Genomic DNA, 57,198 nt, shown 5'->3' on the forward strand with positions numbered 1-57,198 from the left:
GTATTACCAAACCTTCATTATCCAAACTCCCTTCGATAACAGGAAGTTTCAGTAAAGAACTGCTTTGATCATTCACGCCTGTAATTCGGACGGATCTTTGATTTAAAGATTGATCACCCTCCAGCTCAAAAAAGGCTTGTTTATCAAGTGCAAGCATGGTTTCCGTCACAATTGGGCTAGTTAAAACTGACGAAACCACATCCTCAGAGTAAGTATGTTCATCGCTTAGAACCCAATAATCCGCATTTGCCACATACATTTCTTCATAATAATCGAAAACATCATTTGTTGTTTTGTCTGCAATAAGCATTGATGTTACAAAAGCTATACCTAAGATTATCCCAAGCAGGGAAATGAAAAACCTTTTTTTATTTTGTGTTATATTACGCCATGAAATTCGCCACATATTTAGCATAATCATCACCCTTTCTAGAAATCACTTGATCAATAACACCATCCTTAAAAAGAATAATTCGATCAGCAAACCCAGCTGCGAAAATATCATGCGTTACCATGATGATTGTTTGATTATTCTCTCGATTGAATCTTGATATTAATCCGAGTATTTCTTCGGCTTTACCTCTATCTAAATTTCCTGTTGGTTCATCGGCTAATAGAACAGAAGGGTTATTAACTAACGCCCTGGCTATAGCAACGCGTTGTTGTTGACCGCCACTCAGCAAATTAGCACGTTTCCGACCAAGTCCTTTCAATCCGACAGAATCAAGTAGTTCTATAATAATTTGGTTCTTCTTTTTTGTTAAACTACCATCTGCATGAAGAGGGAAAGCTATATTTTCTTCTACACTTAACGTAGGGAGTAGCTGGTAATTTTGAAAAATAAAACCGATATACTTTCTACGAAATATCGTTCTTTCTTTTTCCGTCATATTACTTAAATTACTTTGATTTATTACTATATCTCCTTCAGTAGGGACATCAAGACCCCCTAAAAGTTGTAGTAATGTGCTCTTTCCAGAACCACTTGGCCCCATTACAGCCACAAATTCGCCTTCTTCAATGTTTAAATCAAAACCCTTCAAGACTTGAGTTCTTTCTTGCCCCTGTATAAATTCCTTTTTCAAATTTCTAACTTTAATCATGTTTTAATTCCTCCTATCCTTTCGAAATCATTATATACTAAGTATATAATATATGGAAGTAAATTCATTTAAATTTCATTATAAATTATGTGTTTTTTATAAAATCCCCCTAAATACAATGTATACTTAGTATACATTGTACTTAAATATTGTGTAATGATAATAAAGTCGATACTTATACTTCATTACCATTTTTAATTCCTATACATGCCGCCAAGCTGGAAAGGAATAACTAAGATGAAGTACTTTAAATCTGCAAAAGAGCCTGAAATTTATTATTATTTTATGCAAAGAAGGAAAAGCCTTGGATGTATCGCCATTAGTATTACAATAGCTATGGAAGCGTACAGAAAAAAGTAGCTTCAAAACCGAAAAAGCAGCGTTGAAAGCCCTTCTAGAAGTAAAGGCTGCCACGCTGCGAGGTGAAACGAAACATATAGAATATGATAACTTAAATGTCGCTACATGGATCCAAAGATTTCATACTGTATTTAAAATTGCTATTAACGCAGCAGTTGAAGAAGAAATACTTCAACGGAACCGATTTACAAGAATAACAATCACAAATCCAAATGATACAACTGAGCCTGCTATGGACATGTGTTAAAAGAATTAAAGCATAAATCAGTCACGCTATTTAGCCAAAGTCTAAGTAAGTGGGGCTAAATGTGGGGCTAGTTTTTTAAACAACAGTTAAAAACACCGTCACACCAACGCTCACTGTACATTTATTCTATTATCTTTTATAATAGATTGTGGAAATAGAAAGGGGTTTACTTGCAGTGAAAATTCTTATTACACTACTTATTGTTGTGGCTGTTATTGCTGTTTATATTTTGATTAGCTCAATGCGTCTGAAAAAAGCAGTAACGAATTTAACACAAGAAGAATTTATTCAAGGCTATCGCAAAGCACAATTAATTGATTTGCGTGAAGCGAAGGAATTTGATGCTGGGCATATTTTAGGAGCACGTAATATTCCGTCAACACAGCTTAATGCACGCTACAAAGAAATTCGTTCTGATTTACCAGTGTATTTGTACTGTCAAAATACTGGTCGCAGCGCACGTGCAGCACTAACGTTGAAAAAACGTGGATACAACCAAATTTACCAACTTCAAGGCGGTTTCCGTACTTGGACAGGCAAAATTAAATCAAAAGCATAATTACAAAACAAGCTAGTTTCATGCGAACTAGCTTGTTTTTTTGGTTTTTATCAGCGCTTTTTAAGTTTTATCGGCGAATTCTGTCAACATATCGGCGCTTTTGGAATTATATCAGTGAATTTCACAAATATATCAGCACTTTACAAAAAGCACATAAAAGCTGTCGGGAAAAACTCCCGACAGCCTTCTTAAACATTATTTTGTATAACGAAGTACCGGTGTACGAGCTGCACGTGCTTCATCTAAGCGTGATACAACTGTTGTATGTGGTGCTTCTTGAACGATTGTTGGATTTTCTTCTGCTTCTTTTGCAATTTGAATCATTACATCGCAGAATGCATCTAACGTTTCTTTTGATTCTGTTTCAGTTGGCTCAATCATAATACCTTCCTCAACGTTAAGTGGGAAGTATACTGTTGGTGGATGGTAGCCAAAGTCAAGTAAACGTTTCGCAATATCAAGTGTACGTACGCCAAGTTTCTTTTGACGACGACCAGATAATACGAATTCGTGCTTACAATGACGGTTGTATGGTAAATCATAAAACTCTTCTAAGCGACGCATCATATAGTTTGCGTTTAATACTGCATATTCTGTAACAGCCTTTAAGCCATCTGGGCCCATTGTACGGATATACGTATACGCACGTACGTTAATACCAAAGTTACCGTAGTATGGCTTCACGCGACCAATTGATTGTGGACGGTTGTAATCGAAGTGGAATGTTCCATCTTCTTTTTTCACTAAAACTGGCTTTGGTAAGAATGGAATTAAGTCCGCTTTTACCCCTACAGGACCTGAACCAGGACCACCACCACCGTGTGGACCAGTGAATGTTTTGTGTAAGTTTAAATGTACACAGTCGAAGCCCATGTCGCCAGGGCGAGCTTTTGACATAACAGCGTTTAAGTTCGCGCCGTCATAGTACACTTTTCCGCCTACTTCATGGATAATTTTCGCCATTTCGATGATATTTTCTTCAAATAGACCAAGTGTGTTTGGGTTAGTTAACATTAATGCTGCTGTATCAGGACCTACAACACGACGTAAATCTTCTAAGTCTACTAAACCATCTTCACCTGATTTAATTGTGATTGTTTCAAAGCCTGCAACTGTTGCTGAAGCCGGGTTTGTACCATGTGCTGAGTCAGGAACGATTACTTTATTACGGTGACCTTCGCCGTTTGCTTCATGGAATGCACGAATCATCATTAATGCTGTCCATTCACCATGAGCACCCGCTGCTGGTTGTAATGTTACTTCATCCATACCTGTAATTTCTTGTAATGACGTTTGTAAGTCATATAATAATTCCATTGCACCTTGTACTGTTGACTCATCTTGTAATGGGTGCACGTTAGCAAAGCCGCTGTAGCGTGCTACTGCTTCGTTAATTTTTGGATTGTACTTCATCGTACATGAACCTAATGGGTAGAAGCCTGAGTCTACACCATGGTTACGACGAGAAAGGGCTGTGTAATGGCGCATAATATCTAATTCAGATACTTCTGGTAGCTCAGCAGCCTCTTCACGCACATAGCCTGCTGGTAATAAATCTGCTAAATCTAACTCTGGAACATCAAGTGGCTCTAAGTTATAGCCAACACGACCTGGTTTTGTTAATTCAAAAATGAGTGATTGGTTTTCGTTATGCATTGTAAGCCCCCATCTCTGCAACTAATGCGTCAATTTCTTCTTTTGTACGTAGCTCTGTTACAGCGATTAACGCATGGTTTTCTAACTCTGAATACACACGACCTAAATCGAAACCACCGATAATGCCTTTTTCAATTAAGCCTTTGTTAATTTCAGTAACAGATTTTTTCGTTTTTACAACGATTTCATTGAAGTGTGCACCTTGGTAAGCAACTTCAAAGCCAGCTGCTTCAAAAGCATTTTTCGCGTAGCGTGTTTTCACAATATTTTGTTTCGCTACTTCTTGAATACCTTGTTTACCAAGTGCTGTCATTGCTACAGAAGCTGCAAGTGCAAGTAGCGCTTGGTTTGAACAAATATTTGAAGTCGCTTTATCACGACGAATATGCTGCTCACGCGCTTGTAATGTTAATACATAGCCACGACGGCCTTGTTCGTCCACTGTTTCACCAATTAAACGACCAGGCACTTTACGCATTAATTTTGTTGTTACTGCAAAGTAACCACAGTGTGGGCCACCGAAGTTTTCTGAAATACCGAAGACTTGAGCATCACCTACTGCGATATCTGCACCAAGCTTACCTGGAGGTGTTAATACACCAAGTGCTAATGGGTTTGCAGATACAACAAATAAGCCTTTTGCATCATGCGTGATTTCACCAATCGTTTGTAAATCTTCAATTTGGCCAAAGAAGTTTGGATATTGTACCATGACTGCTGCTGTTTGATCATCAACTAAGCCTTTTAATGCCTCGATATCAGTTACACCATCTTTTGTTGGTACTGTAACAATTTCAATTGATTGCCCATATGCATATGTTGTTACAACATCTTTGTATTCTGGGTGTACTGCACCTGATACAAGAATTTTTTTACGACGTGTATGGCCTGCTGCAAGCATACCTGCTTCTGCAAGTGATGTACCGCCATCATACATAGATGAGTTTGCTAAATCCATGCCTGTTAATTCTGCAATCATTGTTTGGAACTCGAAAATCGCTTGTAGCTCACCTTGTGAAATTTCTGGTTGGTATGGTGTGTAAGCTGTATAGAACTCAGAACGAGAAATAACATGGTCAACAATTACTGGTTTGTAGTGGTTGTAAACACCAGCACCTAAAAACGATACGTTTGCTGCTGTATCCTTATTTTTCGCTGCAAGTGCTGCTAGCTCTTTCATTAATGCTGCTTCTGATTTTGCTTCTTTAATGTTGTAAAGCCCTTGGAAGCGTACTTCTTCTGGAATGTCTGAGAATAATGCATCAATTGAATCAACGCCAATTGTTGCTAACATTTCTTGTTTGTCCTGTTCCGTCATTGGTAAATAACGATGTTTCATGAGAACCCTCTTTTCAACTATTATTTTGTTTCAATTCACGAGGCGGCTTCTTAACGCTTATAAAAAGGTTTTGCCACTACAACAGCTGGCACTAATTTACCGCGAATTTCAACTTCAATTTCTGTTCCGACTTCAGTAAATTCTGTATTTAACAACGCCATGCCAATGTTACGTTTCGTTAACGGAGACTGCGTACCTGTAGTGACTTCACCAATTTCTACGCCATCTTTAAACACTTTGTAGCCATGGCGAGGAATGCCTTTACCAATCATCTCAACACCAACAGATTTACGTAATAAGCCTGCTTCTTTTTGCGCTAATAATGCTTCTTGGCCGATAAATTTCGGTTCTTTTTGCAACTTTACTGCAAAGCCAATACCCGCTTCTAATGGTGAGATATCTTTTGAAAGCTCTTGACCATAAAGTGGTAGACAAGCTTCAAAGCGTAATGTATCACGTGCGCCAAGACCTGTTGGAATAACATGCTCTGACTCTAAAATTTTGTGCCATAAAGCAACGATTGCTTCTGGTGAGCCGTAAAGCTCAAAGCCATCTTCACCTGTATAGCCGCTGCGTGATACAAGCACTTTGTGACCTGCAACATCTACATTGTCTTGGAATTTGAAATATTTAATTTCTTTTAAATCTGTTGCTGTTAAAGTTTGTAGAACTTCTTCTGCTAAAGGTCCTTGTAGTGCAATTTGAGCAAATTCGTCAGAACGGTTGTTGATTGTTACATCGCCCTCTGCATGCTGCATCATCCACTCATAATCTTTTTCAATATTAGCTGCGTTAACACATAATAGATAACTATTTTCAGATAAACGATACGTCAATAGGTCATCAACGATACCGCCCGACTCATAGCACATTGCACTGTACTGTGCACCACCAACTGCTATTTTGGAAATATCATTTGATAAGATTTTTTGTAAATATGCAAGGGCATCTGCGCCTTCTACAAAAATCTCTCCCATGTGCGACACATCAAATAAACCTGCTCGATTGCGCACTGCATCATGCTCATCTTTAATCGATGAAAATTGTACTGGTAATTCCCATCCACCAAAGTCGATTGTTTTACCACCATATTGTGCATACGCATCAAATAGCGGTGTGCGTTTTAATTCTGCCATTTCTCGTTCCTCCTCACATTAATTACATCAAAAAAAGACAGACGAATCCCTTGTATCGGAATTCTCTGTCCTTGCACCTGAAAGTTACACCTACTATTGATTCATCTCACATATGTAGGCTTTCCCCTTTGGTGGCTACTTAAATAATAGCGCTCTCCAGAGTTGCGTCCTGTACGAGTCTTTTTGCCTGAGAGATTCATAGCTTAAGCTACTTGCTCCTTCGGCGACGCCACTTCACGTTCTCTCCCCGCACAATCATCCGCAGTTATGATGTTTAAAATAGAATACTAATCTACAAACTACTCCGTCATGTCCTTTAAAAAGAATAGACACTATCTAAGCCATATCCTAACATTAGATGTGATAAAAACGCAATCATTTTTTAAATTTATATTTAAAACCGAACATTTTTGATAAAAATACATTTATCATTCGCCTTTTAAGCGTTTTACTTGAAAGCCGATATATTCCACAATAAGGCGAAGTGTTCTTCCGGCTGTTAATACTTGTATATGCCCAACTTCCTTGTAAAATTTCCGGCGCTCCAAATATAGCTGATGTAATTGTTCTTTTGTAGAAATTTGAACAATTGGCCGATTTTTATCATTTTTTATGCGCATATATATATCTTCAAAAGTTGCATCAAGGAAGAACACCAGGCCTGTACGACGCATAATTTTGCGATTTTCTGCATTTACAGATACACCGCCACCCGTTGCGATAATACATGCTTCATCGCGGAAGTTTTCTAAAAATTCAGTTTCCAACCGACGAAAGTGTGCCTCCCCATACCTCTCGAAAATTTCCGGTATTGTCATACCTTGTTGTCTAACAATTTCCTTATCCATATCATAATAAGGCATTTTCAAAAAAAAGCTCAATCTTCGCCCTATGGCACTTTTGCCACAGCCCATAAAGCCTACTAAATAAATTTTGCGCATTACCTTCACCTTCTTATCACATCAAAATCAATTATACCTCAACTAACCCTTTTTCGAATTTTTTCGAGTTAGCTATGCCTAGAATCGCCAACAATTACTCAATCAACATAATATCAGAAACGAGTTCGCCGTGAGCATTTGTTGTGCTTTTTAGACAAGGCACCTTCCATTCAGCGAAATCCTATCATTTGCTGAACAAAGGTCAATCTATTCACCAATTTTCGTTAGTATGTTTATCGTAGCACGAACATTGACGAATTCCAACGAATTATATACATTTAGCTTAGATTGATAATTTGTGGCGTATGTTATACATAATCCTGTGACAAAAAATAACAGTATTATTGCGATAGGAAACAATGCTCCTCGCTCATTTTTCAGGTGGGACAATAAACGTTCTCCCCTCTGTTGTGCCATCTACCAATTGTGCATTTAACACCAGATAGTTATTTATTTTTTTAAAATTCAAAGAGGCAACACCTACAAATAATATTTCATTTCCTGAATTTAAGCGTACGCGAATCGTTTCACTTGATTTACTAATATAATGATTTAAATTTCCTTGCATAATTTGAATTTCCGTTCCTCCGTTTCGCACCAAAACCTGATCAGCCGTCACAATAAAGCTTTGTAAATCTATAATAAACATTTCCCAAGTAGCTTCTTGTACAGAACTATTTTTATAAAGGGGCGGTATATATAAAATAATTAATAATAAAATCTTGGAGAACAACAGTAATGCCAAAAGCTGAAATAATGCTTCTGAAAATGTAAAACCGCGTTGATTCCAAATACCTTTTACAAACCTATGCATTTTTGTCGCCTCTCCTTTGTATTATTAAAATCAACGCATATTTCCCCATCTTTATAATGCCAGTCATAGGCTATTTTTTGAATTATGATTTCACCACTTGTAACCCCATAAAGCTGCACAAGCCGAGCACCGTTTAACGCTGCTTCACTAGCATGAAGCTCTAGTTTTTTATTATATAAGTTACTTTGTAAATAAGTACTAAGAGGTAGCAACGTACTTGCAAAAACAAAGATAATAACTAAACCTAGCAAAGTATCTACAAGTGAAAATCCTTTATTGTTCTGAAAGAAGTCGCATTCTCCCCTTTCCTAGATTAATTGAGTATATTGTTCGTCGCTCCCCCATTAGAAACTCTATTTTCCCAAAGTTTATGATTGTTCCATACCCAGTAAATTCAATACGTGTGTTTGTCGTGTAAATATTTGCGGTGATATTATCTGGAAATTGTCTTGCAATAAGCAATTCATCGTAACGTTGAAAGCACTGTAACTCTTTACCTCCGTTAATCCAGCATCTAGATGTCAAGCCGCTTTCCATTGACAATGTTTGCATTTCAAGTAAATCCAGCTCAAACTGCTGTATTGTTTTCTCATAAATATCAAGCTGCATTTGTCGAAAGGAAAAAGTGACTACAAAAAAGCTGATTAATGATAGAATTGCTAGTACAAATAGCATTTCTATAAAAGTGAAGCCTCCTTCACGACGTATCATCCTCCCTCACTTTTTCCTACAAGCATCACTTTACCTTCCGCGTCAATCGTCACAAGCTCACCACTTGGGCATTTTGCCTCCTCACTGTCAATATATTTTTCACTAAATAAATCGCTCACTGTCGGCGTGGTCATATGATCGATTTTATATGCTTCTACTTGCCCCTGAAGCATTGTCATATAGGCTGAGCATCCTTTGCTATCAATTGAAGCGAAGTGTTTGGTTACATTCGGGATTGTCACTAAAATTAATATAGACACGATTAACAGCACGACTAACATTTCCACTAAGGTAAAGCCTTTTTCATTTTTCAATTGTTCATCCCTCCAAGCTTTATCAAATAACCTCAAGCATTTTATACATCGGCAATAAAATGCTTAAGTAGGCTGCAATAATACATGCTGCAATAACTAAAAATAGTATTGGCTGAATAAGCTGCATTGTACTTTGTATAATATTTTCTAGCTTTTGATCTAGCAAATCTGCATATATTAGCAATTCACGTCCGAGTAGCCCGCTTTTTTCTCCATGATCGATAAATTGTTCAAAACGAGGAAAGAAGAAACCAATAAGCAAAATTGTATGTGCTAAACTATCGCCATAAATAATTCGTTTACCAATACGCTTTGCGATGTAGGCAAGCTGTGGTTGAAGCTCTTGTTGCTCCAAATAAAGGAGTGATTGCTGTAGTGACATACCGCTTACTAATAGATCTCCTAATGAACGTGCAAATTGCCTTGTTATAATTAAGGTCCAGAAATAGCGTAGTATAGGTATTTTTAATAAAATGGCTAATTGTAAATCTACCCTTTTTTGGCGGATGTAGATTAACGCAACGATGGCTATTACACTTAGACAAAATGCTAGAATAATAAAATAATCTGGGACATGTAGGAAAAACTTTGTCCATTGAACTGTAGAATTTTCAACTTGTGTAGTTCTTGAATGCAGCATTTGTTCGATTGTAGGTAAAAAATAGAGGCGAAACGCAGTAAATAAGGAAATAATAAAGATGAAGAGCAGTATTGGGTATAACAGTATTTTTATAAAACGCATTTTTATTTTTTCTCGAAAAACCATCTGCTGTGCAACAATTTGAAGAGTATTTGCTAGGTGGCCCGTTGCTTCTGCCAGTTGAATTGCTATTAAAAATTGCGGCTTAACACCTAATTGACGCAAAATAACCGTAACACCCTGTCCTTTTTGAAAGCAGCTATCTATTAGCTCTTGCCAATATTTAAAATCTTTCACATGATAGGGTAGCAGCATCGTAATACAATCTGCGAACGTGTAGCCCTCTTGAAGTAGCTGACTCATCCTCTCTATCAATTCTGGGAGTCGTTTCACTCGAATTTTCTTGCGAATAGCAAATTGTAACAGACGACTATCAATGCGTAATATGTGCATAAGACTGTCCTTCTAGCTGATATAGCTGATGTTCAAGTGTGTGGTTATAATTAAGCGAATACACTTCGCCATGTGCTATGGCAACAAAAGCCTCATATAAATGAACATCGCTTAAAAGTTCAAATATCGCTTTGCGTTCACTCTCTATCCCCACTTCAATAAGTGTTTGGGCAATAATACCAACTGTCGCTTGACGCAGCTCATCAAGCGATACGCCTAAATCCATTAATCGATATAAGCAATTAACCGTATTTTTAGCATGAACAGTTGATAATACTAAATGCCCACTCAATGCAGCTTGAATGGCAATTTTCGCGGTTTCAGTATCACGAATTTCACCAATCATTATAACGTCTGGCGAATGTCGTAAAATGGCTCTTAATCCTTCTGCATACGTTACACCTGCTCGTTCATTGACTTGGATTTGTATAATTTGCTCATGATTTTTCTCAACAGGATCCTCCAATGAAATCACATGGCGTTTTAGCTCTATACAGCAATAATGAATTAAAGAATAGAGAGAGGTTGATTTACCGGAGCCAGTCGCACCGCAAAAAAGTAACAAGCCTTGTCTATTTTGCACAAGCTGTTCTATTTTCTTGGCTATTGCTGTATCATGGCTTAACTCCGCAAGTGGTAATGTCATATTTTGTTTTAAAATACGCATAACTAAACTTTCATTACCTAACACTGAAGGCAATGTTGATATTCGAAAGGCATAAACAGTTTGCTCTATTTCTTTTTGAAAAGCACCACTTTGTGGCTTACGTTTTTCACTTATATCGAGTGCAGATAAAAATTTGTAATACGTAATAATCCTCGTTGCTAACTCCTGTGGAAGCTGCCCTTTCGCATACATTTTTCCATACTTCCGAAAAACAACACTATAGAAACCATTTGCTGGGGATAAATGAATATCAGATGCACTAAAGGCCAAAGCTTCCTCAATTAATTGCTCGCTTTTTTTCACAACAATTGATTCTGTTTCTATGCAACACACCTCGCTTTCTATTTTTCACTAACTAGCTATCTTAGCGTCATTATAGAAAGGAAAAAGACATCTGAAAAGCCGTTTTACTAAAATAAATTTTTGACCTACTTTTTTATGTCGATATTTTAAATTTCAACACTTTTCCCCTATGCTTTATATATTTCACACATCGCATACAGTGGATTACCGATGCAAGTAGAAATTTAATTAAAAGAGGATTAATTGAAATATTATGCCGATATATGCACTTAGTTTATCAACCACATATTGTGGGCATAATTCATAAAAGAATAGCATTTATAGATTTTCATTTTCAGAAAAAAATGTACACTTCTTTGTCACAAAGAATGTAGAAGTTCCAGTTTACTTTCTTTAGTGAAATCATTTATAATGGATTGGAGAAGATTGTATTTGTATATAGAAGGAGGGGAATTACACATGAGCAATATGTATAAAGTTATGGCTTTCTGGACAGGTATTTTCACTGTTTTATTCTATTTAGGTGATATGTATGAGGTTTCGCTATTATTCTTAGGTAATACTGGATTATTCTTATTATTAGGCTTCTTAAACCTTTCAGAGCGCATGTATATGTACATTTTCGGTGCTTATTTAACTATTTTCTTCGCAGGTTTCACATACTACACAACATTTATGCACGTACCTGGTGGAGGACATTAATCACACAGTTAAAGCCTCACTAAATATTAGTTAGGATTTAAGCGTGGACAAAGTAACTTACTTCGTCCACGCTTTTTTATTACCTTAATTTTCAGCCACCCAATTGGCAGTGCCACTTGTTGATGGAGGGATTTGGATGAGAACAATATTGATAATTTGTTTTGCACTTGTTCTAATCGGCTGTCATGCTGAATCAAGTGAAATTATTACATTGGATGAAGTTATGGATGCATTTGAGCAACATGATCTTGAACTAACTAAAACAAAGAGAAGCAAAAATAGTATCCTCGGTACAAAATTAAATGGTGTAAAACCTAGCGCATACTTATTAGATAATAAATCAATATATATTTATACGTTTCATTCCGCTAGTGATGTACAAGAAGCATTAGAAGAATTTAGGGATAAAAGCGCTCCTATGAACTTGGTTTCTTTTACTGTTTATACAAAAGATAATGTGCTAGTCTATTACGTTCATGCACAAGATTTAGCAATAATCAATGACATTGATCCAATCATAAAAGAAGCATTAGATGGCTTATAAAAGCTGAAAAGGCTATTCAGACTTTCTGAATAGCCTTTTACCTTAAAAACCGTTCAAAAATGGGTTCGTTTCCATTTCAGTGGCTGGTGTTGTATAGTCACCATGCCCTGGATAAATAATTGTGTCTTCTGCTAATGAGAGTAGCTTGTCATGGATAGACTGCAATAACACTGGCATTGACCCACCGATTAAATCTGTGCGTCCAATACTCCCCTCAAACAACGTGTCCCCTACAATTGCAAAGCCCTCTTCTTCAAAAATATAAGAAATGCTGCCTGGCGAATGACCAGGTGTAAATACTGCCTTAAACACAAAGTTCTCAATATTGAATACTTGCTCTTTTCGAATAATATGCTCTTCTTTTGGCTTATCTACAACATAATTCGGTAATTCAGCATACTTGCCTGAGCCATTTTTCATCGGATCTGCTAGCCAATCTACTTCCTTCTCGTGGACATAGACAGGTATATCAAATGCATCGCGTAGCTCATTAACTGCACCAATATGGTCAAAATGCGTATGCGTTAAAAAAATCGCTAATGGTTTTAATTGATTTGCCTTAATTTCACGAATTAGGCGTTCACCCTCTTCACCAGGATCAAAAATTAGGCATTGCTTATTAATATTGCTTACAATATAACAATTTGTTTGTATAGGTCCAAGTGGATATGTACGTGTACTTAATTTCATTTACGAAAACCTCCGTTAACTTTGCAGTTGATTCCTTTTAAATTGTATACGAAGTTCAAACAAACGTCACTTTTTCCGCTCGACAAAAGGCATAATAAGTTTTACAATAGAGAAGGAATATTGTTTGCGACATTCATTTTCTGATGTCGAAAGGAGTGTCTTTTTAATGAACTTATTAATGGTTATTTTCGGTTTAGTGGCTATTTTTGCTGTAGTTGGTACATTCCAAGCAATTAAAGAAAAAAATCTTCTAGGTATTGTTTTCAACCTAGGTGCAGCAGCAATCTTCGGATGGTTTGTTGTGATGACTGTTCTTAATGCTGGATACCCACCAAAAATTCACTAATAGCTAATAAAAGGACGAGCTGCCGTTGTAAAACGGTGTAAGCTCGTCCTTTTATTTTTCTATCTCAAAACAAAAAATTGCCCGGAAAGCGGCATATTAGCCTCCTTTCCGGACAACTTCTTTTACTCTTTATCTTTAGAGCCTTGCATTAAATTCCCTGTCTTTGAATCATAGAAACGCAGTAAATCTCCATTAATAATGGCATCTGAATAACCTAATTCAGTTGCTGCGCTTTCGATTAATGGCTCACATGCGGCAATATCAATTTGCTCACCAGTAGCTCTATCGTAGCACGCGTCGCTTGCGTAGACTACTTTATCTGTAATAAAACGACCATCGCGGAAAATAACAGCGTCTTCACGATCCTCTGAGAACAGATCCGCACCAAGCTGCATATCCTTCGAAGTGTCAACACCCAATAAGTGTAAAATCGTAGGACGTAAATCGATTTGACCTGCAACTTCATCCATAACTCGACCATCATTTGAACCTGGAATATGGATAAATAATGGTACAGATTGCAATAAAGCATTGTCATAAGGCGTAATTGCTTCCTTGCCTAAATACATAGCCATTGCTTTATTATGGTTTTCAGAAATACCGTAGTGATCGCCATACATTACGATAATTGAATTATCATATAAACCTTTTTCCTTTAAATCATCGAAAAATAGTTTTAATGCCTCATCCATATAACGAACCGTTTGGAAATAACGGTTTAAAGTACCTGAATTTGATGTATATTCATCAATCATTATATCCTCTGGATCAAGATAGAATGGATAATGGTTTGTTAATGTGATAAGACGTGAGTAAAATGGCTGTGGCATTTCAGTCATATGCTGTGCTGATTGCTGGAAGAATGGAATATCCTTCATACCCCAGTTAACCGCTTCACCTTCACCAACTTCATACGAATTCACATCATAAAATTTCTGGATATTAAATGATTGGTAAATCATATCGCGATTCCAGAATGATTTATTATTTGGGTGCATCACATTTGTAAAGTAACCATTTTCACCTAAGCGTTCTGCCATAGAGTTATATGTGTTACCACCATGTGTAAAGAATACTGCCCCACGACCTAAACCGAATAAAGAGTTTTCTAAAATAAACTCAGAGTCAGATGTTTTACCTAATCCTGTTTGATGATAGAAATTATTAAAATAATACGTATCTTTATCTTTTGTTAACGAGTTTAAGAACGGCGTTACTTCTTGGCCATTCATTTCATTATTAATAACAAAGTTTTGCAATGACTCTAGTGACACAACAATTAAATTACGTCCAGCATATTTACCAAACATTTCAGCATTTGGTTCAGCTTGATTTGCACGTATATAGTTGTTCACTTCAACAAGCTCACTACCATCCGCAAGCGCTCGCTGTGCAGAAGATTTAGATTGAATATAAATATCATATAAATGATAGTTATACGTACCGATATTTTTTACTAGTAGCTCACGGTCAAAGCTACGTGTTAAAAGCTGTGGACGCTCTGTTTCTGCAAGTCCTAAATTTAATAAAAGCATTGCCGCTGCTAGTACAAAGTAAGCGTGGCGCACATCTTTGCGAATCGTTAATTGCTCATTCAATTTAGGAGCAAATTTCAACAATATCACTATGAAAATAACATCAATAAAGTAGAATATATCCCAAACATTAATAATAGCTAATGCAGATGTTCCTAAATCACCAAAATTGCTCGTCTGGAACAATACTGGTAATGTAATAAAATCATTATAGAAACGATAAAAAGCAACGTTTCCATATAGAACAATCGACAATAGGAAACTCACGATTAAAATATAACGATTGCGAGTAGTCGATTTCTTGAAAAATAGCGATAACCCATAAGCAATTAATAGGAAGCTTAATGGATTAATCCATAAAATAAAATATTGCATGCCATTTTCAATCTTCATATCAAAGCTTGTTTGATACACGATTACTGTTTTAATCCATGTAGCAATAATTGCAAAAGCTAGTATTGAATGTTTAGGCCATTTATTAATAGAACTCATTCCTCAACATCCTTTCTTATTTTCCGAGCCTGTACCTTAGATTTTTTATGTTCACATTTAATTCATCAGCCACACCGCTGCGTAATTGAGAAAAACTTTCATACCTATTCCCTGTTTCTACTAAAATGAAACAAAATCTATCTTAAGGCTTTTTATAAAATTTCGCAATAAAAAATCGTGTATTAGCAAATAGGCAGAATATTGCAGTCAAATACATGATTTTTTGTTGTCTTTTATTAGTACGTTTATTCCCAAAAAAAGTTTCACCCTTTTTTCTCCAATTGCAGTCTAGATGCTTCTTGACGAATTAATAACATCGCAGTTTGAAAGTCGCGCGGCTCCAGTACATTAGCCTTATACAACTCTCTTATCTCATCTTCCATTAGCATTAAATCACCAAGACGATCCGTCGTATAAATATATGTGCCGTACTGTTTTAATAATTCATAAATATCAATCATCGATTTCATATTAGTGGCTCCTCTCGATTTGCTAGACAATTAATGGATTCCGTTTCTGTAATAATTGTATGAACAGGAATATCATGAGACTCAAATGGCACCTGCTCAGTTATTTGCTCACTAAAAGCTAGTGCAAGCAAAGTCCCTTGATAGCCAGGTAAGTATCTATCATAATAGCCTCCACCGTAGCCTATGCGATATCCTTTTTTATCGAAAACGATTCCTGGCACAATAATAGTATCAATTGTATCTCGTTCAATAATCTCCGTCATGGCAGGAATCGGTTCTCTTAAATCCATATAAACGGTTTCTAATTGAAAAAAGCCTTCAATCGAATAAAATGTCATCTCTCTCGTTTTCGGATGACACTTTGGTACAGCAACTACTTTACCTTGCTGCCACAGTGCTTCAATGATTGCAATTGTATCAACTTCAGGCTTAGATGAAATTGTAACAGCAATCGTTTTCCCTTTTTTAATAGAAGGCTGCTGCATTAACTGTTTCCCGATAGCGATTGAACGCTCTCGGTAATCTGTATAAGAAATTGTATCTAATTGGCTACGTACCTGTTGACGCATTAATTTTTTATCCATTGTCATTCCTCACTTATAGAAAGTTACCTCTATATTTAAAGTAAAAAGCCAAAACCACACGGGGCTTTGGCTAATTGAGCAATTACTTCGTTTCACGGTGAAGAGTGTATTTCTTCTCGCGAGAGCAATATTTTTTCAGTTCAAGACGCTCTGGATTGTTACGCTTGTTCTTTTTAGAAATGTAGTTACGTTCGCCGCAATCTGTGCAAGCTAAAGTAATGTTTACGCGCATTATTAACCCTCCCACTCTTAATTAAGAATAAAAAATATGAGCATGATTTATACGACTTTCCCATTATAACACAAACCGAAAAAAAAGCTAGTATCATTTCATATTAAGTTACTCTATGTTAAAATAAAAGGAAACTTCAGTCAGCAAGAGGTTTTTCAAGTACATAGAAACTGAAATGGATTGGAGAGTTCAATGTGGAATTATCAACTATTTTAATGATTATCGGTATTTTTTGTATTATCCTTTCCCTATTTTTACGAGATTCAGCAAAAAAAGTAGAAAAAGAAGTAGAAGAATTGTCGATTACAATTTTCCAAGAAACAAATCAATTAAAGCGCCGTTTAAAAATTGTTGAAGAGGAATTAATGCTTGAGCCCAACTTTCAAGTAGCAAAAAAGAAGCAGACCCAATTTGCTCCAGCAAATCATACACGAACAGCTCAGCCTATCAATAGCATTTTAGTAAGCCAAGTACTAGAGCTTAACAAGCAAGGCTTAGCAATTCCTGAAATTAGCAGGCTTTCAACGTTACCAGAAGAACAGGTACGCCAAATCCTCGCAACAGGAGGGAATATATGAAAACCTTTTTAAGAGCATTTGGAATTGCCCTATTTTTAGTTGGTGCACTCCTTGTTATCGGAAAGCAGCTACAGCTTCCCGTGCTGAGCAACGAAGCGACAAGCTTTGACACAAAAGAGCAGGAAACACGCATTATAGAACTAGAACAGCAGCTAGCAAACGCCAATGCAAAGGTTGCTGAATTAGAGCAAACAATTGCCAAGAACGAGCAGGTAGAAAAAGAAGCTAACAAACCTACTGCTGACAACAACAGCTCAGAGGAAGTCACATCTGAAACGGATAACTCTATTGTGAGTGGAACTGTTTTGATATATGAAGGTGTTTCTATATATGATATTGGGAAACAAGTTGAGGATTTAGGGATTTTAGAAAACGGACGTGAATTAGAGCTATTTTTATCTAAACGCGAATATTCACGCTCAATCCAAAAGGGACAATTTGAGCTTAACTCGTCCATGACATTGGAACAAATGGCACGTATTTTAACAGGCAAAAAAGCACTGCAATAATATTGGGAGGAATTTACCTATGACAATTTACGATATTGAAGTAACAACAGATACAGGGGAAGTCCATTCATTAGCACGATACGAGGGAAAAGTATTATTAATTGTCAACACTGCTTCAAAATGTGGGTTAACAGGTCAATTTGAAGAGCTTCAAGCACTTTATAGTAAATATGCCGAACAGGGACTTGTTATATTAGGCTTTCCTTCCAACCAATTTAAGCAGGAGCTTGGCACTGCCCATTTAGCATCAGAAGCCTGTCGCCTAACATACGGCGTTACATTTCCAATGCACGAAATCGTTACAGTTAACGGAGACGCAGCACATCCATTATTTAAGCTGTTAACTGAGGAAACAAAAGGCTTACTCGGCAAAAGTGTCAAATGGAACTTCACGAAATTTCTAGTCGATCGTGACGGGCAAATTATCAAACGCTTTGCCCCAACCGATAAGCCATTGAAATTGGAGGAAGAGATTGTAGGTTATTTATAATTACTTCAAACACCTTCCATTTTTTAAAAATTTTAAAAAATGGTGTTTCTTTTTGAAATTGAAGATTGAATAACTTGTTACAATATGGTAATTTTATAAAATAGTAACTTATAAAACCTGACATATTTGAGGTGCTAGAGGAGGATAATATGGAGCAATTTGAAACGACAGAGGAGCATGTTGAACGAGAAAGCACAGGCGGACCGTTTGTTAGCTTTGTACTGCTTGATAAGGTCGAATTTTCGGTTGAACAGCTAGTAGCTGACCTACAGGCAGACTGGAACATTACAATCGATGAAACGGACATTAGTGGTGAGCAAAATACTATAGTATGTACGATTGATGACATGTTAGCTACTGTAAGCCTGATGCCAGCGCCAATCCCAGGTGATGAGGCAATTGAAAATGCAAAAACTAACTTTCGTTGGCCCGATGCAGTAGCCGTTACACAAGCTCATCAAGCACATCTGCTAGTAGCCGTACTGCCACACGACAAATCATTAGTTGATGCAGGCGTTCTGATGGTTAAGCTATGTGCTAGTGCACTTAAGCAGCCGCATGCCACTGCTATTAATACTGTAGGTAGCGTGCTAGCGCCTGATTTTTATATAGAGTGTGCACATGATAGCTTGCAGGAAGGCCTTTTCCCAATTATGAACTTAGTGTTCTTTGGCCTATACAGCCGTGATGAAGGCAAAACCTTCTCTGGCTACACTTTTGGCATGAGCTACTTTGACAAACTAGAGATGGAAATACTAGACAGTACAAATACAGTTGGCGAGGTATTGGAGCTACTCATGGATACTGCCATCTATGTTATTACAAGCGATGTCACACTACTGGATGGCGAAACGATTGGTTTCAGCGCTGAACAAAAACTACCAATCACCTACTCACCTGCTTATGCAATAGATGGTGATTCGCTCAAAATCGGCTTTTAGCTGAATATTTTATAAGCAATAGAGCCGCAAAGATTTTGTGGCTTTTTTTGTGTTACTATGAAGGGGAATTCCCCTAGAATAATAACATTGCAAATTTATCGTGTATACTTATCTCTACTTTTATGGGTAGCTAAATCTGCATATCGCGTTGTTATTGGTAATCGGCTATCTTTTTCAACAAAATGAAGAGTTATTTTTATAGATGTGTCCAAGTCAATCCAGTTACCACATGAAACGAAAATAGGCTTTACATCTTTTCTCGTTCTTAGTGCCGCTCCGTATACATCTTTATCGATTTCAATATAAGTGAAATCACCTACTTCGTTTTTCGGCATTAGAAAATCAATATCTCTAATTTTTAAGTAACTTTTTGCAACACCTATTGTAGGTTTGTTCAAATAGAATGCTGCATGTGTCGCAATTCCCAAATGTCTATAGTGAAGATAGCCATTCCCATCAAACATAAAAAGATCTGGTTCGCTTTTTAATTTTTTCACTGCTTCTGTTACTAATGGAAGCTCCCTAAAAGCAAGGTAGCCTGATATATACGGCACATCGATTTGTCTTAAGCACTCTACTTCTTCAATAATTTCTTTTGTATTATAATCTAGCACTACAATACAACAAACTCCATAATCTATGTTTCCTTCTGTCCAATATGCAATATCAACACCAGCTACTAACCGAATATCTTCTATCTGAAAATTATTTTTTAAGGAGATTTCTGAAACCCATTTTTCTTGCTCTCTTTTAAACAATTCTTCTCTTTTCATTAACCGCCAATTCCCTATCATATATTTTGTTTGCTTCTAATCTGCCTAAAATCCTATATTTAACTGCTTTAATAAACTAACTTTATAATACTTTTTTGGATGCTTACTAATTGAATTATTTTTTAATTAGGGGAATTACTCCATTCCTTTATTTTACTCAATAATTTCAGTTTTTTAGTCAATTTTCTAATATCCTCAACCACAAATTTATTTATTATACATTCACTATTTTTTTCGCCTGTAGAATCAAGTAAAATAGCTAACTAAATCTCACACTCTCTAATTTTAAAAATTTATCAAACCTATTTACCATATCTTCTTTCGTAGTAGGCACTTCTTGAGGCGTATAATTAACAAAACTCACCATATCTTCTGGGTAATTATGATTGCCATAAAATTCTGCAATTTCATTTAATAATTCATGATCTACTTTGTATTTTTCTTTTATTCCAGACAAACAAACAAATCTGAGTTTTCTATTCTCCTCTGCTAATATTGTGCTGTCACCATCTAAATGAGGAAAATAATTAGTTTTTATTTCTAACATCACTTTATCCAAATCCTCACTAGATACTCCCCATGCCAGTTCACTAACAAATTCACTTTCATCACCAATCTCCATCAACTCTACCGCATAGTCAGAAATTACGTCTTTAGTAAAGTAATTTTCTTGAACACCTACAAAAATAGTTTTCCAGTCATACTTAATATGTCTATTTTTTAAATATTTTAAGTTCATGTTATTCACCCTCTACTTTTTTGGCATACTTGTTATAACACCATTTTTGATAAATTTCTTGTTATGATTATATAGTTTGTAGTTGAAAGCCCTTTTTACAAATATGAAAAAATCAATAGCCACTTTTGCTACTATTGACTCTTTTATTTGATAAGTTTTCCGTCTTTAAAAGGTTTTAACCGAAATAAATTCAGGTGGCACCTAATCAGAAATCCATACTTCTTCATTCCCTAGATAAAACTTAATTCCATTTTTCTAGATTCATCAGTATCGATGATTAATATCACTGGCTCCAAAGTCTTGCGATTGCCAACTATACAAGCTGTTTCAATATCTTCTGATAAATGTACATATTGTCTAGACATTGGTAATAGTCCTTTTTCACTAATAAGGTTCATAAATTCCCTTGAAGTTCCATGGTTTGATAGCTTAGGTGGTACAACTTCCTTTATATGAATTTTGATTGGAGTAGATTGTCCATATAGAGCTCTAATTTTATTATTGCGTAATTCGTGGTGCTTCTTCTTAGATAACAAAATCATTTGCTGCACATCTTCTAATGTTATATTCATCCATTTTTCCGATTGATAAAGTGCAGATAATAGCTGGTCTACTGACACTCATCCTTCTTCATCTAATTCATACTCCCAAGGTGCATGACGTAAAGTATAAGAAATTTCCTTACTTAATTCAGTGTAATATTCCTTGTCATTCAATTTCTTCATTCCTATTATAAAAAGCCATTTCTTTCACAGCAAATTCCAGCCATACCCAAAAATCTTCAAATTCATGTTTTTGCTCGAAACCTTCAGAGGTAAAATCATGAATTAATTGAATTCTAGTTCCCTTCCCTATTTCAAAACATGCTATATCATCAGTGTCATCCCGTCTAGCAAAAGGTATTAACTTTCTATTAGGATATCTATCTTTCAAATCGAAATATCTTCTTGTTGCTTGCCCAGACTCAATTAAATACCACACATCGAAATCAACTAAATTTAATTCTACAATCTTCTTATAAGAATTAGGATATTCGAAAATATCTGAATTTATATAGTAATTTGCCAATTTAAATTCACTTCTTCCTATATTGTTATGATGCCATTAGATTATCATTTCTAAAACTGGTTTGTTGTTTATAAGCACTTATGTATCAACACACCAAAAATATCAAGGTTTACTATTTTAATAACCATTTATAGACGTCCCATTTCTCCGTGCTACAATTGATTCTTTTAGAAGATGCCCCTTATATTTATTAATTGTGGTCTATTCTACTTTATCCATTTGAGATTTCAATTGTGCTCCAACTGAAAAGCTTTCCAACAAAGGTTTTCCGAATCAGAATTAATTTCTCTTAATACAATGCTTAATTATTAGTTTTTCCTAAGGAAATAAGTAGTTTAAGTTAAATATTTTTCACATAGACTTTTGGATTTAAAAACTTTGATATCCTAAATCTAATCCAAGTACTCCTCAGCAATTTGTATACTTCTCTTTAAATTTAAGTCTGGGTATCTTTGATCTAGGCAATATAATAATTCAATATACTTTTTACTTTGCAAATTATATGCCACTTCTTCAAAAACCTCACTTATAAATAAAAGTTCTGTTTTTGTACAAACTTGTAAGAAATTCAGAGTCAAGTTTTCATCTTTACTTAATAAAACAATTAGCTCTTCCCATTTTTGCTCAATTCTTGGGTCATTATCATCTAGTAATGCTCGTGCACCTAAGACTGCTCTAACTTTTTCTTCAAACACTATTAATACCTCCCTTGATAATTACGGTTGTAACATACTATTTGATGTTTATGAGCTCTTAAGCATTTATAAGTTTTTAAATAAGTTAATTGGGGGTTATACCTTAAAATTTATTTTTTACTGATTTAAAACGTTTACTTATTATCATGTAACCATTCTCTAGCCTCTCCACCTACTAGGATATTTGGTCGTTCTGTCGTCCTAATATTAATACTTTTAATAAAAGCCTCTTCTAACCCTCGAACTCCTTTTAGTATAGCTCCTTTTAGCATTACTACTTCAAACGTAGATTCGCTTATATCTGCATTTTGAAGGTTTGCGTTTGTAAAATTTGCATAAGAAACATCTGCTTTATAGAAATCAGCGTTTTCTAAATTCGCAAATACAAAGCTTGAAGAACAAATAGTTGAAGAATACATTTCTATATTTATCAAGTTCATATTATTAAAGATACAATCTGTAATATAAGCCTGATTTAATGGATATTTTATTACGTCTACATCTGTCAACTTTACTTCATCAAGAACTAACTTCTTGCCTTCTAATCCTAGAGTATCAAGCCAAATTTTATGTGATTCTAAAAGTTGAATTAATTCCTCTTTTTTGCGAATATTAATGATGATTCTCCCTTCTAAGGATGCCAAATAACCTTGTCTGGTATCCCCTCTTTTTGTATTGCCTCTTTCAATTGCTTGGTATGTTCTGAGGTCAAATTTCTATCATCAATCTTAATATTGTGACCACATTCAAACTCTATCTTTAATTTTTTTCATAGCGTTATCAACTATAAAAGCACCTTTTTGGGGGTGAAGTATGACCATTGGGATAAGATTCAAAGCTCTTAACATCCCATTTCCCTCTTATAAAAGTATCAATAAACTCTGCACCTTTATCAGCTTTTTGAACTCTGATAATTCTTCCTAAATCACCGCGGTTTTCTAATTCTAATCCAATCTCTCTTTCTTTTATTCCTTGACCTTCAATTCTTGCTCCATGTGATGAATCTCCTACTAAATCATTCTTTTGGTACTTCAAAGACGAAAATAACAATTCAAAAGTTTTAACAATAGAGGAGAGGAAACATGAAAAGACCAACAGAATGAAAAAACCTACAACCGCAAAATACAAACAGTAGCTTCAGTAAATAAGCCTTACTAAAGTTATCAAATATTTGTCAAGTTAAAATCATTATATTATTTAGACTCTTCTAGCAATCGTATAGGGATATAAAAAAACTGATAAAGTATTACTGATTTTAATAAAATCATCTAATTCTACACCCTCATCATAACAATATACCGCTGGATCTTCCCCATCATTCAAATTAAAAAACCAGAATATATATCCTTGATGCAACATAAATATAAACTGATTATCTGTAAGCTTTTTTATAAAATTGTTCTCCTCTAAGAGTTCAATAGCCCACTCTTTTAAATAAAAAATACGTTTCAAGGAATAATCCGTACCAATTAAAAATTCAATTCCATTACCAGCTCTATTCATAAAATCTAGATATGTTTGAGGGAGTGTTCGAGTTGGAGATAATTTTATTAATTTTGCTATATCATCCTCGTTGCAGGGCTTCATTTGGTAGGAATCCTTCTCTAAGGTTGTCAAGAAATCCTTTATATTATTACTTTTAAAAAAGTTTATATTAAATTTCCTCCATACTGGAATTTTATAAATCATAGTTTTTAGCAATTTTATCAAGATACATTTCTATTATTCCTTTATTATTTGGAAAACTAGAAAGGTATATTTCACAAGCTACATTAAGATAATAATAAAACTCCAAATAATCTATGATTACTTCTTCCTCATTTAAAGAGAACATAACCCCCCTAAACTTCTCTTCATTTTCTTCTAGGTCATTAGGAAACGTACAATCAACAACATTAATTCCAGTACCTATTTCTATAGACATCTGTTGAACTATTCTTAGAAAATCTGTATCACATATAGCATTAAAAAACGCAATTACTGCGAAATGCTTTTTATCTAACATTATTTCTTCATTTAGTTTATTTTTCAATTGGCTCAACTCCTCTTATATAAACTCGGGGAAGAACGACCTTACATTTCTATTCAAATCAGTATAACTCATCCTTATACCTTTATTTTCTTTGAGTTGAGAAAATACCTTGAGAGGTTGTAAGCCATTCAAGTCATAAAGTATTTAAGAAATTTGACTAATGTTTTGAAAAAGGGGGGGCGTCTAGAACTTTGCATGATATTTTTTTACGACCATGAAATTAGATGGGCTATCAAAATCCTCTACACTTATTTTAAAATTATAATTCCCAAATTCTATTTTTTATTTTCGATTCATTACAGTTGTTTTGCCAACTCAATCAATTACACCTCAGCGTAAAAATGGGCTTGATTATTTTATGCAAAATACAAGTACTGTTCATGGTTTTTCTCAGTTGTAAAGTCACTTCAACGACTTCTTGTTGATCCCACCGTATTAATCGGATTGTATACTCTGTAAAAAGCATAATCAATCAAAGTCCTCAATTACACTTTTGGTAAATAGTTTATTTCTTGATAGCATCCAGATTATTCTTAACTTTTAATACCTTTGTTTTTACTTCCAGCTCAGTATAATACACATTCTTATAAACAAAATCTTCTTCATATGGAGAAAACCTTGCAGTAACAGAACTCAACTTTAAAAACATTCTATCTCATTTAAATCTGCATAATCAATTTCTATATTGAATATGATTGTAAATTGGTTACAAAATGCTGCCGTATCATAATTACCTTCAATATATTCATTAATCAAATAATATAATTGTTCCTTTGGTGTCATTTATCCTGCTTCCTTTGGCATTTTGAGTGTTGTTTTTTGATGAATTTTTCGCTTTTCGAGTATTAAAACCTTGGGTCCAGATAGGTTTTATTTATTTTCTAAGCTAATTAACTGATATATTTTTCTATTGTATTAGCTACTCATTTTACAAAATTAATCCCCTTATCTATATTTATGTTTATCAAATTACCCATAGCTCCATCAAGTCTATTCACACCTTTTCATTGAGACGGATTCACTTGCACTTGGCACTTCTAGTATTTTTTACGATTTTGTTAGGCAGCTAATCTCTTTTGTCTACAATTACTGAGCCAATCACACTTGATTCGTGATGAATCCCTGTATTTCTTTTATAGTATCTGCTTCCTAATTCTTTACGGGATCTATTTTTCTTCTTGGATTTTTTTAATTTACTACTGGAAAGCTAGTGGCTACCTTGATAAACCATTACGCGTCGGTGATCGGTTACCTCATACCTCTAGTAGTATCTGTTGAATTATTGTGGTTTTAAAATTGTATATGATATTTCCTTCGCCGCTATTAGACAACCAAAATTACTTGGATAATCTTCAGGATTAAACTTAAAAATATAATGAAAATATTCAACTTGAAACTTTTCGCTAATCTCTTTTTCAGCTTCTCCTTCAAGAATATTTAAAATTGTTTCTGTGGTATCTGTTTTCCATATCATCGGGAGAGAAATGAAAAATACTCCCTTAAATTTTATTTCTATGTCTGGATAACTTAAACTTACCCCACTATGTATACACAGTTCATAATCTGTATATTGTTTTATTTCAAAATCAAACCACATATTATTTTTTATAAAATCATTAATTTCTTGAACAACTAGTTTTACTTCTCCTAAATCCACCTTTACACCTCACTCTATTTTGCTTTTGCAGTATCATCCCGACTTCAACACTCATGTATGATACTGTTTACTAGCACTCCCTAAATATGCCCCCGATTTAATTCATGCTCAATTCCTAATATTTTTCTAGCTAACGATCGTCCTGATTTATCATAACGAGTGCATTTACTTTTAAGTCAATATCTTCTTTACTCTGTTTTTCTAAAACAACTCCAAAGCTCCATACCATAATATATTTCATTCCTCTTTTTTATTCGTAATGTTCCTCAAATTGTTCTACATCATTTCCAAAACATATCTTCTGTGAATTGAAATATTGGCTGTTTGTTATGAAAAATGGACTTGCACCCTATTTAACTACAGCTCGTTTATTATCAATAATTTCGTTTCATCTGAAACAAGCCTATTTTGTTTTCGTAACTTCTTTTATTTGCTCTATTAATTGAACTAACCACTGCAGCGGAGTTAATTCAATTGCTGGAAAATATATTTCCGCATTATTTTGTATGATTTTTTCCTTTTCTTGTTTTGTTAATTCACTATTTAAAAACTCTTCACTGTACTTTATTGTAAACAGCAAACATTCTTTACTAGCTTCTTTTATAAATTCATCTAATGCTTGTTCAGGAGAATCTATATCTTGATGAAATGTCCCACCTAAAAAATCTTCTAACTCCCCTAAAAAATCATAACTTTTGCCCATTTAAATCTCCCCCTGTTTGTTTCTATAGTCACTCTTTCATTTTTAGCTATTTACAGACTGTTTTTTTGTTTCACCACACTGTTTATGATTCTTCTACAAAAAACTATTTCTCACCATGCCACATTAAGGTAGACATATTTAACTATTTATTTTTTCTATATCCTGTATCAAACTTCCCAAAATCATAATATCTTTATTAAGTTCATTATTTAATGCTCTTAATTGTTCGATATATAACTTAGTTTTATTTACTACTTCTGTTTTAAGGTTCTCATAACTGACTTGCTTTTCATTCCAATACTGATGAACCAAGTTTGGCATTTCTTTCGTTTCTATTGCTCCACTTCCTTCAGGTTTATCAGCCTTAACTTTACTTATTTTCACTATATTTTTTTCTTTTTTTAGTTCAATCCAAATTTTTAGTTTTTCTATATCACTTATTAAAACATAGCTCTCAGTTTTTAAAATTAATATCGCTGTCAAGAAATAATACAGCCACCAATAAATAGAAACTGAAAATTCATCAATATCTTCAGGGATGTAAATACCATAAGTCTCATTGTCAATTTCAAATTGAAAATATCCCTCTGTTCCATTAAGCTCCATTTCCCCTACATTTTCATTTTCAAATACTTTAAAACTAATGTTGAATATCATTCTCACCTCAGTTGATTAAAAAGCTAGTTTCTAATTAGATTACCACCATCAATTATACGCTTTTTTCCAATGTATGGGGGTTTATATCCATTTTTATACACAAAAACCTTGAAAAGCATTTAGCTAATCAAGGTTTTTATTTATTAACTTAATAAAGTTATCCTCATCTTCATTTTATTTTTCTTTATGCCTTGTTTACTCTCAACTGAACATTCTATTATCACAGTTCATGATTTATTTTCTTATATTTAAAATTTTCTCTATATTTTTGAGATACATTTAAGATTCTTTGATACTATTTTATCTGATACAGTACTATTATTGACTATCTCCCTCTATAAGATTCATTTGTTCAAGATACATATACTCTTAACTATAAATTCATGTGTTTAAAGCTTTATTTTGCATCCACTCCAAAGCCTCTTCCTTCACTAGAATTATTGGTTTTTCTGGAGTTCCTATATTGATGCTTTTGATAAAAGCCTCTTCAATACCACGAACTCCAGTTAAAATAGTCCCATTTAGCAATACTCTTTCAAATGTTGCTAATCGTATATCTGCATTTAATAAAACTGCATTGCGAAAATCTGTCTCGTCAAAAAGACCAGCTACTAAATTTGCATTTGATAAATCTGCTTTAACAAACACTGTTTCAAAGCATTCACTATCAGCAAGTCTAGCACCTTTAATACTGGTGTTTGTGAAATCTACATACGAAACATTAGATTTACCAAAATCTGCTCCTTCTAAATTTGCAGATCTAAAAGATGATGAACATAGTAAAGACGATGAGATATTCTTATTATTTAAATCCATACCATCCAATGTACAAGCGGTTATATATGCTTGGTCTAGTGGATACTGAGACAATTCCATATTTCTCAAGTCAATTTCATCTAAGCCCAGTTTTTCTCCTTGTTCTCCAATAGTTTCAATCCAATGACTATGTGACTCAAATTGGGCAATAATTTCTCTGATATCCATTGTCATACTAACCTCCTTCCTTGAAACCAATACCCGATTATACATATAAACGATGTTTCACTTCTTCCAATAAATCTGTTAGTTCCGTTTTCTCTGGATTTTTTGCTATTTCTTTTTTTACATTTTCGTTCAAATAATTATAAAATGTTTTAAAGTCCAAATAAGCCATTTGTTCAACTTCAACCGCTGGATAACCTAGTTCTATCAAAACATGTTTTTCATCTAAAGGTCTTGGTAATTGTGCCATATCATATTCATCTAAATCAGATTGGAAAAAAACAAAAACAATCTCTTGCCCATAACCTTCTTTTTCCGCAAAGTTTTTCAATGCCTTCTCCATATATTTTCCATTTATAAAATTAAAATATGTTAGCATTAACTGATCAATATCTGCTTTACTTTCATTTATTTTATATTTTCTACTCATTTCGCCCTCCAATCACGTCATGTTTTTTGTTAATCCATGATAGGAAAAAGTTTGTTATTTCACCTGCTTCATTTAGATCCCCTCTAAGTTTTAAAGCGTTTGAAGTAGCCTCCTCAATAATGGACGTGATTTTTTAAACACAATTAAATCATATGGATTGGAACCTTGATTTTTCAATACCTTATGAAATCCAAACTGAATATGTTACTTCAACTCATTTGTCTGCTTATTAAGCAATAAACAGGAGACTTTTTTTGCTCCAACAAAGTAATATTTTTCACTATCAAAACCTTCAGCAATGAACTTAAAAATATAATTACCTTTATCCATTTCAAATCTATCTGTTAAATCTGCTATTTCTTCCTCAGTAGCTAATCGAATTACTGGATATGATGTATCTGTTTTCCAGCCAAAAGGCAAAGAAACAAAGTGGACTTGCTCAAAATTAATCTTAATATTAGCCTTCTTTGTAGTATTGTCCAACCGGCCTACTATTGTTAAATCCCATCCATTTGATAAAGCAACATCAAAATCCATCCATAGCTCTTGTGAAACATATTCATTGATTCGTACTATTACTTGAATCACTTCATTTTCATCCATGAAAAATCTCTGTTCACTCAATGTTGTCACTTCCTTATCTATTTAACTGAAGGTGCATTCTCTTCACTTCCATTACAAACATGAAAACTTATGTAACGCTTTTTTTAACGAATAGCGAGTATTATACGACCTTCCTTGATAAAAATGCAGACCAAAAATTTTTATCTACAGAAGTAAAATAAGCTCCCTACACGTTTTATACAGTTTAGCGATAAGCTTTGTCATTCTCGTTTCTCTAATTACTATCCCATATAAAGAATGTAAAATATCATCTCCGCTTTTTATCGCTGGGCATCACTCTTGATGGTGCTGCCTTCATGACTTCTTGATTTTAAACATCACATTGTTTATTCCATCAATTGCATATTCGTTTAACCATTATAAGTTGTAATCCTAGAATGGTATTGTTTTAACCATAACAAAAAACCCTGAAAGGCATATAGCCCGTCAAGGTATAATAACAATCACATTACATTTATAAATATCAACTACTTCACCTAAGGATTTATCAGTGAGAATCTCATAACTGTTTTATATAATTCTTTCTAATACAATAAGGCTATTTTAAAGTAATTCTACTCCAACTTATTTATAAAATTTAACTTTTAATTTCTCTTCTTCCCTTACATTCATTACCATAACTTTGTCATCTTTTTTTATACTCGTTACATTATTAAAATCACTTTGAAATTTTGGTCATCTTTGAAAGTATAAATTAATTTTCCATCATCTATATTGCCTGTTGTACTTACTGGCTCACTTTGAAAAAGTTCTAACAGATCATATTCATCATACTTTATCTTCATAATACACCTGCAATCTATCAACTTTCAAATAGACGTATTGTCCTACTAGATATCGGTAATCTTCAAATAAATCACTCGTAATGAAAAAGCCCACATCTAAAATATTATCCTCTAGCATTTTTCCCCAAAGAGTATAACTATAATTATTGATATGCTCAACTTTTTTCAAATATTGATTCTTTTGTTCCTCTATCTCCAAAATATCATTCACAAATATATCTATTTCAGCCTCATATACTTTGCCTATTTCTTGTTGTTGGGGGGACACATTAAAGCCTATAATTTTTTGATTATTAACTAAGAAATGTATTTCTTCTTCAATAAGTGAGTCGAATTTATATATTTCTATTTTATTATTCATAATTTCTCCTAAGTTATTTGTTCCTACAAATTCAATATTATCATAATTTCCCAATAATACTGTCAGGTTTAGTTAAGCTACTTTTTTTCAAAAATTTAACATAGCCTGTTCTTAGCTCTCCATAATAATTATACTGAGCTTTTGTTCCAATTTTTATTACATCGAATTTTTGCATCGATTTTCCAATCCCTTTCGCCGTTTCTTTTGGATTAATCACAAATCTCGATATTACAAACACTTAGTACTCTAAAATGGACGATTATCATTTCGATAACCGCCCGTCACAAAAAAAGACATAATTAATTGTACATTTCATTCTTTCTCTTTAGAAATACATCTATTTCGTCTGGTTCCTGCTCACCTAATCCATCAAAATGTTTTTCATCATTCACTAATTCATAGTATCCCCATATGGTACTTAAGTTTTCACTTTGTCCAAAATAATTAAAATACCACTGTTCAGGAAGCAAACCCGATGTCACAGAAAACAAATCTGCTGGATACCAATTTGACATTTCAAAATCATCACAAATGAGATAGTATACCCCTTCTCCGTAAATCATTGTACCGTAAACACTATAAATAGTACCTACAGAGATACCATTAAATATAGTTGTTGTTTCATTACCTTCCCTTACGATTTTAGGACTAAACATATACCCTTTATTTTTTTCACATCTAATCTCCACGTTTATATCACTCCCTGATTTTGACCTGCGTTTTTTTCAAGAGTAAAGTGACAATCAACAAAATGCTCCCATCTCGCATTTTTTAGAAGTGCTTAATCTAATAGGTCCAATAGCAATGTTTATCCGATTTTGCACTACTCCAGACATTTTAGTAGCTTCAACTGTACCCTTAGTTATTGATGAATGCTTTGGTTTCACAAATGCCTCAAAAATATTATAATTTTCTTACCCTTTTCAATATTTTGGTGCTTTGATTTGACCTTCATTGTGGCAGCCTGTGCTCTTTTAGTGATAATTTATGATATAGTTGTATTGTAGGATGTGCTGATATAGGTCGAAAATAAAATATCATCTTGACCTATTATTAGTTTAGATACATAAATCAATCACAAAGTTAGGTTTAACTTTAACCTCGATTACTGGTTCTTTACTTAGTCACTTTATTATTAATAATTTAGCATTCTCTACTCTAATTTCCTCTACATTTTGTATTTCAATGTCATATAACGGATTTTGTAGTTGTTTATTATCCAATCTTATTGTTGCATATTGGTCATAAACCGAAAAAGAAAATGCTATTTCAAATCCTAGAGGACCCTGCATTTTATATTTGTAAATTTCAGCTTCTTTATCAATTATTATTAGTTCACTTTTAAATATTTCAAGTAGTTAATATTCATCATATTTTATTACCATGAAAATCCCTCTTACTTCTTCTTAATTCCCTTTGGAATTACCATAATTACTGTAAATGACAAAACCTTTATGCGTGTATTACATAGGTTAAGTGTGTTGTTGGTCATATGATAATTTCATTCAGCACTGGGTAGTCCCATCAAAAAGAAATTTTATTTATACTATAAATATCCGTAATATCTTAATTCAAACCAAACTCAATATATATCTCTTTTAAGAGATTATTAATATTATCATGCTTTTCAGGGTATTGTTCTGTGTACCTTTGACTCTCATTCACTAGAAAACCATAAAATTGCGCAAAATCGAGATATCCAATTGTATCTACTTCAACTGCAGGATAGTCCATAATTAAAGCAACTTCATTTTCTTTACAACGATATTTTTCCCAGTCTTCAAAATCCCTATAGAATAATATTCTTATACAGTCAACTCCGAATCCTGTCTGATTCTTAAATTCGTTCAATGCATTGTAATATTTCTCTTTACCTACAATTCAAAAAAATGAGATCATAAACTCTTTTTTTTCCTCTATACTTTCCATTTTTCTATCCATATAACGCTCTCCTCTTTATCCTTTAACGACTCTTCCAATAACCCTATTTGCAGTTAATGCTTTCCGCATTGTCTCTTTGCCCATTTTAATATTTATTGATTAGATTATGCTTTAGGATTATATACGGTTTTGGGTCTTTTACAGGTTAAACTCCTCTGTATGTACTAAGGGTGTATCTGATGATCTATTTCATAAAGACCAGAGAACTTACTACTCTCTCTTAACAATAATTAAATCTTTTGAATCTACACCTGCTATTCCCAATCCTTGTTTTACACTTATTAATAAAGTATTTATTTCATCATATAAAATTGTGTATTTTCTAATCGATACTGGCTAGCCTCTTCTCGTGTTGTCAAAGTCATTCATAGAATGTCTGAATTTTATTATTCTATTTCTTCTGGTTTTCTAAATAAGCAAAGAGTATCTAGTGCCTCAAATATGTCATCTCCAAACTTAAATAATGAATATCCGTTTTTTCCAAAGACCTTACCTGACTTCGAAATAAACATTATTAAATTTCCACGGTATGCTTCTCCAATTACCACGAGCGGCTCTTTCACTCTTACCTCAAATTCCTCAAAGTCTTCTTTTTCATAATAATCCCCAATAGCTTCTTTTGGGCTAAAATGAAAGGTTTCCAAACTTCCATCCGAGTGCTTAAATTTATATTCACCCCCACCAAACTGACTTAATGCATCAATCACTGGATTAAACACTTGATACCCCATCGCCTCTAAAAACTTTACTATTTCGGTTAATTCAATCTTATTATTTGGATTCCATCCTGCTTGTAGCAATTTGTCTCTTGTTTCATCTGACAAATTTCGCATAAGTATCCTCCCTATTTATTCAAAAGTTCTATTTATAAATTTCAGTAATAATTTCCTAAGATTTATTTTTATTTATTTGGTGGCTTTTGTCTGTACCCAAAAACCTCACAAATTAGGTAAACTTCAGCTAATCCTTTGAAAGTTTATCAAATGTTCGGCATGTTAGTTGTATTGTATGTTCTTATTATTGGAGTCGTAAATCCAGTAATTCCCCTCTAGCAACTCTAGTCTTGATCATCCAATTCAGCGACATATGTAATCTCTCTTATAAAAGATGTTGCAGCATGACAATTTTCCAAATCATCCTCATCCAACATCGACCAATAATATATAGTATTCTTGTGAATACTATTATCTTGAAGAAGATGATACCTAATCAAGCTTACCGAACTCTCCTCAGCCTTTCCTTCTACTATAGCATCATTTAATGATGAAATAATAATAATCATTAAAGCGAATTTTTCATCTTTGTTTAATTCGATATTTTCATAGGCGTATAAGAATTCTGTTATTCGTGAAGAATCCGCCACTTCATACTCCCAATCTTGTGAAAATTCATCAGGAGCAGGTAATTTCACTTTCTTTACAAGGCCTTCAATAGCACTCTTAGTAACATACTCTGGGTATACATTCTCCATTGTTATTTCTCCTTTATATTATTTTCCTATCCCTGAAGGATGAGCACTACTAAATGGAAAAGCAGACCTAATTCCACCATCCTCTTTCACTATCACTCTAGCCATATCAGGGTTTTTTTCAGTACCGTCCAACAAGTATCCCCCTGATTTTATTCCTTTCACGTTCTAACATGCCACTTACTATAACACCACAAACCATTTTATCATTGTCTAAAGCAAATCCCACATTATCATTTTGCACAATTGACACAGTATCATTTTCTGAAAATGAAATTAATACATTATCAATCCCTATATATACATTCAATTTACTGTTCTCATTTATATATGTCTTATCGTCATATTCTTCAACTTGAAAATTAGGTATACCATTAATTAAAGTTATATTTTTCATATCCAAGTTCAAATCGTCTATTTGGTGTACATTTTCACTCAAAGTTAATGTAATAGAACGAATATTTCCTGTATATTTCCCTATTCCTATTTCAATTAAAGATTTCTTAAAATCCCCAGTTCTCCAATATATCGTTTGTTCTTTTGATATATCCCAAGTACCAAATTCTATATTAATCGGTGTATAAAGATCATATTCAATATTTATAGGCTGACTTTCTTTATATTCTATTACTTTTAACATAACCATGTCTCCTTCTAAGGTATGTATACAGCATGCTTTATTACTGGTGGTAATCCATCTCCATGAGGTTTACTAAATATTAACTCCCAATTGCCTACGTTCATAATTCCTTCATAATTTGGCACCTTCATTAATAGCTTTCGAAACTTGCCAATAAAGTTTGACTATTTATTGGCATACCATGTGTAGTCGCATCACTAGTTGTATACTCTACCATACATTTCGATGTACCCGAAATTTCCAGCCATCTACAGCTAATTCATTACCTGTACCCTATATTATAAAACCAATTTTCTTTAAAGAAATGATGATAGTCCGATTTTCCAACTACCACCATTTTATCATTTATTCATTTTAACTTTCTTGTCTAGATATATTCATGGTTCAATTTCAAATGGTTCCAACTGTCGCCATGAAGATTTTTCATATCATTCAATAAAATTGACACTTAATCTATCGACACGAATTTGTACACATTGATTATGAAGATATCCATAATCGAAAAGAAATTCTTTGTCTATCTCAAATAATATGCCACCTGCATCTATATTACAGTTATCAATATTTAACGTACCTCTAATAAAATACGAAAAGCCATCTTCTATCTGTTCGATTTCTTTTTTATATGAACCAATCTTAGAAATTACACAATCATTAAGTATAACCAACCCAATTTCAATGACATACTGTTCTCCTTTATCTATTTCAAAAGGACAGCTATTGATAAAAGCCACGAGTCTTTGTCCATTTATTTCAAGAACAGCTTCTTCTTCAATTAGTGGACTTAATTCAATTAATTTTGCAGTACATTGCATGAAATTTTCCCTCCTTATACTATAGAGTTTATTGTCTTATCGCGTTGATTTTTAGTTAACAATGTCCATAAGTCCTCTCGTTAGAAATAGAAGATTAGTAGAAGTCGTCTCTGGTATTAGAAGAAGCGACTTTTCTATCGTAATTATGAAAAAATCGCGTTCATTCTGCTTAGTTAATGCAGAGCAAGGGTATCTTTTTATGTTTCTTATTATTTATCGCCACAAGCGTTTTCAATATTATTTGCTTTTTACTATTTCGCACTCTTACTACCCTCGCCATATAAAATGTCATCTCGCTTACTTCTCATGCTTTTTATTGTTTATTAATACTCATGAAGCACTGCCTTCATGATATATGGATTTTGAATATGGTATGGTTTTATCTTATCAACACTATTGCGTATCATGAGTTGTTATCCTCAAACTTTATTATTTTAATCGTAATAAAAAACCTTGAAAGGCATATAGCCAATCAAGGTAATAGTTTAAGTTTAGTATGAGTTTATTTTAGTTAAAAATTCCTCTACTAAGTCTTTATATTCATTAAAGTCCTCATCGCTCATAAAATTATCTATTTCTATATTTTCCTTTACGTCCATAAGTAATTCTTTAAGTGGTTCCTTTTGTTCTGTAATTTTTTCCATATCAACAGAAAATAGTACCTCTAATAACTGACCGTCATAAACATCACCTTCTAGAGGATTAAGCTTAAGAAACCCTATTGCTTTATCGATTGCTAATTCAATAAAAATATTCTGTTTAATCATTCTATATAAATCAATAATATCCAATTCTGTAATATTTTTATTTATTAAGGTATTATACCACTCTTCCAATGCATAGTCTTCTTGTACTTCTTTCTGTGGCAATTGATAAATATCCCTTATCTTCATTTTTATATCCCTCCAAAAGGTTCTAACAAGTCTTCTATTTTTTTATATTTTTCTTAACCGTATCCAAACCATCTTGTAATACTTTTTTTGTTGCAGCGTCTAAGTTTGGGTTCTTTACCGAACCTTCTAACCCTTTTCTTATCTTAACCAATCCTTTATATGAATCCTGCATTTCTTGAAGATGGTTCCAATATCCCCCACTAGGTTTAGGAACAGGATTACCTTGTAGGTCTCTTAAGGTCCCTGAAAAATCTTTGTCTGTTAAATGTTTATTTACTATATTGTCTAAAGTGTCAAGGTTTCTTTGTTGTGCTCTAGTAACATTAACCGTACCCTAATCTACCTTCGTTGGTAGGGATAGCTATGGCGAAAAAAATTAAAGTAAACATCCATGAATTAACCAAACAAAAAGGTATATCACTTCGAGAATTGTTTCGATTAACAGATATACGTCATGTCGCTTTAAGTGAGCTTGCCAACCAAAAAAGACAAAATATTCATTTCCATCATATCAAAAAAATTGCAGAAACATTAGAGATTGAAGATATTCGAGAAATCATCGACCTGATCGAAATAGAAGATTAAAAGTCGCCTTCGTTATTGGAAGAAGCGACTTTTTCTATCTTAATTATTAATAAAATTGTGTACGCCCTTTTGTATTTCTTGTTGTTTATCGCCACGACCGGTGTCAGTATCATTTGTTTATTACTCCTTCCCACTTCTTACTACCCTCACCATGTAAAATGTCATCTCGCTTACTTCTCACGCTTCTTATTGTTTAGTAATACTCATGATGGTACTGCCTTCATGACATTTTGATTCTAAACATGGCATGGCTTTATTTTATCAACAAATTCTAATTTCTCTTTTACTCTCCTGTTATGAGCTATAATCCTAGATTCTTGCTGTTTTATCCATAACAAAAAACCTTGAAAGGTGGTTAGCCAATCAAGGTATTAAAAATGTTTCTATCTTTTCCACTTTTCAAAATCTTAATCATCAATTTCTTTAATAAATACTGAAATACATCAAGCTATTTGCTCTACATATATGTTTCAAGTAAACCTACCTGTTTTTGGTTGATTGGTAGGTTTACTCAGCTCAGTGTGAAACTTTCACAAATTTAAAATAGTCTTTATCTTGTCCATAAGTAAATACACTTGGACTTTCTGTTCCGGATTTTCACCAACAAACTCCATACAAATTTCTTCCAAGCAACCATAGAAATCTGAGCTGTCCATAATAATTTCGTTATATGTTGCTGTGTTCATAAATATCATTATTCCTTCTTTAAATTCTATCTCCTCAGAATGCTCTGGAAGTTCATATCCCATCATATGATCTTGCCACGGTTCTCTTTTGGATAAACACTCTAGTACATCGAGTAAATCACTCTTCAAAAAAGAGAAAAAATCTTGGATTACTGGCTGTTTGTCTATTAACATGAAAACCCTCCTAATTACTATATTTTTTCCATTCTAATACTGGGTATACACTTTCTATTTCTCCTGTAGTTGGATTTTTCCACCCTTCAAATTTTAATCCATTTGATGTGCCTTGTATTACCTGTTGCCCACCTCTAGTTAAATATTCAGTACCGTTATCCATTGCCTCTTGACCATATTTATACATTTGCTCATCAGTAAACACATTTTCATCGTAAACTGTCTTTTTATGAGTTGCTGCTTTGAATTCATTTGTATATACGCCACGTTCTTGTTTTGCTATCTTATAGTACACATCTTGTACACCAGGAACAGAAGGATGTGGCTCCTTTTTCTCCACTTTATAGGGAATTCCATTCGCATCCAAATAGTTGAAAAATTCCTTTTCATTATGACCGCCACTTACACCTGTTTTACTAACACCTTCAGGTTTTATTAAGTGATTTTTGCTGTTAGCGGAATAGTTATGTTTAGATACACCATTACCCGTACCCTTATCCAGTTGATTAACATCTTTCTCCAAGGCAGGCTTATTTGGTTCTGGCACTTTATTGTTCTTTGGTACATCTGGTATTTTCCCCACTTTCGTGAGAGAACCTGCTCCCTTTGTTCCCACGATAGCTGCCCCAATGCCAAATATGGCTTTGCCTTCGACATATGAGCGTGAATATGCATTCCCTTGCATATAGTCTTTTTCAAAGGTTTCTTGCGCCGATTGTCCCATCGCTTTCGCTGTTTCGACTGGGTGGGTGATGGCTGTTTTGATGTTATTCAATGCCTCTTTTGGATTGGTCACCATCCACCATGTATCTTTTACAGTATCCACTGCGGTATCTGCAAGGGAATCTACTTTTCCTTTGCTTTTTTGAACATATTCCAAACCACCATTCCACAGGGATGTCGTTAGCTGTTCCGTTAAAGACATCTTGCTGGTGATTTTTTTTGGCTCCATCGTATTAATGGAATGGTATATTCTAGTTGCTTCTTTTGATGCAGCCTTGAATTCCTTGATGAATTGTTGTGTTTTCGTCTCTTTAGCTTTGGATTTTTTGGGTGGCTGCTTATTCTTGGCTGCAAGCGCCATGCGTTTCGCTGCTTTTTTAATTCGTTTGACCAATTGCCGTTTCTTTAAATTGTTGCGTAGCTTTCTTGCCTTTGTGTATACTTTACCGATCTTTTTCTTTAGCTTTTTCTTCAGTTTTTTGAGCTTCTTTTTATTGTTCTTTTTGAATTTAGCAATTTTCTTGCTTAAGGATTTGCTTGCGCTTTTTGCCTTGCCTACTGCGGGAATACTTGCGAAAAAGCTTGTTGCTGCTAGGGTAAATCCTCTGAACATTACGCACCACCGCCTTGCGGGATGGCGCCCATCACATCAAGGGCGGCTTCCATGTCTGGTTCTTCGTCATCTTCTGCACTTACGACCGAAACAGGTGCTTTGATACTGCCCTCTAATGACACAATTTGTCCTTGGATATCGGTGATACCATCTAAGACAAAGCTGCTGGAGCTACAGGTGAAGCGCAAAGTTTCCTGCGCTTGGAAGCTGATGCGTTTGCCTGTCATGGTTAAATCACCACCAGCCGTGACGGTCAAGGGATGCTGACTATGTACCGTAATGCCACTCGCTTGGTCTGCCTTGAGAAATACAGCGCCTTCCTTTGCGGTGACAGTGACGGCTTGTGAATCAAGCTTGAGTTCCTTGCCTTTCGCATTGCCCCAATAGGCTGTTTTTGGGTCAGCCGTTTTTGGATTGGTGTCGCCGCCTTTGCGGATTGTTTGGCGCACAAAGGCTGTGGGCTCTTGTGCGGTTGGCAAAACAAGCTGAACACTGTCTCCTTCCTCGGGTGGGCTGTAAAAGCCGCTATGTCCCTCTGCGCTATAAGGTGTTGCGAGGGAAAACCAGGCTGCTTCTTCTTTTTTTTGATTTTTATCAATCAATAGATGAAGTCGAACTTGGTCTTTTTTGACTTCCAGCACCTTGCCCTCTAGTGCGATACCTGTATGGGCGGATAGAGTTTGTTTGGCTTGGCGAATGCCTACTTCTGGCAGTAATTGATAGTCGTAAGTCCAGATGCCTTGTACCATTTGTGCGGTGGATTTTGCTACAACGAGCTCCTTGCCTTGAAAGTGCACACGGTCACCTAGGGCTACATGTTGTGTAGAAGTGACCTGATAAGTGAGCAAATCCCCCTCTGTTAACGGCTGTTCTGTGTCATTGTGCTTGTATTGCAAGTAGTGTGCACGATTTTTTGTAATATGATAATGGCTTACATTGAGTGATTGGATTCGCCCCTCTGGTAAACCAAACCATAGTTTGGGCTGCTCTGCATCGACGGCAGCGACAAGTACGGTACGGAAATGGGAAGCCATTCGTTGCAGAAAATGCCAATCCGTCTCCCTATATTGTAATATAAAATGTGGAATTTTGGCACCCTTTGAAGCGCTGTCGATACAATCTGCGCCTTGATAATCGACTAATACTTGCTTTATCATCTCACTGTAGGTTAGCTGTTCATGTTGAAAGGAGCGTTCCTTTTGTTTATAATCCAGTGTGGCAGTGGATGAGATGGCTTTGATAGCGATTTGATAGACGCCTCGAACCATTTGCACGGTCAAATCTGTTACTTGTCCTTTAAATAGCGGACGAATACGTTTTCCTTTGCTTGTTTGATAGAGCTCGATGCGGTCTGTACTCGTTGCCTCTTGCATGCATTGATCTTTTTGCTCTGCGGAGATCATCCCCGTTATCGTTAGTCTAGCATGGTCATTGACTGTTTCAACTAGACAAATATCCTGTAGTGTTTGTACAGCATAAGGGGATACAAGCTCAAGCTCTCCATAACCGACAACTCCTTGTGTATTCATAAGTGATTCCTCCTTTCTGATTGCCATCATGACTCCATATTCGTACCTTACTCCTGCCCATCCTCCTCTACGCGAATGGTTCCACAGTATAAGCACATATTCGTCGATTGTGTTGTTAAGGCAGGGTGGTTTTCAATTAATTGGTCACTTTTTCCGTCCACCCAAGGCATTGTTAGAACAGGAGTACAGGGCATCGGCTTAAGCACCCCATTATTCGCGGCTGTCGCGGCTGCGACAGCAGGATTCGCTAATGTTTGACAAAGTCCGAATGGCTGAATATTTTTGATTGGCTGGAAGTCCATCGTATTCATTTGTGCTTTATTTTTGGTGTAGACGCCATGGCTAACAGGCATTTGTAATTTACTTGTTTGGTCTCCCTGCGAACAGGATAAAGTTGCCCCTGCCACGACGTAGCTAAATTGTGCGGCACCCTTTGTTTGTAATTCCTCTGACATCCTCTAGTCCTCCTTCGTTATAGGAAGTAGCTGCTGCCATCTCCCGATCGTTTCTACCTTTTGTAGGTAAAGTCCTCGAAAACCTCGACGCAATATACTTTCGGCTAACTCGATATTCAGTACAAAATAGTTTTCATGAATGCCTTCAATTTGAAAAAATGGATATGGCGCTGCGAGCACCTCATCAAGGACTAATTTTTTCACGGAACCATCTAGATGAAACTGCGTTTCTGGTGCCAAACAAGCTACTTTAGGCGGGATTATTAACCAATAAGGCGTTTGCTTCATATTTTGTATATCCGCTAAAATAACAGGCTTACGAGGTAAGCTTGGCTCATATTTTTCTAGTAGCTGCTTGAATGCATCAGAGAAAAGTGCCACAGGTCGTTCAATAAAGTCGATATAGTCATGATGCTTTTTCTGTACTAGAGGAAACTGGCGATCTATCGCATCTAGCTCTTCCATTCTTTCAACAGTTAACTGCTCCCTCTTTATCACCTGGGCAATACCTATCGGCTCAACCGCGTGCAATAAACGTTTGTCCTGTGTCAAAATAAAATAGTTCATCAATACCTCTCCTTTATTGCCAAATAACGCGCGTTGCTTGGAATGAATCCAACTGTACAGTTGCTTGGCTTTCCTTTGAAAAGATAGCCCCTTCTAAATTGGCACCTGCAAACTGTGTATTGTGTAAATTGGCACCTTTAAAGCAAGCGCCCCGCAAGTCGGCTAATGTAAAATTGGCATTTGCTAAATTCGCATTTGTAAAACGCACTGGCAAATAACCAGACATATGCCATTGCTCTCTATCTAAAAGACCGCTTGCTCCCTGTGCTTGCTGGAAATTCGCTCCTTGTAATTGACAGTTTGTAAAGTCTGCCTCATGGATAATGCTAAAGCTACAATCCACCTCTGTCAGATGGCTATCACGGAAAGAGGTGCCTATTAGTAGACTTTCCGATAAATTACTATGCGACAGGTTTGTCTCATGGAAAAAGGCATAACGAGCATCGATAGTAAGATAGTTACCTTCTGATAAATCAAGCTGACGAAATACCTCGTATGCATATTCATCCTCTAATTTTTGTTCAAGCCATTTTTTCATTTCTTGTGCATCTTTTACAGAGGCGTCTGTCGCATAAACAACCTCACTGTTATCCATAAACTCCCCGATACGTATTTCCACTAATGGCTCGCACCATAGCTCTTTAAATGCAGGGCACCCCTCAATATTTGATAGCGCATATCTCGCAAGGCTAATGACATATTGATAAAAATGGATGGCCTCACGTAATTGAATGGCTTCGATATCTGCCTGTGAAATAATCCCCATAAAGGTTTGGCTGTATTGCGATAGCTCTGTAATAAATTGTGTTAAAAATTGCAGTGCCCAGCCTGCATCATAGGTAGTCGCAATTGGTTTTGTATCGAAAAACCATTCGCCGCTCGTCCCCTCTACAATCGATAAATAGCGCCCTGTTAGTAGCTCTGTGCGCAAGAGGGAAAAGGTGATATGACCAAGCGGTTCTTTTTGTTGCTGTGTTTGCTGTTGCTTTAGCTCCTGACAAATGATTTGAAAATCCTGTTGAAATTGCGCTGCAAGCTGCTCTTTATTCACTTGAAAGAAATCCTCTAATGCTAGCAGGTAGTGCAAGCGTCGTTTGGGCACCTCGATATCATAAAAATGCTGTAAAATTTTCACTTCCTGCATGGCTATTCCCCCTTAATTTGCCTTCACTTCTTTACCGAAAATTTGCACATTGCCATCCATTTTTACGCTGCTTTCCTTGCATTTCAATGAGATTTCCTCCTCAGCAGATACAAGGATTTTTTTACTTGCATTAATCGAAATATCCGCCTGTGAAATTAGTTGAATGGCTCCCTTGCTGTATAGCTCAATGCCATTCGCTTCATTTAAACGAATAAAGACACTGCCATCCAGTGCTGTAATCACAATTTCATCTGGACTCATTTTGATTTCCTTGCCAAAGGCGGTGCGATAATACTTCGTTGAAGGGTCGTCTAGTTTATTTGTAGCGCTTGTCTCTCGATTTTTACGTATCGAATTACTTGCCACTCCTGCTTCCTCACGCTGCGTTGGAAAATAAACATGCACAAAATCATTGATTTCTGGCATCGCATACCAGCCACTATGTCCTTCTGCTGTATAAGGTGTGGAATAGAGGAACCAATGTGCCTTGCCTTTATCCTGCTTTTCATCAATCTCTAGATGTACCTTGATATGATCCTTTGCTACTTCGAGCACCTTGCCTTCGAGCGATAAGCCTACAACGTTATCATTGAATAACTCAGGCTGCTTCATGCCATTTTTCGTTGCTAATGTGTACACATGCTTTAACAAGCCGTCCTTCATGGTTGTGGAGGCTGCGCGTATATAAAGGGTTTGTTTATTAAAGCTGACCGTATCACCAAGCGCTAGCACTTTATCAGTTTCGACCTCATAGTATAAAAAATCGTGCTCCTCCATACCGTCATTGCCATTCTCTGTATAGCGCAGGTAGTCTGCTAGTCTTTTACGCACTGTGTAGTGATAGTCCTCTAGCTTGCCCTGCGCCTTGCCTATCGGGATACCAAAATGGAATTTGGGCTGTGCAAAGGTTGCCGCAGGAACTAAGCCCGTATTGAAGCGTGAGGCAAGGCGCTTTAAAAATTGCCAATCGGTTTCTGCGTATTGCAATGTGAATTTTTCACCTTTCGTTACTTATTGAAAGAGTTGAGTTGCATACGTAATAATACGCATCATTCGAAAAAGCACTTGTTATCTAATCAGATTTTGAGCTGCTGTAGCTTCGCGCGCAAAATTGCAAAAAAATCCTCTTGAAAGGCGGTTTAAAGTGCCCTTCAAGAGGATTTTTCAATAGTTATTAATTTAAATACAATGACTTATAGTCCACCCAATATCATAGAATATACTGGCGATTTACCCAATTTCACAAATAATCTACTACATTTAATATAGTGTCTTTTAATGCAACATAACTTAGTTCATTATTAGGTAAAACTTCTTCGTAAATTTCTAAAAATGCTTTTTTTAATTCCAATTCTTCATGTTGAGTTAAATCATCGTTATCGATTTTTTCAATTAATTCAAAAAATCTACCTAGCTTTATACATAAGTTCGAATCAATATTTTCATTTGCATCGACTTGGTAAACTACATCTGGTATTAAATGATTACTAGCATTATAAATCAAAATTCCCACCATCTCATTATTCTGTAAAAGAACAGAAAAGTCTGAGGTTATCTTTACTTCAATGGAGAGGTTTGCTCTGTCCCATTTTTCAGAATAGGATAGTAAATTATCCTCTTCAATATAGTACTCGGTAAAATCCGATAAATTACATTCGAAATTCCTTTCCTCACTTATTTTGACGTTCCCTTCTCTCTCTTCTAATAAAACTTTATCTATTTTCCCATTTTTCACTATTATTGGATCGTTTAACTTTATTACTGCTCCTATAAAATTCAAATCTTCCTTATTAAATAATAGAGTATCTGAATCAGACCACAGCCATTTAAAACTTCCATAACTTTTATTTTTTAATTCTTCAATTTCGTAGTAATTTTTCTCTTTACCAATCCATATAATTTGACTCGATAAGTACCATCTTACATCAGTATTACTTATAATTTGTTTATTATTAATATTTATTTTCATTACGCATCTATACTTTTTCTCATATTGTCTAAGTACATTTCAATACTGGTAAATTTTTCTTCGTAAAGAGTCTTATCATATTCATCTATGTCACTCAAAAAATAAATCCATCAAAATCTATTTCAAAACCAATCTTATTACTCAAATATCTTGTAGCGTCTTTAAATGTCCTAGTAACATAACAAACATTAATTAAATCTTCCACTTGAGAGTGCTCCATACTAATTAGATCATCGGAATCTAGTAGTTTATCCATTCATCTTCCTCCTAAGGTGTATGTGTTATTGGGAAGAACGATGTGAGTTGTAACCCCAGAGTCGTTTTGTTTTTAACATACTAAAAAACCTTGAAAGGTATTTAGCCAGTCAAGGTATGATAATGATAACAATCACATTACAATTATAAATACCACCTACTGATTTATTGGTGAGAATATCATAACTGTTTTATATATTCTTTCTAATACATTAAGGTTATTTTAAAGTAATCCTACTCCAATTTGTTTATAAAGCTTAACTTTTAGTCTCTCTGCTTCCTTCACATTCCTTACCGTAGTTTTGTGAACGATGAAATTCCTGAAATCACCTCTCAAACAAAGAGTTTATTTTGCACTTACAAAGATACTTCATTACTTATTTATCTTTTTCTATCTTGTATTTTTTCAAAATAGATATCCACAATGTTTTTTTTATCTGGATAATCCTCTAAATATACTTGGCAAGCTTTCTCAAGATAGTATAAGAACGTTTCATTATCTACTATGACTTCCTCATCATACAAAGAAAACATAACTCCCTCAAATAATTCTTCACCAGGGTCTAAATCTGTAGGAAAAATACAGACTGCATCATTAATTCCTCTTCCAATGTCCAAACTAAATTGTTCTATAATCTCTAAAAAATCAGATTCTGGAATAGCATTAAAGAATGAAATAATTGGAAAGTGTTCAGCTTTTAACAAATCTACTTCTAATAATCTAAAATCTCTAGGCATAAGTATGTCCTTTCTTTAAGTTAAAATTCTGGATAAAACGAAGTAACCTCCCCATCTTTAGTGTAACCCCTCCATTTTGTCCCCTTGCTATCATAACCAACCCATTCTCTACCAAGCGAACCGTTAGCAGATGCATCTTTCGCTGCTTCCTTACCTAATCTTATATACTGCTCATCAGAGACTACTTTGGGATCATACACAGTTTTGTTGAAATGAGTTGTTTTCCATCCTGTTATTTCCCCAGTCTTTCCATCAACAGATGGCACTTGATAGGTTATCTTTTCAACTCCAGACATTGACGGGTGTCGTTCAACATTTAATATATTGACTTCATTTTTATAAAATTCATCTTTATTATGTGCCCCTCCCACCCCTATTCGTCTTGGAACAGAAGGGTCGGTATTTCTTATATGATTTTCTAAATCAGGTGTAAATTTTAGATTACCCGTAACACCCTTCTCTGAACCACCGGATTTATTGGTACTCATCTGAACGAGCGAGTCACTTTCTTTCTTCGCTCCCGTCTTCATACCATTCGCACCTGCCGTGGCTAGTAGAGGTTTATTTCCGTTTAACATATCTCCGAGCTTATCCATACCTGTTTGTATCTTTTGCTTCATCTGTGCCATGGCGGTATTAGCTTGGGCTTTCAGTTCCTTTGCCTTGGCGGTGACTTTCTCCACCACTTGCTTGCCGCCTTCTTTTAGCTTGGTAAGCGGTTTGGATAGGGTGTCGGCGAGTTTACTGCTACCGGGGATGATTTTCATCGCCCCTTTGCCGAGATGCTTGGCCCCTTTGACAAAAGGACCACCGATGATAGCGGCACCGGAGATGGCGCGTTCTGCTTTGCTGAGCTTACGACCTGTGATTGGGTCTTTACCATAAGCCGCTTCATAAGCACCTTTCAGATTACCCAAGCCCGGACAAAAGTCGACGATCATCGATACGCCTTCTTTCCAACCGCCTTTTACCCAGTTCTTTGTTTTTTTATAGGCGGCGAGCACAAAGGTTTTGGCATCCTTCTTTAACCATTGTACCAGTGCCAGCTCATCTAAGTTGTTTTTGAGCTTGCGGGCGTAGGTGGTGACTTTGCCGAGTGCTTCTTCTACGGATTCCTCTAATTCCTCAAGGAGCTCCTCTGCGCTCTCCTTCAGTTCCCCTAGCTTTGTCTCTACTTTTTGGGCGAGCTTCTTGGCTTCCTTCTTGATAGTTTGTGCGCCTTTTTTAGCACTTTTGATGGCATTGCCTACGAACGGGATACTCGCAATGGCTTTTCCTATCGATTTCCAAAACTTCCCCATTAGGCACCCCCTAATGGAACGGGCGCTTTTGAGCTACCTGTCATGTAAACGACTTATTGGGGGTTCTTTTTGAATTTAGCGATTTTCTTGCTCATTGATTTGCTCGCATTTTATTAAGGAGTTTGTATGGTGAATATTGCTACCTGATATAACTTCTAACTCGAAAAATTTTTTAGTAAATTTATTTAACTCAATTTCCCCCATGATATTTTCATTCGGTCCAAATCTATAAACCACCGTTTTATTAGCTTCACATACTTTCATTAATAAAACGTATGAAACTATCTTTATTCCATACCATGGGCGCCCAAATACTACTGTTTTAACGTGTGTTATTCAAATCAGTAGGGTTCTTTTGTGGATCCTTTCTCACTTTGTCCCACTATCTTTTACGCATTTAAATGTCACCTTAGTATCTTATCTCACAGTAAGCATTTTCATGTGTCATAACTGACCATCATTAATTAAGTATATATCCCATCAGTTTTTCGTATAAATAAAAAACCTTGATAGGCATTTAGCCAATCAAGGAAATTTTTTAGTTTCTATGATTCGAAAGTCATTCTATAAGGAAACACATCCCCTTCTTTTATTAGGCTAACTAGCCAATTTCTAAGTAGCTCTATCATAATAAAATTTAGATGAAGATGGTTATCTAGGATAACTTCTAACTCGGAAAACTTTCTGTAAATTTATTTAGTTCAATTTTCACCTATAATAATTTCATTATGTCCAAATCTGTACACTACAGTTTCATTATCTTTTAGTAATTAAACATTTAAAGCCAATTTTACCTCTCTCTTATCTATTATTCCTAAATATATTGAGTTTTCAATAATTATTTTACCGATTAGAAATTCCAATCAAAAGACTAAAAAATGGAGCTTTAATATTCCTTATTTTGTGATAATGTCTAGAGTACCTTCTTTATGCACAATCTTCCTGCCACAATATAAAGCCATTATCTATTTGAGTAGTTTCTATTAATTTAACACTCAATTGTTTAAAAAATAGTCACACAGATTTATCCTCTAATAAACTCTGAAGTAATATTAATTCCGTCGGAAAGGAAACTACTAAAACTATCCCAAGCTAACTTGGGTTCTCCCTCACCCTCTATATATTGATATACTGGAGGGTTATCTCCTTCACTAAATCTAAAATAATTAAATTCATAACCTTGATGCATAGAAAATACAAAAGCATCCTCTGGTAAATTGAAGGATTCTTGGTTTTCTTCTAGCAACTCAATTGCTTCTTCCGTTAATCCCTTTATGCTTCTGAAGAAAATATCTGTACCTTGAAATAACAAACCTGCACGATGTCCTATTCCTAATAAAAAATTGCGATACATATCTGGAAAACTATATCCAATTTCTCCTTCCAATTCTTTGATTTCATTTTCACTACACCCTTGAATCTCCTCAATAGTAGCTATTTGATATTTTACCAATAAATTAACAATTCTATTTTTATCCATATTATTTACTCCCTCCAGGTCCGTGATCTATTATTACGTCAATATTAGGAAATCTTTTTTTGAACTGTTCAATTACACCTGAACAAGATATACAGAATGGCAATTCGGAAAACAAATAGACTTTTCCAGAAGCCTGTTGTGATAAGTTTGAAGCCAAATTCTCCAGGATTTTCACTTCTGAATCTAGTGTGCGTGGGTTATTCCCTGTGGTAATTGTATCAAAAATTCGTTTTTCTGGTACACCAACTGTCCCTGCTCTTTCCGCATTACCACTAACTCCAATTAATTCACCCTTTTTCCCATTAATCTCATACTCCGCAAAAGCAATATTTCTTTTTGAACCAACGCTAAGTTCTTGTCTAATTTGATTAATTCTATTAATTGAGTCTTCAGTTGACCTTATTACTGTGCCTTCTCCAGTACCCTTAACACCCTTCTCTGAACCACCGGATTTATTGGTACTCATCTGAACGAGCGAGTCACTTTCTTTCTTCGCTCCCGCCTTCATACCGTTCGCACCTGCTGTGGCAAGCTGAGGTTTATTTCCGTTTAACATATCTCCGAGCTTATCCATACCTGTTTGTATCTTTTGCTTCATCTGTGCCATGGCGGTATTGGCTTGGGCTTTTAGTTCCTTAGCCTTGGCGGTGACTTTCTCCATTACTTGTTTGCCACTATCTTTTAGCTTGGTAAGCGGTTTGGATAGGGTGTCGGCGAGTTTGCTGCTACCGGGGATGATTTTCATTGCCCCTTTGCCAAGATGTTTGGCCCCTTTGACAAAAGGACCACCGATGATAGCGGCACCGGAGATGGCGCGTTCTGCTTTGCTGAGCTTACGACCTGTGATCGGGTCTTTACCGTAAGCCGCCTCATAAGCACCTTTCAGATTACCTAAGCCCGGACAAAAGTCGACGATCATCGATACGCCTTCTTTCCAACCGCCTTTCACCCAGTTCTTTGTTTTTTTGTAGGCGGCGAGCACAAAGGTCTTCGCATCCTTCTTTAACCATTGTACTAGTGCCAGCTCATCTAAGTTGTTTTTGAGCTTGCGGGCGTAGGTGGTGACTTTGCCGAGTGCTTCTTCTACGGATTCCTCTAATTCCTCAAGGAGCTCCTCTGCGCTCTCCTTCAGTTCTCCAAGCTTTGTCTCCACTTTTTGAGCGAGCTTCTTGGCTTCCTTCTTGATGGTTTGTGCGCCTTTTTTAGCACTTTTGATGGCATTGCCTACGAACGGGATACTCGCAATGGCTTTTCCTATCGATTTCCAAAACTTCCCCATTAGGCACCCCCTAATGGAACGGGCGCTTTTGAGCTACCTGTCATGTAAACGACTTGTCCTTGAATATCGGAAATGCCATCTAGAACTAGGCTGCTTGAGCGGCACGTGAAATGGATGGATTCGGTCGCTGTCCATGAGATGGTATGACCTGTTAGGACAAGATTTCCACCTGCCTTCACCGATAACGGATGCTGGCTCTGTACCTCGATGCCACTGTTTTGATGTACGCTCACGTAAACGGCGCCTTCGGTCGCTGTGAGGGTAACCGCTTGCGGGTCAAGCTTCACTTCCTTGCCCTTCGCATTCCCCCAATAAGCGGTATCCGCATCCGCAATTTTCGGGTTGGTGTCGCCTCCTTGGCGTATGCTCTGTTGAACAAAGGCTGTGCTTTCTTCAACGGATGGAACAACAAGCTGGACACTGTCCCCTTCCTCCGGTGGGCTATAAAAGCCACTATGTCCTTCTGCGCTGTATGGTGTTGCGAGAGAAAACCATGTCGCCTCCTCTTTCTTTTGATTTTGATCAATCGATAGATGGAGTCGAACTTGGTCTTTTTTGACTTCGAGTACCTTCCCCTCTAACGATATTCCCGTATGAGCAGCTAGGGTTTGTTTTGCTTGACGAATGCCCGCTTCTGGCATGAGGTGATAGTCGTATGTCCAGATGCCTTGTTTCATTTGTGCGACGGATTTTGCTATGACAAGCTCCTTGCCTTGAAAGTACACACGATCCCCTAAAGCGGCCAGCTGTGTGCAAGATACGTTATAGCACAGTGTGTCTTCTTCCGCTAGTGGATAGCTTCCATCATTTTGCTTAGCCTGTAAATACAAGGTACGGTTTTTACTTACGGTATAATGACTAGCTGCAAGCTGTATAACATCTCCTTCAGGTAAGCCAAACCATAATTTTGGCTGTTGTGTATCAACTGCTGGCACTAGTACTGTGCGGAAATGACTCGCTAATCTTTGGAGAAATTGCCAATCCGTTTCCCTATATTGTAATATAAATTGTTGCGTTTTTGCACCCTTTGATGCTTGGTCGATTACATCTGCACCAGCATAATTTTTTAGTACTTCACGAAGTATAGCCTCATAGGTCATTTGCTGATTTTGAAAAGAGCGTGATTGCCGCTTATAATCAAGCTGCGCTGTAGCGGATACTGCCTCTAATTCGATTTGATAAACCCCTCTGACCATCCGAACCGCTAAGTTTGTCACTTGCCCTCGAAACAATGGACGCACACGCTTGCCTTTGCTCATTTGGTATAGCTCGATTTGATCTGTACTTGTTGCCTCTTGCATACATTGATCCTTCCGTTCTGCCGAGATGATACCTGTTAGGGACAGCAAAGCATGGTCATTGACTGTTTGGGTAAGACAAATAGCCTGTAACGTGTGTACATCATAAGGCGATACAAGTGCTAATTCGCCATATCCTATGACTTCTTGCTTGCTCATCTGCTCTTCCTCCTTTCACTTATTCTTGTCCATCGTCCTCCACACGAATAGTTCCGCAATACAGACACATGTTCGTTGATTGTGTCGTTAAAGCAGGATAGTTTTCAATTAATTGATCACTCTTTCCATTTATCCAAGGCATCGTCAGTACAGGGGTACAAGGCATTGGCTTTAAAACACCTTTATTAGCTGCTGTAGCAGCGGCTACGGCTGGATTGGCTAGTGTTTGGCATAAGCCAAAGGGGTGAACATGAACATTTGGCTTAAAATCCATTTCATTCATTTTTGCCTTGTTTTTTAGAAAAACCCCGTGACTAACGGGTAACTGTAAAATGCTCGTTTGATCTCCCTCTGAACAGGATAAAGTCGCACCTGCGACAACATAGCTAAGCTGTACAGCACCTTTATTTTGCAGTGGTTCTGCCATGTTCATCATCCTTTCTCATTTTTTTATTATTTAGCTAAAAGCATATGCCATCTTCCTTCGGTTTGTACCTTTTCTAGCTGTATTCCCTGAAAGCGTCTGCGTAGTATACTTTCCGCTAACTCAATATTGATAAAAATAAATGTTTCATAAATGCCTTCAATTTGAAAAATGCTGTATGGCTTCGCCTTTTCTTCATCAATGATTAATTTTTTTAAGGTACCATCAAGATGAAATTCTGTTTTGGGAGATAAGCAAGCAATCTTCGGTAAAATGGCTAGCCAATATAAGGTTTGTTTGACATTTGGGATATCCGCTAGTACAACAGACTTCCACAGTAAACTAGTATCATATTTCTCGATAAGCTGTTTGAGTGTGTCGGAAAATAATGCAATCGGTCTTTCAATAAAGTCGATATAATCTGTTTTCTTTTTCGTAGCAATTGGAAATTGGCGATTGAGTAATTCTATTTCCTCTATACGCTCTATTGTTAATAGCTCTTTTTTGAGCACTTTCGTTATCCCAATTGGTTCTACTGCCTGTATAATGCGGTGGTCTTGTCTTAAAATAAAATAGTTCATCGCCTCTACTCCTTTACTGCCAAATAACTTCGGCTGCTTGCTTTGGTGTAAGCTGTATAGATGCCTGTGCTTCCTTTGAAAAGATAGCTCCCTCTAAATTCGCCTCTGCAAAATCGGTATTGTGTAGATTCGCACCTAGGAAACAGGCACCTCGTAAATCAGCAAATTCAAAATTGGCACGTTCTAAATTGGCGCCTGCAAACTGAACAGGTAAATAGCCCGGCATGGTCCATTGCTGACGATTTATTAAGCCTACTGCACCTTGTACTTGCTGAAAGTTTGCCCCCTGCAATTGACAGAAGCTAAAGTCCGCCTCATGGATTGTACTTGCACTCAAATTAGCTCCTATTAGGTTACTATTTTTAAAATTTGCCCCTATCAATGCACAACGGCATAGTTCACTAGCCGCTAACTGGCTATTTTCGAAAAAGGTATAGCGCAAATCCAAGTCGTTATATGCCTCATTGGATAAGTCAAGTTGACGGAAGTTTTCGTATGCATACTCATTCGCTAATTTTTCATTTAGCCATGTTTTTATTTCATCTGCTTCTTTAGATGGTGTTCCCTCACGATAAACCGTTTCACTATAATCGAAAAACTCACCTATACGAATTTCAAGGTCTGCCTCTCGTTTTAATCGTTTATAGGCTGGACAAATAATCTCATCCCTTAGTGCATAGCGTGCAAGGCTTGCGATGTATTGATGAAAATGCTTTACTTCTTGCAATTTCAAGGCTTCTATTTCCACCTGCGAAACCGTACCAGCAAATACTTTGCTATACTGCTCAAGCTCTGCTATAAACTGCTCTAAATATTGCAATGCCCAGCTCGCATCATAGGTCGTCACAATCGGGTGGGCATCAAAAATCCATTTGCCTGTCGTCCCTTCTACAACATAACGATGCGTGCCTTCAAGCAACTCTGTACGCAACAGCGAAATCGTGATATTTCCAAGTGCTTCCTTCAGATGGAGAATTTGTTCCTCTGCAAGCTGCTCGCAAATTAGTTGAAAAGCCTGTTGAAATTGCTTAACAAGTTGCACTCTATTTCCTTGGAAATAATCCTCCAATGCAAGCAGGTAGCGCAACCGCCTTTGCGGCACTTCCTGTTCATAAAAGAGCTGTGACAAAGCTGTTGTTTGCATTGTTCTCCCTCCTTAATTCGCCTTTACTTCTTTACCAAAGATTTGTACATTACCATCCATCGTGATACTGCTCCCTTGACATGTCAGTGAAATTTCCTCTTCCGCAGAAACAATAATTTTCTTATTGGCATTGACTGAAATATCTGCTTGTGATGTCAATTGGATAGCCCCTTTACTATATAGCTCGATGCCATTCGCTTCATTTAAACGAATAAAGACACTGCCATCCTGTGCTGTAATCACAATTTCATCTGGGCTCATTTTGATTTCCTTGCCAAAGGCGGTACGATAATACTTCGTTGAAGGATCGTCTAACTTATTTGTGGCACTTGTCTCTCGATTTTTACGTATCGAATGGCTTGCCACTCCCTCTTCCTCGCAATGCGTTGGGAAATAGACATGCACAAAATCATTGACCTCTGGCATGGCATACCAACCGCTATTGCCCTCTGCGGTGTAAGGCGTAGTATAGTGGAACCAGTGTGCCTTGCCTTTGTCTTGCTTTTCGTCAATTGTAAGATGCGCTTTAATATGATCCTTTGCTACTTCTAGCACTTTACCCTCTAGTGACAACCCTGGGATCGCCTCATTAAATACTTCTTTTTGCTTCATACCACTTTCCGTAGACAATGTGTATAAATGCTTTAATAGGCCGTCCTTCATTGTTGTACAGATTTCATATATATATAGCTCCTGCCCTTTAAAAGTTACTGTATCTCCTAACCCAAAAACATCGTCTGTTTCAATCTCATAATATAAAAAGTCTTGTTCTGTCATGCCTTGTTGACCATTTTCTGTATAGCGTAAATAGCCTGCTAGATTTTTCCGAGTTGTGTAATGATAATCCTCTAACTTACCTTGCTTATGACCATTAGGTATACCAAAATAAAATTTTGGCTGTGCAAATGTTGCGGCAGGCACTAGCCCTGTTTGAAAACGTGAGGCAAGACGCTTTAAAAATTGCCAGTCCGTTTCTCGATATTGCAATGTAAACTTTTCAAGCTTCGCACTATTTGTCGCCTCATCTATTACATCAAGCCCTGCATATGTGGCACTTAATTGTTTAAATAAGGTTGCATATGCCATATCTTTATCTTGATAAGAGCGCGTATTTTGTTTTATATCTAACTGGTAGGTACTGGATATAGCCTCCATTTCCATATAGTAAATACCACGCACCATCTGTATTTTTATTTCTAAAATCATACCTTTAAAAAGCTGGGTTGGTGCACTTTGTGCAGCAAGCTGATTTACCTCAATCGTTGTTTGCTTTTCTGCCATTTCTACATATTGATCACGCATTTCTTCTGGTACAATTGCCGTCAAGTATAAGTGTGCATGCTCATTTATTTTCTTCGTTAATGTCAGTTCTTGTATGCTTACAAGTTGAAAAGGCTTTATTTGTAATTGGTGATAGGTCGTTACACTGCCTGTCATCGTACAATCCCTCCCCCATCTTGCCCTTGCGCAAATTGGATGCTATCGATTATTCCTAGCGCAACCGGCTTCCATATGTCTAAATCTTCCTCTAAACAATTAAAAGTACTGATTAATGCGTAATTACTAATCGAACAAAAGAACATTAGATTATACATATCACTATCAATAGCAGGGGTAATGACCATAAAGTAACTTATCAGCTTATCTTGTACAGAGCGTATGCCTATATCTAACCATTGTAAATTTGGCTGCATTTGCTCCATCCCTTCCATCATCTCATCTCGAAACTGCTCCACTTCATCATCTGTTAACTCCATTGTCGTAAGGCTAAAGGCTAAATTCACAGTCGTTGATTCATCTGTGAAAATAATATTCGGTCTTTGCTCTGATGGATATTTTAATGCAGCAAGCTCCTTAGGCATTTCAAAAAATAGTGCTGGCATACGTAGCGTGATATTGCCATTTAGCAATGTAACTGTTTTGACCTTAACTGCTTTGTTATTAATGACAATAAGGTCCTGTGTTAAGTCAACTTCCGATACAGCTTCTGCCTGTATCGCTTCCTCATGCCTTTCCTGCTCACGCATTTCATTCCTTAATGCGAGTATTTTCTCATCTAAAAACTCCATACTATTCACCCTCCTTTTAATCAACGAGCATGCGTACAGGGCGGCCTGTATGTGCATCGGCTCTGCGTTTGCTGTTTGGCCCACTGTTTAATATGCGCGTTAAATATTGATGGGCTTGTTCATTGGATAATGCTTGATACGCTAGCTCTAATCGGTTGCTAATATACCAATCTACTACCTCTCGCTCTATGCGCTCTTGATTTAAGCATTCAAGGGCAAATGCGATATCATAAGGATTTGTTGGACGATTTTTTAGCAGCTCTCGCGCATAATATTTCAGCATGATGGGATGATAGGTGCTTTTTTGCCATCCTGCATACTGACAATGCAAGTAAATAAGCGTATTGTATTCTGTTGCAAAATCAGAAAAATCTGTATAGGTAGAGCGTAAAATCGCACCTGTCTTTAATTTAAAACGAGCTAATTCTAGCGCATTATCAGCGCCCGCTGTTGCAGCAGCTAATAGTAGCTTGGCCGAGTATTGTGTAAAGTCGAGCTGCTGCTCTGGCTCAGCAAATTGTAGTAAGAGCGCTGTTTCTCTTTCTGTTGCTTCATAGGGTAATGTGTAGTCTGTAGTCAGCATATAAATATGTCCTTGATACTTCACTATGCCCTTTGAGACGAGTAAGTTTGTGCCGTCTACTGTTATATCTAGCCCAGCAATAATGCCATCTGAGTAATCTTGAAAATATAAATCTACGATCTCCCTTGGATAATCACGCAAGCTTTCTAGCATTTCTCGCTTTAAAATCCTGCCCTTCTGAAACTGTGGGTATACATTTGTTACCATTTTGCACTCACCTCATTTCTCACTACTTCAAGCCATCAAAGAAATCCAGCTCTGATAAGTCCGTTTCAAAGGCAAAAAACTGCTTTTTCCCAAGCAATAATTGCTCATTTTGGCGGGCAACAGGTACGACATGGAAGCCCCAATGGTCTTGGCTAGCAAAGACAAAAAACTTCACCTCTCCATTAACAATGGAGTCTGTTTCACTTTGTGGAATATGCTCACCGTAATATGTAGCAATTTGCTCATATAACACTGGCATAAAATCCTCTATCTGATTTGTATAAACATATTTATGGGAGGATTTGCTTTCATGGTTATATAGGAAAAACTCTACTTCTACTACACCCCATGGACGCGAAATGGTACCATGTATTTGATTGAGTCTTTCCAAGCTACTGATTAATAGCTTCTCCTGCTTGTTATGCGTTAACGCACTTACCGCATATGGCACAACAGGTGCATCATTTGTCACATTCGTTTCAATCATGCCGATTTTTTTAGCATTTAAATAGCGTAGAGCACCACGTAAGCAGGCTAGCTTTAGTTCTGGTACATTGCCGACATTTTCAGCCTTTTGTCTAAATTCAATGCTGCGTCCTGGAACAAATTCCTTTAAA

General features: G+C 35.9%; 70 protein-coding genes, 2 pseudogenes and 1 riboswitch (2 of these 73 cut by a window edge). Of the genes and pseudogenes, 9 read left to right on the forward strand and 63 right to left on the reverse strand.

The genetic code is table 11. The features are described 5' to 3' along the window. Both TY13_RS07570 and TY13_RS07575 read right to left on the reverse strand, forming a co-directional pair. A protein-coding gene (locus TY13_RS07570; protein ID WP_042473776.1) for an ABC transporter permease crosses the window boundary here: on the reverse strand, positions 1–415 show its 5' portion. 2,051 nt of this gene lie to the left of the window's left edge; 415 of the gene's 2,466 nt are visible here — the first part of the coding sequence; the start codon lies at positions 413–415; the stop codon falls past the left edge of the window. Next, a complete protein-coding gene (locus TY13_RS07575; protein ID WP_042473779.1) occupies positions 384–1,103 on the reverse strand; it encodes an ABC transporter ATP-binding protein in 720 nt (239 codons plus the stop codon). The genes TY13_RS07570 and TY13_RS07575 overlap by 32 nt, the downstream gene beginning before the upstream one ends. A 782-nt stretch (positions 1,104–1,885) precedes the next feature. Between TY13_RS07575 and TY13_RS07585 the strand changes: the two genes are divergently transcribed. Next, positions 1,886–2,269 carry a rhodanese-like domain-containing protein gene (locus TY13_RS07585; RefSeq protein ID WP_042473785.1) on the forward strand — a complete coding sequence of 128 codons (384 nt, stop codon included), beginning with the start codon at positions 1,886–1,888 and terminating at the stop codon, positions 2,267–2,269. A gap of 195 nt (positions 2,270–2,464) precedes the next feature. On the opposite strand, the gene gcvPB is transcribed toward TY13_RS07585, so the two are convergent. The 9 genes from gcvPB to comGA form a co-directional block, all read right to left on the reverse strand. After that, entirely contained in the window at positions 2,465–3,925 is a 1,461-nt protein-coding gene (gcvPB, locus tag TY13_RS07590) for an aminomethyl-transferring glycine dehydrogenase subunit GcvPB (protein ID WP_042473788.1), read from the reverse strand. Beyond that, entirely contained in the window at positions 3,918–5,264 is a 1,347-nt protein-coding gene (gene gcvPA / locus TY13_RS07595; protein ID WP_042473790.1) for an aminomethyl-transferring glycine dehydrogenase subunit GcvPA, read from the reverse strand. Before gcvPA ends, gcvPB begins: the two co-directional genes overlap by 8 nt. A 50-nt stretch (positions 5,265–5,314) precedes the next feature. After that, the gene (gcvT, locus tag TY13_RS07600) at positions 5,315–6,400 is read right to left on the reverse strand and encodes a glycine cleavage system aminomethyltransferase GcvT (protein WP_042473792.1); all 1,086 of its coding nucleotides are present in this window, start codon (positions 6,398–6,400) and stop codon (positions 5,315–5,317) included. Positions 6,401–6,565: 165 nt separating this feature from the next. Beyond that, positions 6,566–6,659, reverse strand: a riboswitch (glycine riboswitch). A 169-nt stretch (positions 6,660–6,828) separates the two neighbouring features. Next, entirely contained in the window at positions 6,829–7,341 is a 513-nt protein-coding gene (locus tag TY13_RS07605) for a shikimate kinase (protein ID WP_042473795.1), read from the reverse strand. Positions 7,342–7,711: 370 nt separating this feature from the next. Continuing rightward, complete coding sequence (locus tag TY13_RS07610) at positions 7,712–8,155, reverse strand: ComGF family competence protein (protein WP_042473797.1); 444 nt, start codon at positions 8,153–8,155, stop codon at positions 7,712–7,714. Between the two features lie 273 nt (positions 8,156–8,428). Further along, on the reverse strand, positions 8,429–8,866 hold the full coding sequence (locus TY13_RS07620; RefSeq protein WP_042473803.1) for a type II secretion system protein: 438 nt from the start codon (positions 8,864–8,866) through the stop codon (positions 8,429–8,431). Then, complete coding sequence (gene comGC, locus TY13_RS07625; protein ID WP_042473805.1) at positions 8,863–9,180, reverse strand: competence type IV pilus major pilin ComGC; 318 nt, start codon at positions 9,178–9,180, stop codon at positions 8,863–8,865. Before comGC ends, TY13_RS07620 begins: the two co-directional genes overlap by 4 nt. Before the next feature lie 22 nt (positions 9,181–9,202). Then, positions 9,203–10,273 carry a competence type IV pilus assembly protein ComGB gene (gene comGB / locus TY13_RS07630; RefSeq protein ID WP_042473807.1) on the reverse strand — a complete coding sequence of 357 codons (1,071 nt, stop codon included), beginning with the start codon at positions 10,271–10,273 and terminating at the stop codon, positions 9,203–9,205. Continuing rightward, positions 10,254–11,273 (reverse strand): competence type IV pilus ATPase ComGA, encoded by a 1,020-nt coding sequence (gene comGA / locus TY13_RS07635; RefSeq protein WP_154661559.1) that lies wholly within the window; start codon positions 11,271–11,273, stop codon positions 10,254–10,256. Before comGA ends, comGB begins: the two co-directional genes overlap by 20 nt. Before the next feature lie 429 nt (positions 11,274–11,702). On the opposite strand from comGA, the gene TY13_RS07640 reads away from it, so the two are divergent. Next, on the forward strand, positions 11,703–11,945 hold the full coding sequence (locus TY13_RS07640; protein ID WP_042473810.1) for a DUF2626 family protein: 243 nt from the start codon (positions 11,703–11,705) through the stop codon (positions 11,943–11,945). A gap of 136 nt (positions 11,946–12,081) precedes the next feature. Next, positions 12,082–12,489, forward strand: a complete 408-nt coding sequence (locus TY13_RS07645; protein ID WP_042473813.1) for a hypothetical protein — start codon at positions 12,082–12,084, stop codon at positions 12,487–12,489. A gap of 42 nt (positions 12,490–12,531) precedes the next feature. Here the strand turns inward: TY13_RS07645 and TY13_RS07650 are convergent, their stop codons facing one another. Next, positions 12,532–13,179 carry an MBL fold metallo-hydrolase gene (locus TY13_RS07650; protein ID WP_042473817.1) on the reverse strand — a complete coding sequence of 216 codons (648 nt, stop codon included), beginning with the start codon at positions 13,177–13,179 and terminating at the stop codon, positions 12,532–12,534. Between the two features lie 166 nt (positions 13,180–13,345). On the opposite strand from TY13_RS07650, the gene TY13_RS07655 reads away from it, so the two are divergent. Beyond that, entirely contained in the window at positions 13,346–13,525 is a 180-nt protein-coding gene (locus TY13_RS07655) for a DUF2759 domain-containing protein (protein ID WP_042473820.1), read from the forward strand. A 122-nt stretch (positions 13,526–13,647) separates the two neighbouring features. Here the strand turns inward: TY13_RS07655 and TY13_RS07660 are convergent, their stop codons facing one another. The 4 genes from TY13_RS07660 to rpmG all read right to left on the reverse strand — a co-directional run bounded on the left by TY13_RS07660 (position 13,648) and on the right by rpmG (position 16,838). Beyond that, positions 13,648–15,552, reverse strand: a complete 1,905-nt coding sequence (locus TY13_RS07660; RefSeq protein WP_042473823.1) for an LTA synthase family protein — start codon at positions 15,550–15,552, stop codon at positions 13,648–13,650. A 263-nt stretch (positions 15,553–15,815) separates the two neighbouring features. Then, the gene (locus TY13_RS07665; RefSeq protein WP_042473826.1) at positions 15,816–16,022 is read right to left on the reverse strand and encodes a YqgQ family protein; all 207 of its coding nucleotides are present in this window, start codon (positions 16,020–16,022) and stop codon (positions 15,816–15,818) included. Then, a complete protein-coding gene (locus tag TY13_RS07670) occupies positions 16,019–16,606 on the reverse strand; it encodes a 5-formyltetrahydrofolate cyclo-ligase (protein ID WP_042473828.1) in 588 nt (195 codons plus the stop codon). Before TY13_RS07670 ends, TY13_RS07665 begins: the two co-directional genes overlap by 4 nt. Positions 16,607–16,688: 82 nt before the next feature. Then, positions 16,689–16,838 carry a 50S ribosomal protein L33 gene (rpmG, locus tag TY13_RS20105; RefSeq protein WP_008408521.1) on the reverse strand — a complete coding sequence of 50 codons (150 nt, stop codon included), beginning with the start codon at positions 16,836–16,838 and terminating at the stop codon, positions 16,689–16,691. Between the two features lie 194 nt (positions 16,839–17,032). Between rpmG and TY13_RS07675 the strand changes: the two genes are divergently transcribed. The 4 genes from TY13_RS07675 to TY13_RS07690 all read left to right on the forward strand — a co-directional run bounded on the left by TY13_RS07675 (position 17,033) and on the right by TY13_RS07690 (position 19,356). Beyond that, positions 17,033–17,416, forward strand: coding sequence for a hypothetical protein (locus tag TY13_RS07675; protein ID WP_042473832.1), 384 nt, complete (start codon positions 17,033–17,035; stop codon positions 17,414–17,416). After that, a complete protein-coding gene (locus TY13_RS07680) occupies positions 17,413–17,925 on the forward strand; it encodes a hypothetical protein (RefSeq protein ID WP_042473834.1) in 513 nt (170 codons plus the stop codon). The genes TY13_RS07675 and TY13_RS07680 overlap by 4 nt, the downstream gene beginning before the upstream one ends. A gap of 19 nt (positions 17,926–17,944) precedes the next feature. Further along, complete coding sequence (locus tag TY13_RS07685) at positions 17,945–18,415, forward strand: glutathione peroxidase (RefSeq protein ID WP_042473837.1); 471 nt, start codon at positions 17,945–17,947, stop codon at positions 18,413–18,415. 149 nt (positions 18,416–18,564) lie between these two features. Beyond that, positions 18,565–19,356 (forward strand): DUF4261 domain-containing protein, encoded by a 792-nt coding sequence (locus TY13_RS07690; RefSeq protein ID WP_052344260.1) that lies wholly within the window; start codon positions 18,565–18,567, stop codon positions 19,354–19,356. Positions 19,357–19,451: 95 nt separating this feature from the next. Here TY13_RS07690 and TY13_RS07695 read toward each other — a convergent pair whose 3' ends face one another. From TY13_RS07695 to TY13_RS21275, 26 genes and pseudogenes are all read right to left on the reverse strand, one after another. After that, positions 19,452–20,129: an endonuclease V gene (locus tag TY13_RS07695; protein ID WP_230199399.1), complete on the reverse strand. Its 678-nt coding sequence runs from the start codon at positions 20,127–20,129 to the stop codon at positions 19,452–19,454. Between the two features lie 259 nt (positions 20,130–20,388). Next, complete coding sequence (locus TY13_RS07700; protein ID WP_042473842.1) at positions 20,389–20,868, reverse strand: DUF2247 family protein; 480 nt, start codon at positions 20,866–20,868, stop codon at positions 20,389–20,391. Positions 20,869–21,069: 201 nt separating this feature from the next. Next, positions 21,070–21,488 (reverse strand): annotated as a pseudogene (locus tag TY13_RS07705) (RNA 2'-phosphotransferase). An 88-nt stretch (positions 21,489–21,576) separates the two neighbouring features. Beyond that, positions 21,577–21,936, reverse strand: a complete 360-nt coding sequence (locus TY13_RS07710) for a hypothetical protein (protein WP_042473845.1) — start codon at positions 21,934–21,936, stop codon at positions 21,577–21,579. Positions 21,937–22,328: 392 nt separating this feature from the next. Next, on the reverse strand, positions 22,329–22,631 hold the full coding sequence (locus TY13_RS07715; protein WP_042473848.1) for a hypothetical protein: 303 nt from the start codon (positions 22,629–22,631) through the stop codon (positions 22,329–22,331). A gap of 134 nt (positions 22,632–22,765) precedes the next feature. Continuing rightward, positions 22,766–23,275 (reverse strand): pentapeptide repeat-containing protein, encoded by a 510-nt coding sequence (locus TY13_RS07720; RefSeq protein WP_042473851.1) that lies wholly within the window; start codon positions 23,273–23,275, stop codon positions 22,766–22,768. A gap of 136 nt (positions 23,276–23,411) precedes the next feature. Further along, positions 23,412–23,759 carry a hypothetical protein gene (locus tag TY13_RS07725; protein WP_042473854.1) on the reverse strand — a complete coding sequence of 116 codons (348 nt, stop codon included), beginning with the start codon at positions 23,757–23,759 and terminating at the stop codon, positions 23,412–23,414. Positions 23,760–23,828: 69 nt separating this feature from the next. Further along, on the reverse strand, positions 23,829–24,218 hold the full coding sequence (locus TY13_RS07730; protein ID WP_230199400.1) for an SMI1/KNR4 family protein: 390 nt from the start codon (positions 24,216–24,218) through the stop codon (positions 23,829–23,831). 91 nt (positions 24,219–24,309) lie between these two features. Continuing rightward, positions 24,310–24,663: a ribonuclease toxin immunity protein CdiI gene (cdiI, locus tag TY13_RS07735; RefSeq protein ID WP_230199401.1), complete on the reverse strand. Its 354-nt coding sequence runs from the start codon at positions 24,661–24,663 to the stop codon at positions 24,310–24,312. Positions 24,664–25,302: 639 nt separating this feature from the next. Continuing rightward, positions 25,303–25,446, reverse strand: coding sequence for a hypothetical protein (locus TY13_RS20640; RefSeq protein ID WP_154661560.1), 144 nt, complete (start codon positions 25,444–25,446; stop codon positions 25,303–25,305). 496 nt (positions 25,447–25,942) lie between these two features. Continuing rightward, positions 25,943–26,320 (reverse strand): hypothetical protein, encoded by a 378-nt coding sequence (locus tag TY13_RS07745; RefSeq protein ID WP_042473857.1) that lies wholly within the window; start codon positions 26,318–26,320, stop codon positions 25,943–25,945. Positions 26,321–26,723: 403 nt separating this feature from the next. Next, a complete protein-coding gene (locus tag TY13_RS07750) occupies positions 26,724–27,023 on the reverse strand; it encodes a contact-dependent growth inhibition system immunity protein (RefSeq protein ID WP_042473859.1) in 300 nt (99 codons plus the stop codon). Positions 27,024–27,161: 138 nt separating this feature from the next. Continuing rightward, on the reverse strand, positions 27,162–27,680 hold the full coding sequence (locus tag TY13_RS07755) for a hypothetical protein (protein ID WP_042473860.1): 519 nt from the start codon (positions 27,678–27,680) through the stop codon (positions 27,162–27,164). Positions 27,681–28,061: 381 nt separating this feature from the next. Then, on the reverse strand, positions 28,062–28,670 hold the full coding sequence (locus TY13_RS07760) for a pentapeptide repeat-containing protein (RefSeq protein ID WP_042473862.1): 609 nt from the start codon (positions 28,668–28,670) through the stop codon (positions 28,062–28,064). A gap of 31 nt (positions 28,671–28,701) precedes the next feature. Continuing rightward, complete coding sequence (locus tag TY13_RS07765; protein ID WP_042473863.1) at positions 28,702–29,091, reverse strand: hypothetical protein; 390 nt, start codon at positions 29,089–29,091, stop codon at positions 28,702–28,704. Between the two features lie 204 nt (positions 29,092–29,295). Further along, positions 29,296–29,715, reverse strand: a complete 420-nt coding sequence (locus TY13_RS19760; RefSeq protein ID WP_154661561.1) for a hypothetical protein — start codon at positions 29,713–29,715, stop codon at positions 29,296–29,298. 564 nt (positions 29,716–30,279) lie between these two features. Continuing rightward, positions 30,280–30,500 (reverse strand): annotated as a pseudogene (locus tag TY13_RS20995) (hypothetical protein). After that, entirely contained in the window at positions 30,484–30,861 is a 378-nt protein-coding gene (locus tag TY13_RS07780; RefSeq protein ID WP_042473865.1) for a hypothetical protein, read from the reverse strand. The pseudogene TY13_RS20995 and the gene TY13_RS07780 overlap by 17 nt, the downstream one beginning before the upstream one ends. A gap of 299 nt (positions 30,862–31,160) precedes the next feature. Then, on the reverse strand, positions 31,161–31,550 hold the full coding sequence (locus tag TY13_RS07790; RefSeq protein WP_052344262.1) for a hypothetical protein: 390 nt from the start codon (positions 31,548–31,550) through the stop codon (positions 31,161–31,163). 877 nt (positions 31,551–32,427) lie between these two features. Beyond that, on the reverse strand, positions 32,428–32,742 hold the full coding sequence (gene cdiI, locus TY13_RS07795; RefSeq protein ID WP_407637715.1) for a ribonuclease toxin immunity protein CdiI: 315 nt from the start codon (positions 32,740–32,742) through the stop codon (positions 32,428–32,430). Between the two features lie 446 nt (positions 32,743–33,188). Further along, positions 33,189–33,635: an SUKH-3 domain-containing protein gene (locus TY13_RS07800; RefSeq protein ID WP_042473871.1), complete on the reverse strand. Its 447-nt coding sequence runs from the start codon at positions 33,633–33,635 to the stop codon at positions 33,189–33,191. Between the two features lie 224 nt (positions 33,636–33,859). After that, a complete protein-coding gene (locus TY13_RS07805; protein WP_042473874.1) occupies positions 33,860–34,273 on the reverse strand; it encodes a hypothetical protein in 414 nt (137 codons plus the stop codon). Positions 34,274–34,391: 118 nt separating this feature from the next. Further along, positions 34,392–34,910 (reverse strand): hypothetical protein, encoded by a 519-nt coding sequence (locus TY13_RS07810; RefSeq protein ID WP_042473877.1) that lies wholly within the window; start codon positions 34,908–34,910, stop codon positions 34,392–34,394. Positions 34,911–35,338: 428 nt separating this feature from the next. Continuing rightward, positions 35,339–35,725 (reverse strand): hypothetical protein, encoded by a 387-nt coding sequence (locus TY13_RS07815; RefSeq protein ID WP_042473880.1) that lies wholly within the window; start codon positions 35,723–35,725, stop codon positions 35,339–35,341. A gap of 491 nt (positions 35,726–36,216) precedes the next feature. After that, positions 36,217–36,618: a contact-dependent growth inhibition system immunity protein gene (locus TY13_RS07820; RefSeq protein ID WP_042473883.1), complete on the reverse strand. Its 402-nt coding sequence runs from the start codon at positions 36,616–36,618 to the stop codon at positions 36,217–36,219. Between the two features lie 34 nt (positions 36,619–36,652). Continuing rightward, complete coding sequence (locus TY13_RS21275) at positions 36,653–36,898, reverse strand: polymorphic toxin type 28 domain-containing protein (RefSeq protein WP_407637717.1); 246 nt, start codon at positions 36,896–36,898, stop codon at positions 36,653–36,655. 83 nt (positions 36,899–36,981) lie between these two features. On the opposite strand from TY13_RS21275, the gene TY13_RS07825 reads away from it, so the two are divergent. Then, positions 36,982–37,203, forward strand: coding sequence for a helix-turn-helix domain-containing protein (locus tag TY13_RS07825; protein WP_042473886.1), 222 nt, complete (start codon positions 36,982–36,984; stop codon positions 37,201–37,203). A 530-nt stretch (positions 37,204–37,733) separates the two neighbouring features. On the opposite strand, the gene TY13_RS07830 is transcribed toward TY13_RS07825, so the two are convergent. The 21 genes from TY13_RS07830 to TY13_RS07925 all read right to left on the reverse strand — a co-directional run. Next, the gene (locus TY13_RS07830) at positions 37,734–38,063 is read right to left on the reverse strand and encodes a hypothetical protein (RefSeq protein ID WP_042473890.1); all 330 of its coding nucleotides are present in this window, start codon (positions 38,061–38,063) and stop codon (positions 37,734–37,736) included. Between the two features lie 10 nt (positions 38,064–38,073). Further along, a complete protein-coding gene (locus TY13_RS21000; protein ID WP_042473893.1) occupies positions 38,074–39,399 on the reverse strand; it encodes a CdiA family toxin C-terminal domain-containing protein in 1,326 nt (441 codons plus the stop codon). Beyond that, positions 39,399–40,928: a contractile injection system protein, VgrG/Pvc8 family gene (locus TY13_RS07840; RefSeq protein WP_042473896.1), complete on the reverse strand. Its 1,530-nt coding sequence runs from the start codon at positions 40,926–40,928 to the stop codon at positions 39,399–39,401. Before TY13_RS07840 ends, TY13_RS21000 begins: the two co-directional genes overlap by 1 nt. Before the next feature lie 47 nt (positions 40,929–40,975). Next, on the reverse strand, positions 40,976–41,383 hold the full coding sequence (locus TY13_RS07845; protein ID WP_042473899.1) for a DUF4280 domain-containing protein: 408 nt from the start codon (positions 41,381–41,383) through the stop codon (positions 40,976–40,978). Positions 41,384–41,386: 3 nt separating this feature from the next. Continuing rightward, entirely contained in the window at positions 41,387–41,950 is a 564-nt protein-coding gene (locus TY13_RS07850; protein WP_042473902.1) for a hypothetical protein, read from the reverse strand. 13 nt (positions 41,951–41,963) lie between these two features. Next, on the reverse strand, positions 41,964–43,094 hold the full coding sequence (locus tag TY13_RS07855; RefSeq protein ID WP_042473904.1) for a pentapeptide repeat-containing protein: 1,131 nt from the start codon (positions 43,092–43,094) through the stop codon (positions 41,964–41,966). 12 nt (positions 43,095–43,106) lie between these two features. Then, a complete protein-coding gene (locus TY13_RS07860; protein ID WP_230199402.1) occupies positions 43,107–44,081 on the reverse strand; it encodes a hypothetical protein in 975 nt (324 codons plus the stop codon). A gap of 253 nt (positions 44,082–44,334) precedes the next feature. Next, positions 44,335–45,063, reverse strand: coding sequence for a hypothetical protein (locus TY13_RS07865; protein ID WP_042473906.1), 729 nt, complete (start codon positions 45,061–45,063; stop codon positions 44,335–44,337). Positions 45,064–45,157: 94 nt separating this feature from the next. Next, positions 45,158–45,319, reverse strand: a complete 162-nt coding sequence (locus tag TY13_RS20645; RefSeq protein ID WP_154661563.1) for a hypothetical protein — start codon at positions 45,317–45,319, stop codon at positions 45,158–45,160. Between the two features lie 380 nt (positions 45,320–45,699). Then, positions 45,700–46,056 (reverse strand): ribonuclease toxin immunity protein CdiI, encoded by a 357-nt coding sequence (cdiI, locus tag TY13_RS07870; RefSeq protein WP_042473908.1) that lies wholly within the window; start codon positions 46,054–46,056, stop codon positions 45,700–45,702. A 20-nt stretch (positions 46,057–46,076) separates the two neighbouring features. Continuing rightward, on the reverse strand, positions 46,077–47,357 hold the full coding sequence (locus tag TY13_RS07875) for a pre-toxin TG domain-containing protein (RefSeq protein ID WP_052344263.1): 1,281 nt from the start codon (positions 47,355–47,357) through the stop codon (positions 46,077–46,079). A gap of 1,024 nt (positions 47,358–48,381) precedes the next feature. After that, positions 48,382–48,837, reverse strand: a complete 456-nt coding sequence (locus TY13_RS07880; RefSeq protein WP_042473909.1) for an SMI1/KNR4 family protein — start codon at positions 48,835–48,837, stop codon at positions 48,382–48,384. A gap of 1 nt (position 48,838) precedes the next feature. After that, complete coding sequence (locus tag TY13_RS19765; RefSeq protein WP_052344264.1) at positions 48,839–50,116, reverse strand: pre-toxin TG domain-containing protein; 1,278 nt, start codon at positions 50,114–50,116, stop codon at positions 48,839–48,841. After that, entirely contained in the window at positions 50,116–51,573 is a 1,458-nt protein-coding gene (locus TY13_RS07890; RefSeq protein ID WP_052344265.1) for a contractile injection system protein, VgrG/Pvc8 family, read from the reverse strand. The genes TY13_RS19765 and TY13_RS07890 overlap by 1 nt, the downstream gene beginning before the upstream one ends. Positions 51,574–51,592: 19 nt before the next feature. After that, entirely contained in the window at positions 51,593–52,000 is a 408-nt protein-coding gene (locus tag TY13_RS07895) for a DUF4280 domain-containing protein (RefSeq protein ID WP_081796940.1), read from the reverse strand. Between the two features lie 26 nt (positions 52,001–52,026). Next, positions 52,027–52,578, reverse strand: a complete 552-nt coding sequence (locus TY13_RS07900; RefSeq protein WP_042473912.1) for a hypothetical protein — start codon at positions 52,576–52,578, stop codon at positions 52,027–52,029. A gap of 13 nt (positions 52,579–52,591) precedes the next feature. Then, positions 52,592–53,722, reverse strand: a complete 1,131-nt coding sequence (locus TY13_RS07905) for a pentapeptide repeat-containing protein (protein WP_042473914.1) — start codon at positions 53,720–53,722, stop codon at positions 52,592–52,594. 12 nt (positions 53,723–53,734) lie between these two features. After that, on the reverse strand, positions 53,735–55,159 hold the full coding sequence (locus TY13_RS07910) for a hypothetical protein (protein ID WP_042473915.1): 1,425 nt from the start codon (positions 55,157–55,159) through the stop codon (positions 53,735–53,737). Continuing rightward, entirely contained in the window at positions 55,156–55,791 is a 636-nt protein-coding gene (locus TY13_RS07915) for a hypothetical protein (RefSeq protein WP_052344266.1), read from the reverse strand. The genes TY13_RS07910 and TY13_RS07915 overlap by 4 nt, the downstream gene beginning before the upstream one ends. A gap of 16 nt (positions 55,792–55,807) precedes the next feature. Further along, entirely contained in the window at positions 55,808–56,581 is a 774-nt protein-coding gene (locus TY13_RS07920; protein ID WP_042473920.1) for a hypothetical protein, read from the reverse strand. Positions 56,582–56,603: 22 nt separating this feature from the next. Beyond that, positions 56,604–57,198: the end of an acetate and sugar kinases/Hsc70/actin family protein gene (locus tag TY13_RS07925; RefSeq protein ID WP_042473921.1), read on the reverse strand. It continues 2,051 nt past the right edge of the window; 595 of the gene's 2,646 nt are visible here — the last part of the coding sequence; the start codon falls outside the window, past its right edge — the gene reads right to left on this strand; its stop codon occupies positions 56,604–56,606.

Source organism: Bacillus ndiopicus (assembly GCF_000612805.1).
Lineage (GTDB): Bacteria > Bacillota > Bacilli > Bacillales_A > Planococcaceae > Metasolibacillus > Metasolibacillus ndiopicus.

Bases quoted from the DNA above. Each gene is read 5' to 3' on its own strand.
- TY13_RS07645 (WP_042473813.1), top strand. From the start codon at position 12,082: ATGAGAACAATATTGATAATTTGTTTTGCACTTGTTCTAATCGGCTGT.
- TY13_RS07820 (WP_042473883.1), bottom strand. From the start codon at position 36,618: ATGAAGATAAGGGATATTTATCAATTGCCACAGAAAGAAGTACAAGAA.
- TY13_RS07780 (WP_042473865.1), bottom strand. From the start codon at position 30,861: ATGAATAATAAAATAGAAATATATAAATTCGACTCACTTATTGAAGAA.
- TY13_RS07915 (WP_052344266.1), bottom strand. From the start codon at position 55,791: ATGGAGTTTTTAGATGAGAAAATACTCGCATTAAGGAATGAAATGCGT.
- gcvPA (WP_042473790.1), bottom strand. From the start codon at position 5,264: ATGAAACATCGTTATTTACCAATGACGGAACAGGACAAACAAGAAATG.
- comGB (WP_042473807.1), bottom strand. From the start codon at position 10,273: ATGCACATATTACGCATTGATAGTCGTCTGTTACAATTTGCTATTCGC.
- TY13_RS07800 (WP_042473871.1), bottom strand. From the start codon at position 33,635: ATGCGAAATTTGTCAGATGAAACAAGAGACAAATTGCTACAAGCAGGA.
- TY13_RS07665 (WP_042473826.1), bottom strand. From the start codon at position 16,022: ATGAAATCGATGATTGATATTTATGAATTATTAAAACAGTACGGCACA.
- gcvT (WP_042473792.1), bottom strand. From the start codon at position 6,400: ATGGCAGAATTAAAACGCACACCGCTATTTGATGCGTATGCACAATAT.
- TY13_RS07855 (WP_042473904.1), bottom strand. From the start codon at position 43,094: ATGCAGGAAGTGAAAATTTTACAGCATTTTTATGATATCGAGGTGCCC.
- TY13_RS07575 (WP_042473779.1), bottom strand. From the start codon at position 1,103: ATGATTAAAGTTAGAAATTTGAAAAAGGAATTTATACAGGGGCAAGAA.
- TY13_RS07815 (WP_042473880.1), bottom strand. From the start codon at position 35,725: ATGCAATGTACTGCAAAATTAATTGAATTAAGTCCACTAATTGAAGAA.
- cdiI (WP_042473908.1), bottom strand. From the start codon at position 46,056: ATGCCTAGAGATTTTAGATTATTAGAAGTAGATTTGTTAAAAGCTGAA.
- TY13_RS07660 (WP_042473823.1), bottom strand. From the start codon at position 15,552: ATGAGTTCTATTAATAAATGGCCTAAACATTCAATACTAGCTTTTGCA.
- TY13_RS07875 (WP_052344263.1), bottom strand. From the start codon at position 47,357: ATGGGGAAGTTTTGGAAATCGATAGGAAAAGCCATTGCGAGTATCCCG.
- TY13_RS07920 (WP_042473920.1), bottom strand. From the start codon at position 56,581: ATGGTAACAAATGTATACCCACAGTTTCAGAAGGGCAGGATTTTAAAG.
- TY13_RS07700 (WP_042473842.1), bottom strand. From the start codon at position 20,868: ATGAACTTAAAATATTTAAAAAATAGACATATTAAGTATGACTGGAAA.
- TY13_RS07895 (WP_081796940.1), bottom strand. From the start codon at position 52,000: ATGGCAGAACCACTGCAAAATAAAGGTGCTGTACAGCTTAGCTATGTT.
- TY13_RS07755 (WP_042473860.1), bottom strand. From the start codon at position 27,680: ATGATATTCAACATTAGTTTTAAAGTATTTGAAAATGAAAATGTAGGG.
- TY13_RS07650 (WP_042473817.1), bottom strand. From the start codon at position 13,179: ATGAAATTAAGTACACGTACATATCCACTTGGACCTATACAAACAAAT.
- TY13_RS07890 (WP_052344265.1), bottom strand. From the start codon at position 51,573: ATGAGCAAGCAAGAAGTCATAGGATATGGCGAATTAGCACTTGTATCG.
- TY13_RS07695 (WP_230199399.1), bottom strand. From the start codon at position 20,129: ATGAAAAGAGAAGAATTGTTTAAAAGAGAGCAAGAAAAATGGGTTTCA.
- TY13_RS07810 (WP_042473877.1), bottom strand. From the start codon at position 34,910: ATGTTAAAAGTAATAGAATATAAAGAAAGTCAGCCTATAAATATTGAA.
- TY13_RS07900 (WP_042473912.1), bottom strand. From the start codon at position 52,578: ATGAACTATTTTATTTTAAGACAAGACCACCGCATTATACAGGCAGTA.
- gcvPB (WP_042473788.1), bottom strand. From the start codon at position 3,925: ATGCATAACGAAAACCAATCACTCATTTTTGAATTAACAAAACCAGGT.
- TY13_RS07730 (WP_230199400.1), bottom strand. From the start codon at position 24,218: ATGAAGCCCTGCAACGAGGATGATATAGCAAAATTAATAAAATTATCT.
- TY13_RS07605 (WP_042473795.1), bottom strand. From the start codon at position 7,341: ATGCGCAAAATTTATTTAGTAGGCTTTATGGGCTGTGGCAAAAGTGCC.
- TY13_RS07845 (WP_042473899.1), bottom strand. From the start codon at position 41,383: ATGTCAGAGGAATTACAAACAAAGGGTGCCGCACAATTTAGCTACGTC.
- TY13_RS19765 (WP_052344264.1), bottom strand. From the start codon at position 50,116: ATGGGGAAGTTTTGGAAATCGATAGGAAAAGCCATTGCGAGTATCCCG.
- TY13_RS07670 (WP_042473828.1), bottom strand. From the start codon at position 16,606: ATGGATAAAAAATTAATGCGTCAACAGGTACGTAGCCAATTAGATACA.
- TY13_RS07690 (WP_052344260.1), top strand. From the start codon at position 18,565: ATGGAGCAATTTGAAACGACAGAGGAGCATGTTGAACGAGAAAGCACA.
- TY13_RS07905 (WP_042473914.1), bottom strand. From the start codon at position 53,722: ATGCAAACAACAGCTTTGTCACAGCTCTTTTATGAACAGGAAGTGCCG.
- rpmG (WP_008408521.1), bottom strand. From the start codon at position 16,838: ATGCGCGTAAACATTACTTTAGCTTGCACAGATTGCGGCGAACGTAAC.
- TY13_RS07655 (WP_042473820.1), top strand. From the start codon at position 13,346: ATGAACTTATTAATGGTTATTTTCGGTTTAGTGGCTATTTTTGCTGTA.
- TY13_RS07620 (WP_042473803.1), bottom strand. From the start codon at position 8,866: ATGATACGTCGTGAAGGAGGCTTCACTTTTATAGAAATGCTATTTGTA.
- TY13_RS20640 (WP_154661560.1), bottom strand. From the start codon at position 25,446: ATGACACCAAAGGAACAATTATATTATTTGATTAATGAATATATTGAA.
- TY13_RS07830 (WP_042473890.1), bottom strand. From the start codon at position 38,063: ATGTTAATAGACAAACAGCCAGTAATCCAAGATTTTTTCTCTTTTTTG.
- TY13_RS07850 (WP_042473902.1), bottom strand. From the start codon at position 41,950: ATGAACTATTTTATTTTGACACAGGACAAACGTTTATTGCACGCGGTT.
- TY13_RS07840 (WP_042473896.1), bottom strand. From the start codon at position 40,928: ATGAATACACAAGGAGTTGTCGGTTATGGAGAGCTTGAGCTTGTATCC.
- TY13_RS07640 (WP_042473810.1), top strand. From the start codon at position 11,703: ATGAGCAATATGTATAAAGTTATGGCTTTCTGGACAGGTATTTTCACT.
- TY13_RS07765 (WP_042473863.1), bottom strand. From the start codon at position 29,091: ATGAGTAGAAAATATAAAATAAATGAAAGTAAAGCAGATATTGATCAG.
- TY13_RS07760 (WP_042473862.1), bottom strand. From the start codon at position 28,670: ATGACAATGGATATCAGAGAAATTATTGCCCAATTTGAGTCACATAGT.
- TY13_RS07680 (WP_042473834.1), top strand. From the start codon at position 17,413: ATGAAAACCTTTTTAAGAGCATTTGGAATTGCCCTATTTTTAGTTGGT.
- TY13_RS21000 (WP_042473893.1), bottom strand. From the start codon at position 39,399: ATGTTCAGAGGATTTACCCTAGCAGCAACAAGCTTTTTCGCAAGTATT.
- TY13_RS07805 (WP_042473874.1), bottom strand. From the start codon at position 34,273: ATGGAGAATGTATACCCAGAGTATGTTACTAAGAGTGCTATTGAAGGC.
- TY13_RS07750 (WP_042473859.1), bottom strand. From the start codon at position 27,023: ATGGGCAAAAGTTATGATTTTTTAGGGGAGTTAGAAGATTTTTTAGGT.
- TY13_RS07685 (WP_042473837.1), top strand. From the start codon at position 17,945: ATGACAATTTACGATATTGAAGTAACAACAGATACAGGGGAAGTCCAT.
- TY13_RS07910 (WP_042473915.1), bottom strand. From the start codon at position 55,159: ATGACAGGCAGTGTAACGACCTATCACCAATTACAAATAAAGCCTTTT.
- TY13_RS07865 (WP_042473906.1), bottom strand. From the start codon at position 45,063: ATGAAAATAAATATTAATAATAAACAAATTATAAGTAATACTGATGTA.
- TY13_RS07880 (WP_042473909.1), bottom strand. From the start codon at position 48,837: ATGGATAAAAATAGAATTGTTAATTTATTGGTAAAATATCAAATAGCT.
- TY13_RS07825 (WP_042473886.1), top strand. From the start codon at position 36,982: ATGGCGAAAAAAATTAAAGTAAACATCCATGAATTAACCAAACAAAAA.
- TY13_RS20645 (WP_154661563.1), bottom strand. From the start codon at position 45,319: ATGGATAAACTACTAGATTCCGATGATCTAATTAGTATGGAGCACTCT.
- TY13_RS07610 (WP_042473797.1), bottom strand. From the start codon at position 8,155: ATGCATAGGTTTGTAAAAGGTATTTGGAATCAACGCGGTTTTACATTT.